The sequence below is a fragment of the Streptomyces sp. NPDC030245 genome (assembly GCF_055572995.1).
On sequence record NZ_JBVICF010000002.1, the window covers coordinates 769,811 to 826,909 of the forward strand.

A 57,099-nucleotide genomic window follows, 5' to 3' on the forward strand; every position below is an offset into this window, starting at 1 on the left:
GCGCGTGACGTCCGGGGGGCTCCCGCTGGTTTGGCGCGTGACGTCCGGGGGGCTCCCGCTGGTTTGGCGCGTGACGTCCGGGGGGCTCCCGCTGGTTTGGCGCGTGACGTCCGGGGGGCTCCCGCTGGTTCGGCGTGTGCGGGAGTGTCTCGGCTGGTCGCGCAGTTCCCCGCGCCCCTGAGCCGCACCGCAGTTCCGCCACCCGACAGCCTCCGAGCCGCACCGTGGTTCCCCCACCCGACAGCCTCTGAGCCGCACCACAGTCCCCCCACCCGGCAACCCCTGAGCCGCACCGTGGCTCCCCCACCCGACAGGCCCTGAGCCGCACCACGGGCCCCCACCCGACAACCCCTGAACCGCACCACAGTCCCCCCACCCGACAACCCCTGAACCGCACCACAGTCCCCCCACCCCCCACCACCACCCGACAACCCCCGAGGAGCCACCCATCCCATGCCCCCACCCCACCTCCCCCTCCCGCCCACCGACCGTGTCCTGTCGCCGCTCACCGGGTGGACCCGGGCGCACTGGGAGGTGCTCGCCGACCGGCAGTTGGAGGCTCTGGTGCCCTACGCGACGCCGGGGTTCGCGCAGTACCGACTGCCTGGGCGCAACAGTTGGTCGGGGGTCGTGTCGGACGGCCTGGAGGGGTACGCGCGGTCATTTCTGCTCGCCTCCTTCCGGATCGCGGGAGCGGGCGGCGAGGTGGATCCCCGTCTGGTAGAACGCTACGCGCGGGGTCTGACAACGGGCACCGACCGCGACAGCGGCGAGGCGTGGCCCGAGCTCACCGACTGCTCGCAGCAGATGGTGGAGGCCGCGTCCATCGCGATCGGGCTGCACGAGACCCGCCCCTGGATCTGGGACAAGCTCGACACCCGCGTCCAGGAGCGGGTGGTCGACTGGTTCTCCGGGTTCGTCGGCAGGAGGACCTGGGACAACAACTGGCGGCTCTTCCAGGTGGTGTCCGAGCAGTTCCTCGCCTCCGTCGGCGCCCCGTACAGCCGGTCGGACATCGACGGCGGCCTGGACCGCATCGAGGACTGGTACCGCGGTGAGGGCTGGTACAGCGACGGCGACGGGCGCAACTTCGACTACTACGTCGGCTGGGCGCTGCACCTGTACCCGCTGTTGTGGGCCCGGATGGCGGGCGGTGACGACGGCGGCCGCGCCGAGCTCTACCGCGAGCGCCTGGCGCGGTTCCTCACCACCTATCCGCACTTCTTCGGCGGCGACGGCGCACCCGTCCACCAGGGTCGCTCCCTCACGTACCGCTTCGCGGCCGCCGCGCCCGTGTGGCTGGGCGCCCTCGCCGACTGCACGCCGCTCGCGCCCGGCCTCACCCGGCGTCTCGCCTCCGGCACGGCGCGGCACTTCGTGGAGCGCGGCGTCCCCGACGAGCGGGGCCTGCTGCCGCTCGGCTGGTACGGGACGTTCCTGCCCGCGACACAGTCCTACTCGGGGCCCGCCTCGCCGTACTGGGCGAGCAAGGGCTTCCTGGGGCTGCTGCTGCCCGCCGACCATCCGGTGTGGACGGAGCGCGAAGTGCCGCTCCCCGTCGAGGAGTCCGACCAGTACACGGCGCTCCCGCAGCCCGGCTGGCTGCTGCACGGCACCCGGCACGACGGCATCGTCCGCCTGGTCAACCACGGCAGCGACCACAATCCCCCGGAGGGCCCGGCGCGGGACGACCCGCACTACGCCAAGTTCGGCTACTCGACGGCGACCGCCCCGGAGACCGCTCCCCGCGCGTGGGAACGTACCGTCGACGGCCACCTGGCGCTCATCGCCCCCGACGGCACGCCCACGCGCCGCCGCCGCATCCACCCGCTGAGCTGCGAGGGCCGCGTGGCCTCATCCCGTCACGACGCCCAATGGCCGGGCGTGGACGGCATCTTCCCCGTCGAGACGACCAGCGCCCTGCACGGCCCGTGGGAGATCCGCGTGCACCGGGTGCGGGCACCCGCCGGAGTCACCGTCCGCGAGGGCGGTTACGCGGTGGCGGACGGGACGCGTCCGCACGCCGAGCGCGGCCCCGGCTGGGCGCTCACCCGTACGACGACGGGGCTGACCAGCACGGTCGTCGCCCTCCACGGCTGGGACGAGGAGGCGGGCATCGCCCGCGAGGTGGCGGCCAACGCGTTCGGGCCGCACTCCGCGACACCGTTCCTCACCTCCGCCGCCCACCCTGGCGGTGACAGCGTCCATGTCACTCTGGTCGCCCTGTCGCAGGACACGGTCCACCCGCGGGCGCTGCGGGAGTCCATCGTCTGCGAGGTGGACGGCGACCGCGTCCGCGTCCGCTTTCCCGACGGGACCGTACTCGACCTCTGACCCCGGGGCCGGCCGCCGTCAGATGCCGCCCTCCTCCCGCCGGTGGATCTGCTCGACCAGCTCCGCCGCCATGCGCTTGATCGTGTCGAGCCCGGCCCTGCCCCAGCGGCGCGGCTCGACGTCCACCACGCAGACCGTGCCGAGCGCCATCCCCGTACGGTCGAGCAGGGGCGCGCCCAGGTAGGAGCGGATGCCGTGCTCCTCCACGACGGGGTTGCCCGCGAACCGCGGATAGTCGCGGACGTCCTCCAGGACGAGGGCCTTGCGGCGCACCACGACGTGCGGGCAGTACCCGTGATCGCGGGCCATATAGCGGCCCGCCGGGCCGGCCGGGCGCTCCGGAGTGTGCAGTCCCGCGAAGAACTGTCTGTTCTCGTCGATGAAGTTGACCATCGAGTAGGGCGCTGCGGTCAGCTCGGCGAGCCGGTCCGCGAAGACGTCGAAGGCCGGTTCGGGACGCTGTCCGATGCCGAGCCCTTGCAGCCGTCGTACCCGCGCCGGAGCCTCGGTGTCCACCGGGGTGAGCAGCAGCCGCCCTGTCGGGTCGTGTGTCACGTGTGCGCTCCGTGGCTGGCCGCCGGGGCGTGGTTGAGGAGGTGCTTGACGAGGATGAGGAGGGTCTGGATGCCGGAGCTGGAGATGCGCGCGTCGCAGCGCACGACCGGCACCTGCGGGTCGAGGTCGATCGCGGACCGCACCTCCTCGGGTTCGTAGCGGTGGGCGCCGTCGAATTCGTTGATCGCCACGATGAACCCCATGCCGCGCTGTTCGAAGAAGTCCACGGCGGCGAAGCAGTCCTCGAGGCGGCGGGTGTCGGCGAGGACCACCGCGCCGAGGGCTCCTTCGGAGAGTTCGTCCCACATGAACCAGAACCGTTCCTGTCCCGGCGTGCCGAAGAGGTACAGCACGTGCTGCGGGTCGAGCGTGATCCGCCCGAAGTCCATGGCGACGGTCGTCGTGGTCTTGTTCTCCACGCCGGACAGGTCGTCGGTGGCCTCGCTGACCGTGGTGAGCAGCTCCTCGGTGCTCAGCGGCGCGATCTCGCTGACCGCGCCCACGAAGGTGGTCTTGCCGACCCCGAAACCACCCGCCACCAGGATTTTCAGTGCGGTGGGGAAGGGGTCAGAGCTGTCGTCGTAATCCATCGAGCACTGCCTCCAACAGGGACCGGTCAGTCGGGTTGTGGTACAGGTCCGGGGCCTTCTGGGTGAGGGCCCCGCAGTCGAGGAGATCCGAGAGGATCACTTTGGCGACGACCGCGGGCAGCCTCAGCTGCGCCGCGATCTCGGCGACGGAGGTGGGCGCCTCGCACAGGCCGAGGGCCGTGGCGTGCTCGGGTCCGAGGTAGCCGAGCGGGAGGGCGCCGGTCGCCATCACCAGGGAGAGCAGGTCGAGTTGGCTGGTCGGTCTGGTCCGTCCGTTGCTGACGGTGTAGGGACGGACGAGCCGTCCCGCGGCGTCGTCGAGCCAGGGCCCGTCGTGCGGGGCCGCCATGGTCAGTGCCTCATCGGCGCGGGTTCGCCGGCCGGCTGCCGGGGGGCGGTGATCAGGTACGGCCGTACGCTCTTGACCAGCATCGCCATCTCGTAGCCGAGGACGGCCGCGTCGGCGTCACGGCCGGCGAGGACGGCCAGGCAGGTGCCCGAGCCCGCGGTGGAGACGAACAGGAGCGTGGAGTCCAGTTCCACGACGACCTGGCGGACGTCCCCGCCGTCGCCGAAGCGGACGCCCGCGCTGCGCCCGAGCGAGTAGAGCCCCGAGGCGAGGGCCGCCATGTGGTCGGCGCTGTCCGGGTCGAGGCCGTGCACCGACTTCACGAGCCCGTCGGAGGAGAGCAGGACGGCGCTGTGGGTGTGCGGCACGCGCTGCACGAGGCCGCTCATCAGCCAGTCGAGATCGGATACATGGCCGGTCGGCGCATCGCTCGCCATGGTGGATCGACTCCTTGAGGTACGGACGTACGTAGATCTGCGGGGGGGCGGGGCGAAGGGCCGTGGCCCGGCCCGGGGTGCTGGTCAGGCGCCGTGTCCCGGCCCCTCGTGCGGGGCGTCGGCCGGGCGCTCCCGCGGGGTGGGGTCACGCGCGTCCTGTGCCTGGGCGAGGCCGATGCCGCGCTGGAACGCGGCCATGAGGCCGGGGTCGTGGCCGACGAGCTGGTCGGGGTCGGGCCGCGGCGCCGGTGAGTCGCGCAGCTGGGGTGCGATGTGTTCCTGGGCGCGCCGTTTGGGGAGCCGGGGCCTTTCGACGCGGCCGCGCACGGCGCCGTTGCGCGGCGTGGGTGGTGCCGCCGCGTGCTCGGCGGCGGCCTGCCGGTCCTCGGGCCGGATGCCGGGCGTGGCGTCGGCGGGCGTCGGCCGGTCCTCGCGGGCGCCGCGCACGGGGAGGGGGGCCGGCCGGGTGCCGTTCGCGGCGCGCGGCCGGGGCGGCACGGGGACGGACCCGGGGGCCGGGGCGGGGGTGGGCGCGACGGTGGTGGCGGGGGTGGGCGCGGGGTGCGGCTCGGTGCGGGGTTCGGTCCGGGACTCGGGCACCGCGCCCGGCGCTTCGCCCGGTGGGCCCGCATGGCCTTGCGCGCCATCGTGTACGACTTCTCGTACGTGCCCGGCGGCGCCCAGCGACGCCGCTTCGGCGGCCGGTCGGCGCCGGGTGGCCTGCGCCGCCTGCTGCTCGGCGCCCAGCAGCTCCTGCGGCAGGATCAGTACGGCCTGGACACCGCCGTAGATGTTGGTCTGGAGCCGCACCGCGACGCCGTGCCTGCGGGCGAGCGCGGAGACGACGTAGAGCCCGATGCGGCCGTCCTGCAACAGGCTCGCGACGTTGACCTGGTCGGGGTCGGTGAGCAGCCGGTTCATCCTGGTCTGCTCGGCGACGGGCATGCCGAGGCCCCGGTCCTCGACCTCCACGGCGAGCCCGGCGGTCACGAGGTTGGCGCGGAGCAGGACTTGGGTGTGGGGCGCGGAGAACAGCGTGGCGTTCTCGACGAGTTCGGCGAGCAGGTGGATGACGTCGGCGACGGCGTGTCCGCGCAGGGTGCCGTCGATCGGCGGCACCAGCTTGACGCGCGAGTACTGCTCGACCTCCGCGATGGCCGAGCGCATCACCTCGGTCATGGAGACCGGGTTGCTCCACTGGCGGCGCGAGACGGCGCCGCCGAGCACGGCGAGGTTCTCCGCGTGCCGGCGGATGCGGGTCGCGAGGTGGTCGACGTGGAAGAGGCCCTTGAGCAGTTCGGGGTCCTCCACCTCGTTCTCCAGCTCGTCGAGGAGTGAGATCTCGCGGTGCACGAGGGACTGAAGGCGCCGGGCGAGGTTGACGAAGACCTCGACCTTCTGTTCGCTGCCGGCGTGGCTGGAGAGCTGGGCGGCCTGCACGACGGCGCCGACGGCCGCCTCGTGGGCGCGGTTCAGCTCGTCGGCGAGCAGGTCGAACTCGTCGCCGCCGGGCCGCGCTCGGCGCGGTGTGCCGGGGGCCGGGGTGCCGGGGGCTTGGGTGCCGGTGGGCGATACGCCGACGGTCGATGCGCCGAGGGTCGGGCCGCCGGTCGTCGGCGGCTGGTCGCCGCGGCGCAACTGCTCGACGATGCCGCGCAGTTCGGTCTGGCTGCGCGCCGTGGCGCGGCGCAGCGCGGTGACGCGGTCGCGCACGGACCTGGCGGCGCGCTCGGCGGCGACGGCGGCGAGGGCGATACCCACGAGGCCGACCAGCGCGGCGGCGGTGAGGACGGCGAGCAGGGCGGGACTCGGCCGGGAGCCGGTCGAGCGGAGGGTGAACAGCACGGCCGCGCAGGCGCTCAGGCCCACGGCGACGGCCGGCAGCACGGCGATCCGCAGGAGCTGCGGGCGTATGTGCGTCTCGGGCAGTGCGGCGGCGGTCCGGCTGCCGGGCCTGCCGTGCCGACCGCCCTCGCGGCGGTCTGCGCGGGCGGCCGGTGCGCGTAGGTGAGACATCTGCGTCCTCGGTACGTTGCGACGAGGGGGTCCGGCGGTCGGCCCGACTCCTCTTTGCGGCGTGGTTGCGGCATCGCCGTGCCGGCCGGCAGGTCGCGACGTCAGCCTGCGTCGTGATCCCTGCGTCGCCCGACGGCCACTCACGGTAGTCGGCAACGCATCACGTGCGGTGGGCAGTTGACAAAGTCAGCGGTGCAGCGTCCCGCTCTGGTATGACGCCTCGTACGGGGGTCCGATTACTGTCGTACACAGGCGCGAGGTGCGCAGCATCCTCGCCGAGGAGGTCGCGGACCGCTGCCGCGCCGCGGGTCTCACGCTCGAACACCCGGCCGAGACGGGCGACTTGGCGTGGGCCCAGGACGCCGGGGCGCCACCCGTGACGCGGTCCGCAGAAACCGCGCACGGGCGGCGTGAGCCCGGTGGTGCATCGCCGGCGGAGCCACAGCCACCGGCGGGGTCGCTATCCCACGGACGTCGTCTCGTGCTCCCCGCTGTCCGGCTCGGGGCCCGCGATCGCCCGGACGACCATGGTCGACGCCCCCGGCCAGCCGCCATCCGGCTCGACCGCGACGCCGCGCCACCACAGCTCGCCGGGCAGCTCCCCCGCTCCGGGCTCGAAGGGTTCGCCGGGACAGGGCAGCGCGATCGCGGCGTCCGCGCGGCGCGCGGCGGCGACCGTGCCCTCCCCCGGCGCCGACCAGGCGTGCGGGGCGAGGTTGAACGTCCCCCAGTGGATCGGCAGGAGCACCCCGCGCGGCTCACCGCCCTGGAGGTCCAGGTGCGCCCGCACGCCTTCCTCGGGCGTCATGTGGATGTCGGGCCAGAATTTGCTGTAGGCGCCGATCTGGATCATCGTGACGTCGAACGGGCCGTGCTCCGCGCCGATGTCCCGGAAGCCCTGGAAGTAGCCGGTGTCCCCGCTGTGGAAGACGCGGTGCTCGGGGCCCGCCACCGCCCAGGACGCCCACAGCGCGTGCTGCTGGTTGCGCAGGCCGCGGCCGCAGAAGTGCCGGGCGGGGGTGGCCGTGAGGGTCAGCCCTGCCACCTTCGCCGTCTCGTGCCAGTCCAGCTCACGGAGCCGGTCCGCCGGCACGCCCCACCGCTCCAGGTGGGCGCCGACGCCGAGCGGCACCGCGAACACCGTGTCCGTACCGGCCAGCGCCTTGATCGTGGGCATGTCCAGGTGGTCGTAGTGGTCGTGGGAGATGACGACCGCGTCGACGGGGCCGAGCGCGGCCAGCGGCACCGGGATGGGGTGCATCCGCTTGGGCCCGGCGAAGGGGAACGGCGAACACCGCTCGCTCCACACCGGGTCGAAGAGCACCCGCCGCCCGTCGATCTCGACCAGGACGCTGGAATGACCCATCCAGGTGACCCGCAGACCGCTGACCGGCGGCTTGGCGAGGTCGGCGAGGGTGGTGGCGTGCACGGGCACCGGGCCGGCCGGGCCTCGGCGTACGCGCTCTTCCTTCCGGAAATAGACCTTGGCCAGCTCCACGGTCGAGCCGGACGGCCGGGTCCGCGCTCCCACGGGGTTTTGGAAGGACCCCTCGGCCACGGAGAAGTTCGGCGACCTACGGATCCGGGCCAGCCGGGCACCCGCGGGGTCCGCTCCAAAGGCAGCGGACCGCAACGAGCGCAGTCCGGGGATCAGGGACCGTGACACGGGACCTCCTGTGGGGGGTGTATAGGCCTCCCCATTATGTCCACCCGCTCCTGGAGAGTGCGCGCGGAGTACTCCCCGAGGCCGCACGGGACGGCGGGGTGCCATAGGGATCTCTTACGGGTGCTGCTGACATTTTGCCTGTGCCGCCCAGCTCGACGAGACGTCGCCGCGAATTCCCCCAACTCGCTTTCCGGGCACGCCTTTTCCTGTTCCGTCGGGCGGAACTCACGTCATGAGAGGGCCAGCGGGATGACCACGATCGAGCACGGCCGATCCGGCGGTCGTGCGCACCTGGGTGGCCGCGTCCAGGAGTTGGCGTACGACGGCCGCTTCCCGTGTTTCGAGGCCGACCCCCTCCCTGCGGAGTCGTACGGGACCGTCCGCTCAGGAAGCGGCCTCGATGTGCAGCTTGAGGCTGTCGAGGTTGCGGAAGCCCTTCGCCTCCACGTGGTCCCCGGAGCTCTCGCCCCGCAGGCGCCGCCCGATCCACGGCACCAGGTACTCGCGCGCCCAGTGGATGTCGTCGCGCCGCACCTCGAGCGTGCCGCGCGGCGGCATCGGAGGCCAGGCCTGGTCGGGGTCCGCGGGCACGTCGAGACCGAGGACCTGACCGGCGCGCAGTGCCACACGCGTGTGGCCCTCGGCGGAGAGGTGCAGCCGGTCGCCGTCCCAGGCCCGGCGGTCCTGGACCGTCTTGAGGGACCACAGGTCGAGCACGGGGCAGCCGTACCGGTCGGCGATGGCACGGACGTGCATGTTGTACGTGGCGATCTTGCCGCGCAGGTGCTTGAGCACCGCGACACCACGGGTGTCGAAGCCGGTGGTCACCATGACCGTGCCGACCGCCGACGTGAGGTCGGCGACGGCCCGCTCGAACCGCTCGGCGACCTCGTCGGGGTCGGTGCCGGGCCGGATGATGTCGTTGCCCCCGGCGCAGAAGGTCACCAGGTCGGGGGCGAGCTCCTTGGCCCGCGGCAGCTGGTCCTCGACGATCTGGTCGAGGAGCTTCCCGCGCACGGCGAGGTTGGCGTACCGGAAGGTGTGTTCGGGTACCCGGTCGTCCAGCAGGACGGCGAGGCGGTCGGCCCAGCCGACGAAGGTGCCGTCGGGGCCCGGGTCGCCCACGCCTTCGGTGAAGCTGTCGCCGACCGCTGCGTAGGAGTTGAATACGCGGTTGTTGTTGGGGTGGTGGATGAAGGTTGTCGACTCTGCGCTCACGACGTCACATCCTTCACCTCTCTAAGTGACCTACGCCACCGTAGGGAGGGGTTGACGGTGGGTGAGATAAGCCACCGGTCAAGATTCACCCAACTCGGAATAAGTGCACGACCCACCTTTCGTCGCACGTCACGCCCGTCGTCGCGGCCTGTCGCGCCGGATTCCGCCGCTCATCACGCCCGTCGCAGCCGGAACACCGCCGCGTCCAGGTCCCCCTTGAGCCCTGTCCGCAGCCCGCGATGGAGCAGCACCGCGCCCCGGTACGTCTCCCCGGTGTCCGGGGAGAAGTAGGCCGCCCCCGGGTCGAGCCCGCGCAGCCGTACCGGCGGCGGCTCCTCCCCGTACGCCTGAGCCCGCAGCCAGGCGAAAAGGACGGACTCGTCGTCGAGCACGTACTGCACGGCGCTCAGCCCGTCCCCCGGGGGACGCAGCCGGTAGAGGTCGCCGAGCTGCACCACGGGCCTGATCTCCTTGTAGAGGGCCACCCAGTCGCGCGCCTCGGCGAGCTCGCCCTCGGTCCACCGCGTGAGGTCGCCGCCGATGCCGAGCACCCCCGCCATGGCGCTGACGAACCGGAAGCACAGCGAGCTGGCACGGCCGTTCAGCTGGTCGTTGGGGCTGTCGGTGACCCAGGCGGCCATCACGCGCGCGGGGTGCAGCTGGCTAAAGCCGTGCTGGATGGCCAGCCGGTCCAGCGGGTCGGTGTTGTCTGACGTCCACACCTGGTCGGTGCGGGAGAGGATGCCGAGGTCGATCCGCCCGCCGCCGCCCGAGCAGGACTCGAAGGCCACGGCGGGGTGCGCCGCGCGGAGCCGGTCAAGCAGGTCGTACAGGGCGTGCGTGTGCCCCGACCAGAGCTCTTGGGGGTAGGGGGCGCCGGGGCGGCCGACGTCGGTGAAGGAGCGGTTGAAGTCCCACTTCACGTAGTCGATGGGCGCGCTGGAGAGGAGTTCGTCGAGCCGCCGCCACAGGTGCGCGCGTACGTCCTCCCGGGTGAGGTCGAGGACGAGCTGGTTGCGGTACTCCGTGCGCGTACGGCCGCGTTGGTGCTGTACCCAGTCGGGGTGCGCGCGGTAGAGGTCGCTGTCGGGGTTGACCATCTCCGGTTCCACCCAGATGCCGAACCGCATGCCGAGCTCGTGCACCTCGTCGGCGAGCGGGCCGAGGCCGCCGGGGAAGCGGTCCGGGTTGGGGGTCCAGTCGCCGAGGCCCGCCCGGTCGCTGACCCGCTCGCCGAACCACGCGTCGTCGACGACGAAGAGCTCCACGCCGAGCGCGGCGGCCCGCCGGGCGAGCCTGCGCTGCTGCCCTTCGGAGATGTCGAAGCCGGTGGCTTCCCAGGAGTTGTAGAGGACGGGGCGGGGCGTGTCGGCGTCCGGGATCACGTGGGCGAGCTGATAGGCGTGCCAGGCACGGCTTGCGCCGCCGAAGCCGCCGTCGGTCCACAGACCCGCGAAGACGGGGGTGACGACGGCCGTGCCGGGCGCGAGGAGCTGCTGCCCCGAGTCGTCGTGCCCGCTGCCGCCGGTGATCTGCACGGCGCCGTCCGGGAGTTGGTGCACGGAGATACGCCACGAACCGGACCAGGCGAGCGCGCAGCTGTAGACGTCGCCGCTCTCCTCGGTGGCGTCGCCCTCGTCGAGTGCGACCCAGGGCAGGTGGTGGTGGCCGGTGTGGCCGCGCCGGCTGCCGATGACCTTCTCGCCGTACGTGAGGTCGGCGCGCGTCAGCCGCGACTCGGCCGCCCAGCGGCCGTGCAGCTGCGAGAGGCGCCAGTGGTCCCGGCGGGGCAGCGTCCAGGTCGCCGCGTCCTCGCGCAGCAGCTCCAGGTCCGGCGTGCCGAACCGCCCTTGGTGCACGAGGGCGGCCTGCCGCTCGATGACGTCCCCGCGCAGCCGGTACATGAGCGTGATCCGCAGCTGGTGCACGGAGTCGAAGAAGTGGAGCTGGAGCTCGTCCTCGTCGGCCGCCGCGTTCTCGTACCGCCACTCGGTGCCGCGCACACCGCCGCCGCGCACCGAGAGGGCCGGCGGCACGAAGCGCGGCCCGCCCTCCACCGGATACTCCTCGCGTCCGTCGAGCCGCGACTCGAAGGGCCGCTCGGGCGGCAGCGGCTCGGCGGCCAGCGCCTCCGCGTCGGCGAGGGCGATCCGCGGCCCCCAGTGCAGATGCAGCAGCTCGTCGTGTTCCGTCAGCCGCAGGGCGTAGCTGCTCCTGGGTCCGGAGAGCAGCCACATACGGCCATCGGCACCGGTCTCGATCATCAGGCCCCCGCCCGATCCATGGATTCCCACTGGGCACGCGCTCGTCCGCACATCGTGCCACCTCTCGCGCCGGCTCTCCCTCCGGTTGACATGCAGCCGCCGGACTGCCAACCATGGAGAGGCAGCTGTTCGGCTGCATGACTGGGGGTGACGGAAGGTGGACGCGGCGTTCAGGGCGCTGGGAGATCCGGTGCGGCGGCGGCTGCTCGACCGGCTGCGGGACCGCAACGGGCAGACGCTGCGTGAGCTGTGCGCGGGTCTGGACATGGCGCGCCAGTCCGTCAGCAAGCATCTGGCCGTGCTGGAGGACGCCCAGCTGGTGACCACGGTGCGGCAGGGGCGGGAGAAGCTGCACTACCTCAACGCCGCGCCGATCAACGCCATCGCCGAGCGGTGGATCAGCCGGTTCGACCGCGACCGGGTCAACGCCCTCGCGGACCTGAAGAGAGCATTGGAGCAGAGCCCCATGGACAGCACAGCCAACACGGCCAACACAGACAACACGGCCACCGCAGGCAACACGGCCAGCAAGACATTCGTGTACACGACGTACATCCGCACCACCCCGGAGCAGCTCTGGCAGGCGCTCACCGAGCCGGCCTTCACGCACCGGTACTGGGGCGTGAGCTTCGGCACCGACTGGACGCAGGGCTCCCCGATGACCTGGACGGAGACGGGGGCCACCACCGAGGACCCCGAGCAGGTCGTCCTGGTCCACGAACCGCACCGCCGCCTCGCGTACACGTGGCACACCTTCAGCCCGCAGTGGGCCGAGGCGAACGGCGTGGACGAGGAGCTGCGCGCGCGCCTCGCGAGCGAGCGCCGCTCGCGGGTCACCTTCGACCTGGAGCCCCACGGCGACCAGGTCAAGCTCACCGTCACGCACGAGTTCGACGCCGCCGGCACCCTGCACTCCATGTGCAGCCAGGGCTGGCCGCCGATCCTCTCCAGCCTCAAGTCCCTCCTGGAGACCGGCGAACCCCTCGGCTGAAGGGGTGATTGCCCCAGGAACGCATGTCGTATCGTCAAAGGCGCACCCACCGGCGAGCCGCGCCGGCCGAAGAGTCCGAGGAGAGCCCGTGACGCAGCAGGTCCCGCCGACAGATCTGTCAGAGGTGTCAGCGCTGGCAGAGCCCCAGCTCGCCGGAGTGCGCAACTTCCGTGACGTGGGCGGGCTCCCGACGGTGGACGGGCGCCGCGTCCGGCAGGGCCGCCTCTTCCGGAGCGGTCACCTCGCGCACGCCACCGCGGACGACGCCGCGTTCCTCTCCTCGCTGGGCCTGCACACGATCTTCGATTTCCGCAACGCCGCCGACCAGCGCCTCGAAGGCCCCGACGTCGCGCTGCCGGGCGTGCGCAACGTGAACCTGCCGCTGACCGACCCGGCCGACGGCGCAGAGTTCTGGAAGATGGTGCGCGACGGCGACCTCGACCAGCTGCGCTCGATCCTCTCGGACGGCCGGGGCGCGGCCCGGATGGCGACGGCGTACCGCACGATCATCAAGGAGCGCACCGCCGAGCACAGCAAGGTGCTGCACGCGCTCGCCGAGGACAGCGTCCCGGCGCTGATGCACTGCGCGGCGGGCAAGGACCGCGCGGGCCTGTCCATTGCCGTCACCCTCCTCGCCGTCGGTGTGGAGCGCGACGCGATCGAGGCGGACTACCTCGAGTCGAGCGTGAAGCACCGCCGCTACAAGGTGCACCGCTCGGACAGCTCCGCGAACGCGATGTCGCCCGAGGTCATGGAGCTCCTCGACCCGCTCTTCGACGCCCGCGCCGAGTACCTGGCGGCGGCGTACGAGACGATCGAGGAGACCTGGGGCGACGTCGAGACCTATCTCTCCGTGGGGCTCGGGGTGAGCGCGGAGACCCGGGAGCGCCTTCGCGAGCGCCTGCTCGACTGAGCGGACGCCCGCCGCCGCGCCCCTACTGGTTCTTCGCGCCCAGCTCGAACAGCAGGTAGATGAAGGCCGCGAAGATGTGGCCCACCGCCACATAGATGATCAGGCGGACCCAGAGCGCCCGAGGGAACTTCTCCTCCATGGTGCTGGGTGAGGGCCGCTTCGGCCGGTCCGCTCCCTGCTGTTCCGGTTCCGTCATGTCGGGTCTCCCTGAGTGGGGCCACCGAGGCACAGCGCGGTGGCGGGGCTCTGCAACAGCGTGTGGACGAAGAGGAGATCGGCGCCGCCGCGGTCGGCGGCGGCGATCCGGTGCGGGGTCAGCGAGTCGAAGTGCGCGCTGTCCCCCGGGCCGAGCGTGTGCGCGGTGTCGCCGAGGCGCAGCCGCAGCCGCCCCTTCAGGACGTACAGCCACTCCTCGCCGGGGTGCACGCGCACGATGTCGCCCTGCGCGCCGTGCGGCACGTGCACGCGCAGTGCCTGCATGCCCCGGCCCGAGGCGCCCGCCTGCCAGTAGGTCCAGCCGCCGGCGGCGGTCGGTTCCATGTCCGCCGCGCGGACGACCGCGTCCCGGTCGGCGACCGTCTCGCCGAGCAGCTCGGAGACCGTCGTACCGTAGACACGTGCGAGCGTGAGCAGCATCGGCAGCGACGGCTGGCGCTGCCCGGTCTCCAGACGGGACAGATGGGCGGGCGAGAGCCCGGCGGTGCGGGCGGCGGCCTCCAGGGTGAGGGAGGCGCGGCGGCGCAGTTCGCGCAGCTGGGGCGCGACGGCGGGCAGCGCCTCGACCGGCCGGGCGGGCTCGACGGGCTCCCCGGACTCGCCGGGCTCGACAGGGCTCATGTCCCCGATTGAGCCAGACCCTTGCCTCTCGGGCAACTTTCTTGCCCGAGAGGCAAAAGCGCCCCTGCGGACGCCAGGCTCAACGGTTGGCGACCGCCTGCTTCACCAGTGTCCTGCCGAAGTCCCACATCAGCCCGCCGCCGCTGTGCGCCTCGTCCATCACCGCCGTGAAGGCCGCCACGAACCGGTCGACCTCCCGCTCCCCCACGATCAGTGGCGGAATCAGCTTGATCACCTCCAGGTGGTCCCCGGAGACCTGGGTGAGGATGCGGTGCTTCTGAAGCAGGGGTACGACGACCATCTGCGCGAAGAGCCCCTTGCGGGCGGCCTGCAACATCGCCCAACGCCCGCGCAGCTTCAGCGACTTGGGACGCCCGAACTCGATGCCGACCATCAGTCCGCGGCCCCGCACCTCGCTCAGCAGCTCATAGCGGTCGACGAGGGCGGCGAGCCGGGACCTCAGCAGCTCCCCCGTGACCCGGGCGTTCTCGACGACCTTCTCGTCCTCCATGACCGCAAGGACGGCGAGCCCGGCCGCCATGGCCTGCGCGTTCGAGCCGAAGCTCGCCGAGTGCACGAGGACCCGGTCCATCGACGAGTAGACCTTCTTGAAGATCCAGTCCTTGCCGAGCGTCGCGCCGACCGGCACATAGCCGCCCGACAGCGCCTTGGCCACGCAGACGAGGTCGGGCTCGACGCCCTCCTCGTGCTGGTACGCGTAGAACTCGCCGGTCCTGCCGAGGCCCGTCTGCACCTCGTCGGCGATCAGCAGCGCCTTGTGCCGGTGCAGCAACTCCTGTGCGGCGCGCAGATATCCGGGCGGGCTCTCGTGCACGCCCTTGCCCTGGATGGGCTCGACGATCAGCCCGGCGACGTCGCCCTTCGCCAACTCCCGGCGCAGCGCGTCCAGATCGCCGAGCGGGACCGCGGTGTCCGGCAGCAGCGGCGCGAAGCCGTCCCGGAAGCCGTCCTCGCCGTTGACGGAGAGGGAACCGGTGGTCAGCCCGTGGAAGGCGTGCGCGCAGTAGAGGACCCGCGGTCTGCCGGTCGCGTAGCGGGCGAACTTCAGCGCCGTCTCGACGGCCTCCGTGCCGCTGTTGCCGAAGAACACCCGGTCCAGGTGCGGGCTGTGCGCGAGCAGCCGCTCGGCGAGCAGGCCGGGCAGCGGCTGGCAGTCGAACCGGGTGAGGTCGGCGAGGGAGGCGTCGAGGACGTCGTGCAGCGCCTTGCGAACGACCGGGTGGTGGCGGCCGAGGCCCATCACGCCGAAGCCCGCGAGCATGTCGAGGTAGTCGTTGCCCTCCGCGTCCCAGAAGTACGCGCCCTCGGCCCGTTCGTAGACCTTGTCGAAGCCGATGGTGTGCAGCATGCGCGGCAGTTGGTGGTTGAGGTGCCGGGCGTGCAGGTCGTACCGCTCGGCGCCCCGCTCGGCGAGGAGCCTGCCGAGGTCGAACTCCTTGGTCATACGCTGTGCTCCTTGCCGGGACCGTACGTGTGCGCGCCCTCCTTGGCCGCAAGCGTGGCGCTGATCCGGCCCGCGATCTCGACCGGCGTGAGACCGAGGTCGGCGAGGACCTCGCCCCGCTTGGCGTGCGCGAGGAACTGCTCGGGGATGCCGAACCGCCGTACCGGTACGTCCACTTCGGCGTCGCCGAGCGCCAGCGCGACCGCCGCGCCGACCCCGGCGGCGCGGCTGTTGTCCTCGACGACCGCGACGACGCGGTGGCCTGCCGCGAGGCCGGGCAGCTCCGGGTCGACCGGCTTGACCCAGCGCGGGTCGACGACGGTGCAGCGCAGCCCGCGCTCCCCGAGCAGTTCGGCGGCCTGGAGACAGACCGGTGCCATCACCCCGACCGCGACGAGCAGCACGTCCGGATCCGGCTCCCGGAACAGCACGTCCATGCCGCCGACGCGGTCCACGGCGGGGATCTCGGGCCCCACCGACTCCTTGGGGAACCGGACGAGGGTCGGCGCGTCGTCCACGGCGACCGCTTCCCGCAGCTGCGCCCGCAGTTGCCCGGCGTCGCGCGGCGCGGCGATCCGCAGCCCCGGCACGACCTGGAGGACCGACATGTCCCACATGCCGTTGTGGGAGGCGCCGTCGACACCCGTGACGCCCGCGCGGTCCAGCACGAAGGTGACGCCGCAGCGGTGCAGCGCCACGTCCATCAGCAACTGGTCGAAGGCGCGGTTGAGGAAGGTGGCGTAGACCGCGACGACCGGATGCAGGCCGCCCGTGGCGAGGCCCGCGGCCGACACCGCGGCGTGCTGCTCGGCGATGCCGACGTCCCACACCCGGTCGGGGTAGGCCGCCGCGAACTGCGTCAGGCCGACCGGGCCCAGCATCGCCGCGGTGATGGCGACGACGTCGTCGCGCTCGGCGCCGAGGCGGACGATCTCGTCCCCGAACACGGAGGTCCAGGAGGGGCCGCCTGCGGGGGCGAGCGGCTCGCAGGTGAGCGGGTCCATGACGCCCACGGTGTGGAAGCGGTCCGCCTCGTCGGCGAGCGCCGGTTCGAAACCGCGGCCCTTCTCGGTCAGACAGTGGACGATCACGGGGCCGTGGAAGCGCTTCGCGCGGCGCAGCGCCGACTCGACGGCGCCGATGTCGTGCCCGTCGATCGGCCCGACGTACTTGAGCCCCAGGTCCTCGAACATCCCCTGCGGCGCGAAGGCGTCCTTGAAGCCCTTCTTGGCGCCGTGCAGCGACTCGTACAGCGGCTGTCCGACGACAGGCGTGCGCTGGAGCATGTCCTTGCCCCAGGCGAGGAACCGCTCGTAGCTGTCCGTCGTACGGAGGGTGGCGAGGTGGTCGGCGAGGCCGCCGATGGTCGGGGCGTACGAGCGCTCGTTGTCGTTCACGACGATGATCAGCGGGCGGTTCTTCGCGGCCGCGATGTTGTTCAGCGCCTCCCAGGCCATGCCGCCGGTGAGCGCCCCGTCCCCGATGACGGCGACGACGTGCCCCCGCTCACCGAGGACCTGGCGCGCCTTGGCGAGGCCGTCGGCCCAGCCGAGCGCGGTCGACGCGTGGCTGTTCTCCACGATGTCGTGCTCGGACTCCTCGCGCGAGGGGTAGCCGGAGAGGCCGCCCTTGCCGCGCAGCTTGGAGAAGTCCTGCCGCCCGGTGAGCAGCTTGTGCACATAGCTCTGGTGGCCGGTGTCCCACACGAGCCGGTCGACCGGCGACTCGAAGACCCGGTGGAGGGCGATGGAGAGCTCCACCACCCCGAGATTGGGTCCTAGATGACCCCCTGTCCTGGCGACCGCGTGGACCAGGAACTCCCTGATCTCCCCCGCCAGTTCGTCGAGCTCGGCCCCGGAGAGCTTGTTCAGGTCCCGCGGCCCCCGGATGGTGTCGAGAATGGTCATGCTCGAGCCCCCTCTCTGGTTGCCCCTTGGAGGCCCGGGAAACGGGCCTCCAAGGGTCGCGACGTCACCCGCGGTTGCCGGAGACCGTCTCACGGGCGGCACGGATGGACTCCTTGAGGGAGCCCATGGTGGCGAGGACAGCGGTCGGTTCGTAGCCGCAGTGCGCCATGCAGTTGGCGCAGCGCGGGTCCTTGCCGCGGCCGTACTTCTCCCAGTCGGTCTCCTCGATGAGCTGCCGGTACGTGGGGACGTAACCGTCGCTCATCAGATAGCAGGGGCGCTGCCAGCCGAACAGCGAGTAGTTCGGGATCGCCCACGCGGTGCACGGGAAGTCCGCCTTGCCCTCCAGGAAGTCCAGGAAGAGCGGCGAGTGGTTCAGCCGCCAGCGCAGCCGGTTGCCGCCGGCGAAGGCCTTCTTGAAGAGCTCGCGGGTCTGCTCGACACCGAGGAAGTGCTCCTGGTCGGGCGCCTTCTCGTAGGCGTAGGCGGGCGACAGCATCATCTCGTCGACCTTCAGGTCGTCGTTGAGGAAATTCAGGACCTCGATGATGGTCTGCGGGGTGTCCGTGTTGAAGAAGGTGGAATTGGTGGTGACGCGGAAACCGCGCTTCTTGGCCTCCTTGATGGCCGCCACCGCCTCGTCGAACACGCCCTCCTTCGCGACGGACTCGTCGTGGCGCTCCCGCATGCCGTCGATGTGCACGGCGAACGCGAAGTACGGCGACGGCGTGAACTTCTCGATCTTCTTGCGCAACAGCATGGCGTTGGTGCAGAGGAAGACGTACTTCTTCCGTGCCACCAACTGCCGGACGATCTCGTCGATCTGAGGGTGCATCAAGGGTTCGCCGCCGGCGATGGAGACCATCGGCGCACCCGACTCGAGCACGGCGCCCACGGCCTGGGCCACCGGCATGCGCTGCTTGAGAACCCCGGCCGGGTGCTGGATCTTCCCGCACCCCTCGCACTTCAGGTTGCAGGCGAAGAGCGGTTCCAATTCGACGATCAGCGGAAACTTGTCGCGCTTGCGCAGCTTCTGTTCAAAGAGATACGTAGCTACCTTGATGGACTGACGAAGCGGCATGGCCATCTGGCTCACCTCCGGGGGAGCAGCGAAGAACGGTGCCATTCAAAGAAAGCGGGGAGCACGGCACGGAGAACGCGGAAAGCTGATATTCCACCGCGCACCGTGCCGATGCGGACGAGTTCGTGCTGTGGGGCATCGACGACCACCCGGACGGCGGCAACGGGCCGCCGTCCGGCGCGTACGGCGCTGTGCAGGGTGGCGGCGGACTCCATGTCCACGGCGATCGCGCCGGTGGCCAGGAGGGCGCCGCGCTCGGGCCCGCGGACCACGTGGTCGGAACCGGTGAGCGGCCCGGTGTGCACGGCGCGGCCCGGCACGGCCCGCTCCAGCTCCTCGACCAGCAGACCGGTTCCCGTACAGGGCGTGCTGCCGCGCGCGTCCCTGGTCTCCGCGGCGACGACGAGGTCGCCGGGGTGCATGCCGGGGGCGAGTCCGGCACAGAAGCCGGTGGCCAGCACGGCCGCGCCGCGCAGGGTCTCCTCTCCGAGCGCACCGCTGACGGCACGCTCGGCGTTCTTGGGGCCCATGCCGGTGCGCAGCACGGTCATGGTGCCCGGTGCGCCGCTGCGGTCGCCGGTGCGCAGGGCGAGGCGTTCGATGCCGAGCGCGCAGGCGATCAGCAGCGCCGCGGGTCCCGGCCGCGGAGCCGGGGTCCCGTCCATCAGCCGGCCTTGCCGGAGCGGGCGTCGGAGCCGTCGGCGAAGGGCTCTCCGTGGACGTACCTGCCGAGGGCGGTGAGCGGGAACACCTGCCGGTACAGGTGGTAGTTGATGGAGAAGTCCCAGGGGAAGCCGGTGCCGGTGAAGTACGGCTCGTCCCAGGAGCCGTCCTCGCGCTGCGTCGCGGCGAGCCAGGCGACGCCCCGCTCCACGGACTTGGCCTCGCGCTCACCGGCCGAGAGCAGGGCGAGCAGCGCCCAGGCGGTCTGTGACGCGGTCGAGGTGCCGCGCCCGACCCAGCCGCGGTCGCGGTAGGAGCGCAGGTCCTCGCCCCAGCCGCCGTCGTCGTTCTGCACCGACTCCAGCCAGCGCACGGCCCGGCGGATCGCTGGGTGCGAGGCTGGCAGGCCCGCGGTGACCAGCGCGGGCACCACCGACCCGGTGCCGTAGAGGTAGTTGACGCCCCAGCGGCCGAACCAGCCGCCCTCGGGCTCCTGTTCGGCGAGCAGCCACTCGATGCCGCGCCGGGTGCGCGGGTCGTGCGTCCTGCCCTCGACGGCGAGCATCTCCACGACGTGTGCGGTGACGTCGGCGGAGGGCGGGTCGATGACCTCGCCGAAGTCGCAGAACGGCAGCCGGTTGGGGAAGGGGCTGGTGTTGTCGACGTCGAAGGCGCCCCAGGCGCCGTTCCTCGACTGCATGCCGAGGTTCCAGCGCACCCCGCGCTCGATGGCGTTCTCCACGCGCGCCCGGTCCGGGTGCGCGACCCGGCGCAGCGCGAGGGCGACCTCGGCGGTGTCGTCGATGTCGGGGTAGTTGTCGTTGTGGAACTCGAACGCCCAGCCGCCCGGGGCCAGTTCGGGCCTGCGCACCGACCAGTCCCCCGGCCGTACGATCTGCTCGCTGAGCATCCAGTCGGCGGCCTTCACCAACTGCGGGTGGTCCGCGGGCAGTCCGGCGTCCGCGAGCGCGATGGTGGCCAGGCAGGTGTCCCACACAGGCGACTGGCAGGCCTCGATCATCCGCGCGCCGTCCTCGCGCCACACGGCGAACCGGTCGAGCGAGGCGAGCCCGGCCTTCAGGACGGGGTGCTCCAGGTCGTAGCCGAGCAGGTGCAGCGCGATGACGGAGTAGACGGCGGGCGGCTGGATCCCGCCCCAGCAGCCGTCGTTCTCCTGGCGCTCGATGATCCAGCGGGCGGCGCTGTTCATCGCGGCCCTGCGCAGCCGGCGGGGCGCGACCTTGTGGTAGACGTGCAGCGCCTTGTCGAGCCGCTGGAAGACGCCGTCCCAACTCGCCACCGGCGCGAGGGGTCTGGCGGGGTTCGGGTCGCGCGGGTCGGTGTGCAGCTCGTCCAGGGCGAAGGGCGCGGGCCGCACCGGCCGCTTGGCGGAGACGATGGTGAGCGGCACTATGGTCTGCCGCGCCCAGCAGCCGAAGTCGTAGATGTTGAGCGGCACCCACTTGGGGAAGTAGATGAGCTCCGGCGGGAGTTCGGGCAGGTCGTCCCAGCTCCACCAGCCGAACAGGGCGAGCCAGATCCGGGTGAAGACGCGGGCCCGGGCGATGCCGCCCTGTTCGCGGACCCACGTGGCGGCCTTCGCCATGTGCGGCTCGTCGGGCCGGTCGCCGGCCAGGCGCAGCGCGACGTACGCCTCGATGGTGGTGGAGAGTTCGCCGGGCCCGCCGAAGAAGGTGGCCCAGGTGCCGTCGTCGCGCTGCTCGCCGCGGATGAAGAGCGCGGCGGCGCGCGTGGTGTCCTCGTCCCTGATGCCGAGGAACTGCCGCAGGAGGAGGTCCTCGGCGTCCATGGTCACATTGGTCTCGAGGTCGCCCTTCCACCAGCCTTCGGCGTCCTGGCGGGAGAGCAGCAAGTCCGTGGAGCGCTGTACGGCGCGCTCGGCGGCCGCGCGGGTGCCTGTCGGCGCGGCGATCGTCTCGACGGCATCGACCGGGGTGTCGATCCGGTCGGCCTGCATGGGCTCGTTGGCGGGCTGGGTGGGCTGGCTGGCCGAGGCTGCGCGGGGCGTGGCCGCTCCGGTGCTTCCGTCGGTCGTCGCTGTCATGGCTTCCCCTTCGTGCAGTGCGGTGGCTACGTCTGCTGTGGGTCCGCCGTCGGCCGGCGCGGGGCGCCGGCCGGCGACTGCCTGGGAGCCCGGGGGTCACCCTCCGGGCAACTCGGATATCCGCGCGATAGTGATCATCTCTCTCGTACGACGACGAAGTCGGCGAGCGCGACGAGCTGCGCCCGCACCCGGTCCGGCATCTGGACGTGGTCCAGCGCCTCGATGGCGATGGCGTGCTGGCGCCGGGCCTCCTTGGCGGTCCACTCGCGGCCGCCCGCCTCCTCGATCAGGGCGGCGCGCGCGGCGAACTCGTCCTCGGAGAAGCTCTCGAAGTCGCTGCTCTTGGAGTCGGCGGTGAGCAGCTCGCCGAGCCGCTCGGAGGCCGGGCCGCCCGCGGCGAGCGCGGCGACCACGGGCAGCGACTTCTTGCGCTGCCGCAGATCGCTCCACGTCTGCTTGCCGGTGGCCTCCGGGTCGCCCCAGATGCCGAGCAGGTCGTCCACGGCCTGGAAGGCGAGGCCGAGGTGGTAGCCGTACTTCTCCAGGGTGTCGGCGGTGTGGTCGTCCGCGCCGCCGAGGACGGCACCGATGGAGACCGCGCAGGCGAGCAGGGCGCCGGTCTTCTTGCCCTCCATCTCCAGGCACTCCTCGACGGTGACCCGGTCGCGGTGCTCGTAGCTGATGTCCTGTGCCTGGCCGTCGATCAGCGCGCGGGTCGCGGTGATCAGGCGGCGGGTGGCGCGGCCCGCCTCGACGGTGCCGAGCTCCAGGAGGATTTCGTTGCCGAGCGCGAAGAGGGCGTCGCCGACGAGGATGGCCTGCGCGGGGCCGTGCACCTTCCACACGGTGTCGCGGTGCCTGCGCTGCTCGTCGCCGTCCATCAGGTCGTCGTGCAGCAGCGAGAAGTTGTGCACGAGCTCGACGGCGACCGCGCCGGGGACGCCGACCTCGGGCGGGGCGCCCGCGGCCTCGGCGGAGAGCAGGGCCAGCGCGGGACGCACGGCCTTGCCGCCGTCACCGTCGGACGGGTTGCCCTCGGCGTCGATCCAGCCGAAGTGGTAGGCGGCGACGGTGTCCATGGGCGGCGCGAGGCGGTCCACCGCGGCCCGCAGCACCGGGGTGGCCAGCGTCCTTCCTCGTTCGAGCAGTGAGGTCACGTCCACCGTGTCGGCAGCCGTTTTCTCGGCCGAGGGCACAGTCGGCACAGTTTCTCCTCTTGTTCCGGTGCTGTTTCTCTGGGGACCTGACCCCAGCAGGTCGAGCTTCACGCCACCGCCTCCTCGAACGCGAAGAGGTGATCACGGGGGCGGTCGAGGGTGGAGAGGGCCGCTTCGGCCGCGCTGATGCCGCTGCGTACGGCGCCCTCCATGGTCGCGGGCCAGCCGGTCGCGGTCCACGCGCCCGCGAGGTAGAGGCCGCGGGCCTTGGTGCGGGCACCGGGGCGGAGTCTGCCGACGCCGGGCGTGGGGGCGAACGTCGCGGTCCGCTCGCGGGTGACGAAGAAGTCCCGCACCTCGGCGCCGTGTGCCGCGGGCAGCAGCCGCTCCAGCTCGGGGAGGTAGCGCTCGCGCAGCGCGGCGACGGGCGCGTCGATCTCGTCCTGGGCGGCCGACTGGGAGACCGCCAGGTACTGGCCCTCGGTGAGCCCGGAGGCCTCGGTCCGGTCGAAGACCCACTGGACGGGCGAGCCGATGGCGGCGAAGAACGGCCGCTTCAGCACCTTCCGGTCGTAGACGACATGCAGGTTGAGGATGGGCGCGGTGTCGATGTCGAGCAGCCGGTCGGGCTGGTCGAGCGCGCCGTCCGGGAGGAGGTCGTGCGTCTCGTGCTGGGGCACGGCGAGTACGACGGAGTCGGCCTCCAGGGTCTCGCCGGGCACCTCCACGCGCCAACCGCCTTTCTCCGTGCGGGAGATGGCGGTGACGCGGGCCTTCAGTTCGGTGCGGACGCCGGCGGCGTCGAGCGCCTTGCGGGCCAGCGTGTCGTGCAGGTCGCCGAGGGGGGCCCGGGCCCAGCCGATGTCGGCGGCGCCCGGCTCCGAGAGCAGCCCGGTCTTGAAGACCATCGCGGCGAGCCCGAGGGAGGCGTCGCCCGCGACGGCGTTGAGCGTCGCGACGCCCACCAGGTCCCAGAGCGCCTCGATGGCGCGCGCCGACTGGCCGTGCCTGGCCAGCCAGCTGCCGAAGTCCTGCGCGTCGAGCGCGGGGTCGGCCGGGTCGAGCGCCTTGAGGGCGAGCGCCGCGCGCCCCACCTTGGCGCGCTCGGCGACCGACAGATGGGGATACGTGGCGAGGCTCGCCGCCAGGTGCAGGGGCACGGGCAGCGCGGTGCGCCGCAGCCGGCCGAGCCGGTTGCGGTCGGCGTCGAGGACCGGCACGTCGAGACGTTCCTGCAGGGGCGCGAGGTGCGCGCCCTCAATGCGGTCCAGGAACCACCGGTAGGCGGTGCAGCAGCGCAGATAGACGTGCTGGCCGTTGTCGACGGTCAGCGCGCCGCGCCGGAAGGAGAACGCGAGCCCGCCGAGGCGCGGCCGCCCTTCGAGCAGCGTCACGCGCAGCCCCGCGTCGGCGAGCGCGAGCGCGGCGGTGATGCCGGCGAGGCCGCCGCCGACCACCACTGCGGCCGCCCCAGCGGGACGGCCTCCGGCGTGCTCGATCAGCCCCTCGGGCTGCATGTCTTCCCTCTTCATGCACCCACCCCTTCGGCCGTTGCAGTCTGGGACGCGACCATGGAGCGGAGGGTTGCCCGCCGCTTTGCGAACGTTGTCCCAGCTGTCCCACGATCACTCCGGACGCACATCACACGCGCCTCCGGACGGTCTGTCGTGACACGTTCCGCGCGTCGAGGCCGGACAGTCCGCGCACGGCGACGTACGCCTTCTCGCGGCCCGGCAGCGAGACGCGGCCGCGCAGGACCGCTTCGGGCTCCCGCTCTATGCGGTCGAGGAGCCTGCGGTAGATGCCGGCCATCGCCGCCACACAGGCACCGCTGCGCCGGTCCAGCATCGGCAGCAGGCGGTAGCCCTCGGCGAACAGGGCACGCGCGCGGCGCACTTCGAAGTGGACGAGGCCCGCGAAGTCGGAGCCGGCGGGCGGCTCGGCGCCCGAGAACCCGGCGGAGCAGCCGAACTTGGCGAGGTCGTCGGCGGGCAGGTACGTCCGCCCGTCCGCCGCGTCCTCGCGAACGTCCCGGAGAATGTTGGTCAGTTGGAGCGCGAGGCCGAGCGTGTCGGCATACTCCGGCGCGCGCTCGGCATGGAGCGCCCCCCGCTCCGTGCCGAACACGCCGAGCGAGAGCCGCCCGATCGCGCCGGCCACACAGCGGCAGTAGACCTTCAGGTCCTCCCACGTCTCGTACGTCGCGCCGCGTACGTCCATGAGGACGCCGTCGATCAGCTCGTCGAGGCCGTCCATCGGGATGGGGAAGTGGGCGGCGGCGTGTGCGAGGGCGACCGCGACCGGGTCGGTGTCGTCCTCCCGCACGTCCCCCGCGCGGATCCGGGCGACCAGCGCCCGGGTCTCCTCGAGCCGGTCCGCCTTGACGTCCAGGGCGAGGGCGCCGTCCCCGATGTCGTCGACCCGCCGTGACAACGCGTACAGCGCCGACATGGCCCGGCGCTTGGGCGCCGGCAGCAGCCGGATGCCGTACGCGAAGTTGCGTGCCTGCTGACCGGTCACCGTCTCGCAGTAGCCGTACGCGGCGAGCACCGGCGCGGACACGCGCGGATCCGACTCCACTGCCCGGCTCACCCCTCTCCTCGCAGCACTGCGCCCGCCTCGCGGAACATGCGGGGCTTGGTGGGTCTGGGCGGTCCGGGAAGGACGTCGTACCCGGCGTCGACGATCGCCCGGACCGCCGCCCTGCCCCCTCCCACGAATCCGGCCAGCAGCAGCTTCAGCCTGCCGTGGACGCTACCCACCAGGGGGGTGCCTTCATTCAGCAGGCCGCGGGCGCGTTCCGCTTCGAACGCGACCAGCGCGCGCACCGACGCGCCCGCGGTCGGCAGGGCCAGGTCTGACTCGCTCACGTGGAACCGCTTCATGTCCTCGACGGGCAGGTAGATGCGGCCGCGCCGCAGGTCTTCGGCGACGTCCTGGATGTGCTCGATGATCTGCAACCCGGTGCAGATGGCGTCCGAGTACCGGATGCGCTCGGGGGTCTCCGTGCCGGTGATGGCCAGGACGAGTCGGCCGATCGGGTTCGCGGAGAGCGCGCAGTAGGCCACCAGGTCGTCGTACGTCTCGTAGCGCGTGACGGTCTGGTCCTGGCGGTTGGCCTCGATCAGGGCGCGAAAGGGGGTGGCCGTCAGGGTGCCGCGCCCGGCGGCCGGCCGCAGCGCGCCGACCAGCGGGTGGCCGGGCTCACCGCCGCCGAAGACCTTGTCCAGGTCCGCCTCGACGGCGTCCAGGAGCCGCGCCGGGTCGGCCGCGTCGCCGTCGCGAAGACCCAGGTGGCGGGCGTGGGCGGCCTCGGGCGCCAGGTCGCTGTCGCCGATGTCGTCGATGAGGCGCACGACGCCGTAGACGGCCATGAGGTCGTCGCGCCAGGCCCGGGGCAGGAAGAAGGGCGCCACCGGGAAGTTTTCGTCCGCGGCCTTGTCGAGGACGGCGGATGCATCGCGGAGCCGGAGATCATCCGTAGCCATTGCCGTCACATCTCCCGTTCTACACTGCCGACCCAATACATCCTATTTCGGACACGCCGCCCAGCACTCTCCGAGGTGGACCGTGCGCCGAGCCGGGGGCGCCGCGCGATATCGCCCCACTTGCCGCGAATCAGCACCGGTACAGCTTACGTTGTACAACCCCGCACGCATCGTCGGGGTGTTCGGCGCATCACAACACCACACCGATTGGCGTCAAAGCTCCTTTGCCACCGGCGAGTTGAGGGGCGCGAGGGGCTCCGGGGACACCATGTCACGACAGTGCCCCGCCGGGTTCCTCCCGGCGGGGCACTGCTGCCGAACGGGTGTACGCCCGGTGGCTCGATCGGGCTACTTGCCCGTGAACTTCTCGTACTCCTTGATGACCTCGTCGGTCGGCCCGTCCATGCGCAGCTCGCCGCGCTCCAGCCACAGCACGCGGTCGCAGGTGTCGCGGATCGACTTGTTGTTGTGGCTGACGAGGAAGACCGTGCCGGCCTCCTTGCGGAGCTCGCGGATGCGGGCCTCGGAGCGCTTCTGGAACTTGCGGTCGCCGGTGGCCAGCGCCTCGTCGATCATGAGGACGTCGTGGTCCTTGGCGGCCGCGATGGAGAACCGCAGGCGGGCCGCCATGCCGGAGGAGTAGGTGCGCATCGGCAGGGTGATGAAGTCACCCTTCTCATTGATCCCCGAGAAGTCGACGATCTCCTGGTAGCGCTCCTTGATCTGCTCGCGGGACATGCCCATCGCGAGCCCGCCGAGGATGACGTTGCGCTCGCCCGTCAGATCGTTCATCAGGGCCGCGTTGACGCCGAGCAGCGAGGGCTGGCCGTCGGTGTAGACCTTGCCCTTCTCGGCGGGGAGCAGGCCCGCGATGGCGCGGAGCAGGGTGGACTTGCCCGAGCCGTTCGAACCGATCAGGCCGATGGCCTCGCCGCGGTAGGCGGTGAAGCTCACGCCGCGGACGGCGTGCACCTTGCGCACGCCGCGCTCCTCGCCGCGCCGGAGCATGCGGCTCAGGGCGGAGGTGGCGCTGCCCTTGCCGGTCTTCGCACCGTTGACGCGGTAGACGATGTGCAGCTCGTCGGCGATGACGGTCGGGATGTGCCCCTTGCCCGCGTTCGGGTCGTTCTTGTCCTCAGCCACGGCCGTACCGCTCCTCAGCCTTCCAGAAGTACACGAAGCCACCGGCGGCGACCAGCACGGCCCAGCCCGCCGCGACCGCCCAGACGTGCGGCGGCAGGTTCTCGGAGCCGTAGCCGTCGATCAGCGCGAAGCGCATCAGGTCCATGTAGATGGCGGCCGGGTTCCACTGGAGGACGTCCGCGATCCAGGCGGGCTTGTCCTTCAGCATGACCGGGATGGAGAACATCACGCCGGACGCGTACATCCACGTGCGCATCACGAAGGGCATCAGCTGCGCCAGGTCGGGCGTCTTGCTGCCCAGCCTCGCCATGACCATCGCGAGGCCCGTGTTGAAGAGGAACTGAAGGATCAGGACCGGGAAGATCAGCAGCCACGACAGAGTCGGGTAGCTGCCGAAGCCGATCATGATGATGAACAGCACGATCATCGAGAACAGCAGCTGCTGGAGCTGCTGGAGCGAGAACGAGATCGGCAGCGAGGCGCGCGGGAAGTGCAGCGCGCGCACCAGGCCGAGGTTGCCCGCGATCGCCCTGACGCCCGCCATCACCGAGCTCTGCGTGAAGGTGAAGACGAAGACGCCGGTGACGAGGAAGGGGACGTAGACCTCGCGGGGCATGCCCCGGTCGGCCCCCAGGATCAGACCGAAGATCAGGAAGTAGACGAGCGCGTTCAGGAGCGGCGTCGCCACCTGCCACAGCTGGCCGAGCTTGGCCTGGCTGTACTGGGCGGTGAGCTTCGCCTGGGAGAAGGCGAGAATGAAGTGGCGCCGTCCCCAGAGCTGGCGGACGTACTCGAAAAGTCCGGGCCGGGCGCCGCTGACGGTCAGACCGTACTTGGCGGCGAGGTCGGCGCGGGAGAGCCCGTCATCGGGCGGCGGTGTCGACGGGGATGCTGTCACCGTGACTCCGCCGTCATGCGTTGTCTCACTCACGAGTGGAAACTTTCGTCTTCAGATGCGCAGCCGGTCGGGCATAGGCGTGGGCCAGGGACCGGGGTATGGCCCGAATGCTCTCAGACCCGAGCTTGTCAGATGACAGGAGGTCGGCCCAGTCGCGTCAGCCGCCATACCGTACGCCACTTCATCGGCCTGCGAGGCCCGCAGGGCGTGGTCCAGCCCTCCTTGAAGCCGCCGAACCACGCCTTCAGGGCGGGGCCCGAGGGGCGCCGGGCGAGGGTGAGGAGCATCCAGACGCCGAGGTAGACCGGGACCAGGAGCGCGGGAAGGTTGCGCCGGGCCAGCCAGACACGGTTGCGGGCCACCATCCGGTGGTAGACCGCGTGCCGCGAGGGGGCCGTCGTCGGGTGGAAGAGCACCATGTCGGAGCGGTAGTCGATCATCCAGCCCGCGTCGAGGGCGCGCCAGGCGAGGTCGGTCTCCTCGTGCGCGTAGAAGAACTCGCCGGGCAGGGCGCCGACCTCGGCGATGACCTTCGTACGGACGGCGTTGGCGCCGCCGAGGAAGGTCGTGACGCGCGAGGAGCGCATCGGGTCGGAGGCCCGCAGCCGCGGCACGTGCCGCCGCTGGGTCTGTCCCGTCTCCGGGTCCGCGATGCGGAAGCTGATGATGCCCAGCTCCGGATCGGCGGCGAAGGCCTCGCGGCACAGCTGCGCCGTGTCCAGGTGCGCGAGGAGGCCGTCGTCGTCCAGGAAGAGCAGGATGTCGACGTCGGTGCCGCCGGGCCCGAAGGCCTCGATGCCGACGTTGCGGCCGCCGGGGATGCCGAGGTTCTCCGGCAGCTCGACGGTGCGCACGCCTTCGGGCACGTCGGGCACGGGGGCGCCGTTGCCGACCACGACCACCTCGACCGGGTCGCCGTCCTGCTTGGCGACCGAGTCGAGGAGGGCGCGCAGCTCCTGCGGCCGGTTGCCCATCGTGATGATGACGGCGCCGACCTTCAGCTTCTCTGCCGGGTCGGCCGGAGTGCTCGGGGTGTTCACTTCAACCTGCTCGATACGAGGATGGACACGAGGTGGAGCAGGGTCTGGAGCATCGCGATGCCCGCGAGGACCGCGACGCCGACGCGCGAGAAGAACAGGTCGCCCCGGGCCTGGTCCACGATCGCGAGAACCAGGATCAGCAGGGACGCCTCGACGCCGAGGATCAGCCGGTGGAACTTCAGCGCGGCGGCGGCCCTGCGGGCCAGCGCCATGCCGGAGGAGCGCGGCTCGGACGCGGACTCCTTGACGGGCTCCTTGCCCGTCTGGTGCCGGGCGACACCGACGAGGTCGGTCTCGGCCTTGATCAGGATCGCGCCGAGGGCGGCCAGGGTGCCGAGGAACGCCCACAGCCAGTCGATGCGTCCCGAGCCCCATATGTCGGCGGCGCGCAGACCGAAGCCGACCAGGACCGCGGCGTCGCACAGGTAAGCGGCGACCCGGTCCAGGTAGACGCCTGCCATCGAGTACTGCTTCTTCCAGCGGGCGATCTCGCCGTCGACGCAGTCGAGCAGCAGATACAGCTGGACCGCGAGCACGCCGAGCACGGCGCCCGTGACGCCCGGCACCAGCAGGGCCGGGGCGGCGAGGGCGCCGGCGACGGTCATCACGTAGGTCAGCTGGTTGGGCGTGACCCGCGTGTTCACCAGGTGCCGGTCGATGCGCAGGGAGACCTCGCGCATGTAGAGCCGGCCGGCCCAGTGTTCGCCGCTGCGCCGGTCCTTCACCCCCGGGGGGTGAACAACCGGGCGGAGCTCAGCTACCGATGGCTTTTGCATAGTCGGCGTATGCGTCCCTGATCTGGTCGGTGGACAGGTCGAGGTGTTCCAGGATCGTGTAGCGGCCCGGCCTGGTCTGCGGAGCGAACTCCACGACCTGGACGAACTCGTCCACGGTGAACCCGATCTCCTCCGGCAGCACGGGCAGGCCGTGGCGGCGCAGCACCTGGGCCATGTACGCGGACTCCTCGCGGGCACCGCGCAGGTGCATCGCGAAGGCCGCGCCGAGGCCGCACTGCTCGCCGTGGCTGGCGGCGCGCTTGGGGAAGAGGAGGTCGAAGGCGTGGTTGATCTCGTGGCAGGCGCCCGACGCGGGGCGGGAGTCGCCCGAGATGGACATCGCGATGCCGGTGAGCACCAGGCCCTCGGCGAGCACCTGGAGGAAGCCGTCGTCGCCGACGCCGCCGGGGTGGCGCAGGACCGCCTCACCGGCCTGCCGGGCCATCGCGGCCGCGAGGCCGTCTATGTCCTCGCCGCGCTCGCGGGCGGCGAGCTCCCAGTCGCGGATCGCGGAGATGTTGGAGAGCGCGTCGCCGATGCCGGAGCGGACGAAGCGGACCGGGGCCTCGCGGATGATGTCGAGGTCGATGACGACCGCGATGGGGTTCGGCACGCCGTACGAACCGCGGCCCGCGTCGTTGTCGAGGGTCGCGACGGGCGAGCAGAGGCCGTCGTGCGACAGGTTCGTCGCGACGGCGACCAGCGGCAGGCCGACGCGCGCCGCGGCGTACTTGGCGCAGTCGATGATCTTGCCGCCGCCGAGGCCGACGATCGCGTCGTAACGGCCCGACTTCTTGATGGCGTCGGCGAGCTTGATGGCGTCGTCGAGCGTGCCGCCACCGACCTCGAACCACTCCGCGCCGCTCAGCGAGGGCATCAGCCGCTCGCGGAGCACCGCGCCCGAGCCACCGCTGATGGCGATGGCGAGTTTGCCGGTCGACGAGCAGATCCGCTGGTCGGCGAGGACACCGGCCAGGTCGTCGATCGCCCCCGGCCGGATGTCGACGACGACCGGCGAGGGGATGAGCCTCGTCAGTACTGGCACGCGATCTCCCGGCCCTTGGCGAGGTCGTCGTGGTTGTCGATCTCGACCCACTTGACGTCGCCGATCGGGGCCACGTCGACCTTGAAGCCGCGGTTGACGAGCTCCTGGTAGCCGTCCTCGTAGTAGAGGTCGGGGTCGCGCTCGAAGGTGGTCTTCAGGGCGTCGGCGAGCTCGTCGGCTGCGGAACCCTCGATGAGGGTGACGCCGATGTACTCACCGGTGGCCTCGGAGGGGTCCATCAGCTTGGTGATGCGCTGCACGCCCTTGGCGTCGTCGACGATGACCTTCATCTCCTCGTCGGCGAGCTGCTTCACCGTGTCGAGGGCGAGGATGATCTTCTGGCCGTTGCCGCGGGCGGCGAGCAGCGTCTTCTCGACGGAGACCGGGTGCACGGTGTCGCCGTTGGCGAGGATCACGTCGTGCTTGATGGCGTCACGGCCGCACCACAGGGAGTAGGCGTTGTTCCACTCCTCGGCCTTGTCGTTGTCGATCAGGGTCAGCTTGAGGCCGTACTTCGCCTCCAGGGCCGCCTTGCGCTCGTAGACGGCCTCCTTCTTGTAGCCGACGATGATCGCGACCTCGGTCAGACCGATCTCGGCGAAGTTGCCGAGCGTCAGGTCGAGGATGGTGGTCTCACCGTCGACGGGCACCAGAGCCTTGGGCAGGGTGTCCGTGTAAGGGCGAAGACGCCGTCCGGCGCCGGCCGCCAGCACGAGGCCGATCATGCGGGTTCTCCTTCATCGTGTACGGCGGGTGCGCCCTGTTTCTCGGCGGCGACCCAGAAGCGGATGCTCTCGACGAGCACCACGAGTGCCACGGCCACGGCGAGTGCCGTGAGCGCGACGGGAAAATCTGTGGTGGGCAGCAGTGCCGCGGCCAGCGCGACCACGAGGATCCGGCTTTCCTGGCCGCCGATCGCCCGCACCAGCCAGCGCGGAGGCGCGCCGGCGCCGCCCTTGATGCGGTACACCGTGTCGTAGTGATGGTAGGCGACCGCGGCCACCAGCCCGAAAGCCGCGGGAAGGGCTCCGTTCACCTCGGCCCTGGCCGCGAGGACCAGGATCGTGCCGTACTCGGCGGCACGGAAGAACGGCGGGACGAGCCAGTCGAGGGGGCCCTTGAGGGGCCGCGACAGCGCGAGGCCGGACAGGATCACGTGGAGCACGGCGGCGACGACGATCCACGGGCTGCCGTAGGAGGTGAAGGCGCTCACCGCGACGATCACGGCGCCGCCGAGGAAGGCGAGCACGGGCGCGGGCACCGGGCCGCCGCACTTGAGGGCGGCGAAGGCCGAGGCCAGAGGGCCGTTGTCGGCGAGGTCGGCGAGGGCTCCGGCGGCGCGGTCGGTGCGGGTGGCCTTGCGGGTCAGCGACCGCAGGACGCGTCCCGCAGTGGTGTAGCAGGCGGCGAGCGCGCAGCCGATGATCAGGACGACGAGGGTGATGCGCGGGGTGGTGACCGCGGTGAGCACGGCGATCATCGCCCAGCGCTCGCCGATGGGCAGGACTATCATCCGGCGCACCCAGACCGTCCAGCCGACACTGTCGAGCTTGTCGGAAAGGGCCGCGGTGGGGCTGGTGTTGGCGGTCGCGTCGTGATTCGCCTCGTTGAAGGAGAAGTCGACGACGTGGCGACAGGTCTGGAGAACCATGGCGCCGAGGGCCAGCGCCCAGACGTCGTCGCCGTTCGCGTTGGCCGCGCCGAGCGCGAGGCCCGCGTAGTAGGCGTACTCCTTGGCGCGGTCGAACGTCGCGTCCAGCCAGGCGCCGAGCGTCGAGTACTGGAGGGAGTAGCGGGCGAGCTGCCCGTCGGTGCAGTCCAGGACGAAGGAGAGGAGCAGCAGCAGGCCGGCCGCGACGAAGCCGCCGCGCGTCCCGGTCGCCGCGCAGCCCGCCGCGATCAGGGCGGTGAGCAGCGAGGCGGTGGTGACCTGGTTCGGGGTGAGGCCGCGGCGCGCGCACCAGCGGGCGATGTAGCGCGAGTACGGGGAGATGCAGTACGTCGTGAAGAAACCGTCGCGCGATTTGACCGCGGTGCGCAGGCGTACCGCCTCGTCGTCCACGGCCGCCACGGCCTGGCGTGCCTCGTTCCGCGTCTGGGGGTCGGCGGGCACGGTGGCGACGAGGGTGCCGAGCTCGGGGCGGTGCACGTCCGTGGCGCCGGACTCCATGGCCGCGGCGATGGAGTCCGGGAGCGCGTCGAGCGTCACGACGCCGTTCGCGGTGCCGACGGTGGCCCGCAGGGCGCGCGTCAGTGCGGCGCGGGCCGCCGGCCTGGCCGTGACGGCGCCGGGCAGCGCGGCGGCGGCGAAGCGGGGGTCGGTGAGGGCGAGGCGCAGCGCGTGGACGTGTCCGACGAAGCGCGCGTCGACGACCGCGACCCGCTGGTCCGCGGGGACGGCGGCGAGCAGCGTCTCGGCGTCCGCCGCGTCGGAGGCGACCCGCACGTCGAAGCCGAGGGACCGCAGATCGCCTTCGAGCGGCGACCCGGGGACCGGCTGACCGGTGAGGATGGCGGTCGACAGACGAACTCACTCCTTGAGTACCGGCGCGGCTCGCGCCGGGCACATGCGTAAGGGGAGCGCCCCCGGGCCCATGGCGGCCGGGCGGCACGTCGGCTGAGGCTATCGGATGGTGGGAAGCGGGCGTTCATCACCCGTTCACGCCCCGATAAGGCTCTCGGGGCGGCCTGCGAGGGCCTCGGCCTTCACGATCATCATGGTGGATGGGGGGCCGCGCTCACAAACCGCGCCCGTTCCGTGCCCGGCTTGCCCGGGATAGTGGCCACATGCCCGCTGCCCGGTGCCCGCACAGGGCGTTCGCTTAGGGTGGGCGCCCATGACATGGCTGATCACAGGCGGGGCTGGATACATCGGGGCACATGTGGCGCGGGTCATGGCCGGTGCCGGGGAGGACGTCGTCGTGCTCGACGACATCTCGTCGGGGGTGCCGCAGCGGCTGCCCGACGGCATGCCCCTGGTCGAGGGCTCCTCGCTGGACGGGGAGCTGCTGCGCCGGGTCTTCGCCGAGCACGGTGTCACCGGTGTGGTGCATCTCGCGGCCCGCAAGCAGGTCGGGGAGTCGGTGGAGCAGCCGCTGCGCTACTACCGGGAGAACGTGGGCGGCCTGACGACGCTGCTCGAAGCCGTCGCCGAGGCCGGCGTCAAGCGGTTCGTGTTCTCCTCGTCGGCCGCGGTGTACGGCAATCCGCCGGACGTCGAGCTCGTCGGGGAGGACACGCCGTGCGCGCCGGTCAGCCCCTACGGCGAGACGAAGCTCGCCGGTGAGTGGCTGGTGCGGGCGGCCGGGCGGGCGCACGGCATCGGGACGGTGTGCCTGCGCTACTTCAACGTGGCGGGCGCCGCGGCGCCGGAGCTCGCGGACACCGGTGTCTACAACGTGATCCCGATGGTCTTCGACCGGCTGCGGCGCGACGAGTCGCCGCGGATCTTCGGTGACACCCATCCGACGCCGGACGGCACCTGCGTGCGTGACTATGTGCACGTCTCGGATCTCGCCGAGGCCCACCTCGCGGCGGCCCGCCGGCTCGCGGCGGGCGCCGAGGGCGATCTGACCGTGAACATCGGCCGGGGGCGCGGTGTTTCCGTACGCGAACTGGTCACGCTGATCGGTGAGGTGAGCGGTGACACCCGGCCCGCGCTCGTCGAGCCGGCCCGGGCCGGTGACTCGCCGCGGGCCGTGGCCGACGCGGGCCTGGCGGCGAAGGAGCTCGGCTGGACGGCCCGGCGCGGGGTGCGCGAGATGGTCGAGTCGGCCTGGGCGGGGTGGTGTCTGCACCACCCGGACGCGCGTCGCGACTGATCGTCGCGGTCCGCTGACCTGCATGCCTCCGCCTGTCGGGAATCGTTGCCATTTTCGCAGGTCAGCGGAGTGATAACGGTGTTCAGTGCCGCGTTGCCAGATACCCCCCACCCGTAGTTCACTGTGGCTCGCGACCAGCGAACAGCAGACCGATGAACGACGCGGGAGGGCCGCTCCATGGGGGCTGGGCACGATCACGGACACGCGCACGGGGCGCCGACCACGGGCACCGCGGCGAGCGCCTACAAGGGGCGGCTGCGGACAGCGCTCTGCATCACGCTCACCGTCATGCTGGCCCAGATCGTGGGCGGCATCGTCGCGGACTCGCTCGCGCTCGTCGCGGACGCGACGCACATGGCCACGGACGCCGTCGGCCTCGCCATGGCCCTGCTCGCGATCCACTTCGCGAACAGGCCGCCCACCGAGAACCGCACCTTCGGCTACGCCCGCGCCGAGATACTCGCCGCGCTCGCGAACTGTCTGCTGCTGCTCGGCGTCGGCGGGTACGTGCTCTTCGAGGCGGTCGAGCGGTTCATCACGCCCGCGGAGACCGAGGGCGGCCTCGCCCTCTACTTCGGCGTCTTCGGTCTCGTCGCGAACGTGGTCTCGCTCTCGCTGCTCATGCGCGGCCAGAAGGACAGCCTCAATGTGCGGGGCGCCTTCCTGGAGGTCGTCGCGGACACCCTCGGCTCGGTCACGGTCATCGTCGCGTCGGTCGTGATCATGCTCACCGGCTGGCAGGCCGCCGACCCGATCGCCTCGCTCGTCATCGGTTTCATGATCGTCCCGCGGACGGTGAAGCTCCTCAAGGAGACCCTGAACGTGCTCCTGGAGTCGGCGCCCAAGGACGTCGACATGGCTCAGGTGCGGGCCCACCTGCTCGACCTGCCGGGCGTCGAGGAGGTCCACGACCTGCACGCCTGGACGATCACCTCGGGCATGCCCGTGCTCTCCGCCCACATAGTGGTGAGCTCCGACACCCTCGACTCAATCGGGCACGAGAAGATGCTGCACGAGCTCCAGGGCTGCCTCGGGGACCACTTCGACGTCGAGCACTGCACCTTCCAGCTGGAGCCGAGCGGTCACGCGGAGCACGAGGCGAAGCTCTGCCACTGACGGCGCCCGCCCCGGTGACGCCCCCCCCCCGGCGTTATGCCGGTGTTATAGTCGCCGGAGTTCCTGGGTTCCCGGAGGTGGGTCGATGACTGTCACGGCTGACGCCGCTCCGCGCGGCGACACGTGCATCCCCACTTCCCGGGCGCGCGTCTGACCTCACGTACCCCACAGTCCGTACGTCAGGTCCGCGGGTCCTTCACCCAAGGATTTCCACGTTGACCGACAACGCTTCCATCAGCCATGCCTTCTTCGCCCTGCACCACGGTCTGCCGCGGCAGGGCCCCGGCTCCGACGCCACCACCCGGCACCTGCTCTCCCTCGTGGGCGCGCTGCCCGAGCGGCCGCGCGTGCTCGACCTGGGCTGCGGCCCCGGCCGCGCCGCTCTCCTGCTCGCCGCCGAGGCCGGCGCCGAGGTGACCGCCGTCGATCTCCACGAGCCGTTCCTCGACGAGCTGCACGCGTCGGCCGAGGCGCGCGGGCTCGCCGGATCGATCACCACCGTCAAGGCCGACATGGCCGAACTCCCCTACCCCGACGGGTCGTTCGACCTCGTCTGGGCCGAGAGCTCGGTGTACGGCATCGGCTTCGACACCGCGCTGCGCGCCTGGCGGCGGCTGCTCGCACCCGGCGGGGCGCTCGTTGTGACCGAGTGCGAGTGGACGACCGCCGAACCGTCCGCGGCGGCCCGCGCCTTCTGGGAGCGGCACTACGCGCTGCGCACGACCGAGGCGAACACCAGGGCCGCGACCGGCGCCGGGTACTCCGTGGTCGGCGTGCACCCGCAGCCCGAGTCCGACTGGGACGAGTACTACGGCCCGCTCGGCGCGCGGGCGGACGCGGCGGACCCGAGCGCTCCCGGCATGGCCGAGGCGCTCGCCGCCACCCGCGAGGAGATCGCGATGCGGCGCGAGCACGGGAGCGAGTACGGCTACACGGGCTACGTCCTGCGGCCCACGGACTCCTGGCCGACCCGCCCGGAGACCGCGGCCGACACCGCCGCCGTGCACGCCGTGAACGCCGCCGCCTTCGAGACGGAGGCCGAGGCCGACCTCGTCGACGCGCTGCGCACGGACCCGGAGGCGTGGCTTCCCGGTCTGTCGTACGTCGCCGAGGCGCCCGACGGTTCGGTGGCCGCGTACGCGCTGCTCACCCGCTGCCGGGTGGACGGCGCGCCCGCGCTGGCCCTCGCGCCCGTCGCCACCCTGCCCGAGCACCAGCGGACGGGGGCCGGTTCGGCGGTCGTGCGGGCCGTGCTGGATGCGGCACGCGCGCGTGAGGAGCGGCTCGTCCTCGTGCTCGGGCATCCCTCGTACTATCCGCGGTTCGGTTTCCGGCCTGCTTCGGGATACGGGATCCGGCCAGGTTTCGAGGTGCCCGACGAGGCGATGATGGCGCTCGTCCTCGACGGGGCGGACGATTCCGGGCCGCTGCCGCGGGGCACGATCCAGTACCCGGCCGCCTTCGGGGTCTGACGCTCCGGCGGGCGCCCGTGCGACGGCGCCCGGCGCGTGTCCCGCCGTGCTTCGGTGCGGCGGGACATGCGGGTTCCAGAAGTGCCCGAGGTGTCCGGAACGTACGGCAGACTTGGGACTCGAAGACCGAAGCGAAGGATGCGTATGCCGATCACACCTGCCACCGCGGCGAACACCTCGTCGAGCGGCACCGGAGAAACCATCTTGCTCGAACTCGTCGACGAGGACGGCAGGACCATCGGCACAGCGGAGAAACTCTCCGCGCATCAGGCGCCCGGGCAGCTGCACCGGGCGTTCTCCGTCTTCCTCTTCGACGAGCAGGGGCGCCTGCTGCTCCAGCAGCGCGCCCTCGGCAAGTACCACTCCCCCGGCGTCTGGTCGAACACCTGCTGCGGCCACCCCTACCCGGGCGAGGCGCCGTTCGCCGCGGCGGCCAGGCGTACGCACGAGGAGCTCGGGGTCTCGCCGTCGCTGCTCGCCGAGGCGGGCACGGTGCGCTACAACCACCCGGACCCGGCCTCGGGGCTCGTGGAGCAGGAGTTCAACCACCTGTTCGTGGGCATGGTGCAGTCGCCGCTGCGCCCCGACCCCGCGGAGATCGGCGGGACCGCGTTCGTGACGGCCGGCGAGCTGGCCGAGCGGCACGAGCGGGAGCCGTTCTCCGCGTGGTTCATGACCGTCCTCGACGCGGCACGGCCCGCGATCAAGGAGCTGACCGGCCCCGCCGCGGGCTGGTAGCCGCTCCGTCAGCCGAGAGCCGGCTTGAGGGGCAGGGCCGCCCAGATGACCTTGCCCCCGCTCGCGGTGTGCTCGACGTCGCAGGCGCCGCCCGCCTCCGCCGTGATCTCCCGGACGAGGAGCAGCCCCCGCCCGCCCGTCTGGCCGTGGTCCGCCACCAGGGCCGTCGGGCGGTAAGGGTGGTTGTCCTCGACGGAGACCCGCACCCACTCGGCGCCGACCGCGACCTCCACCGCGAGCATCGGCGAGAGCAGCGCCGCGTGGCGCACCGCGTTGGTGACCAGCTCGGAGACGATCAGCAGCAGGCCCTGCACGATCTCGTCCGGAGCCGGTACGCCCTGCCGGGCCAGCAGGTCGCGCACCGCGTGCCGCGCCTGGGGGACGGAGGCGTCGACGGCGGGGGCCGTGAAGCGCCACACGCCCTCGTACGACGCCGGTCCGCCGCCCGCGGGGAGTGGATCCGGCGCGCCCCCGTCGCTGCCCATCGTCCGGTCGCCGTCCTTGCGCTCGATTGTCGCCACACGTCGAGTGTTGGCAACGCTCTGGTCCGGACCGCTCCACTGACCAGAAGTCAGCGACTATCGACGGATTTTGACCGCCGGCGCATGCCGTCGTCAGCTGGGCGACTGGTCCTGCCCTGGTTGTTCTGTCTTCAAGCGTTCTTCAGGTTGTACGAGGCTGACGATGCGGCGCCCGCCGATGCCCGTGGCGAGCAGACCGAGGCCGTCGAAGAGCAGCGTCAGGGAGAAGAAGCACCCGATGACGTACTGGCTGCTGCTGGGCCACTCGGCGAGCACCAGGATGCCGATCAGCAGGCCGAAGGCGCCCTGGAGGAGCGTCAGGGCGAACTGCGGGCCGCGCACCACCAGGCTGCCGACCAGCCGGAACACCCCGCCGGTGAGGAAGAGCAGGGCCGCGAACATGGTCAGCGCCTCCGCCGCCACATCGGGTCTGCGGATGATCACGACGCCCGCCGCGAGGTTCAGCGCGGCGACCACGACGCCCAGCCAGAAGAAGCTGCTGCCCCGTGACTGGACGGCGTGCAGCAGTCCGACGACGCCGCCGACGAGCAGGAGCCAGCCGAACAGGAGCATCGAGGTCAGCGTGGCGAATCCGGTGTAGACGAGGCCGACGACGCCGGCCACCGCGAGGATCACGCCGAGCAGCGCGAGCCAGCCGAAGCCGCGGCTGACCGTCCTGGCCTCCGATGTGGCCCTGTCGTCCCTGGGTCCGGCCATCAGCGTCTCCCTCTCGCTCGGCCCCCTTCTTGATCGTACGTTCGAGGGGTGCGGATAGCATCCGGCGCATGGAGCCGCAGCTGAGCCACACCGTCACCGACGGCGTCGCCACCGTCCTCATCGACCATCCGGCCAAGCGCAACGCCATGACCGCGGACATGTGGCGCCAGGTGCCGCCGCTCTGCGCGGCGCTCGCCGCCGACCCGGCCGTGCGGGCCGTCGTGCTCACCGGCGCGGGCGACACCTTCTGCGCGGGCGCCGACATCTCCACGCTGCGCGAGTCCCCGGGCACCGCGCAGGAGCTGGCGGTGCGGGCCGAGGAGGCCTTGGCGGCGTTCCCGAAGCCGACGCTCGCGGCGGTGCGGGGCTACTGCGTGGGCGGCGGCGCCCAGCTGGCGGGGGCGTGCGACCTGCGGTTCGCGGACGAGGGCGCCTCGTTCGGCGTCACGCCCGCCAAGCTGGGCATCGTCTATCCGGCGTCCTCCACCCGGCGCCTGGTGTCCCTGGTGGGGCCCGCGACCGCCAAGTACCTGCTTTTCTCGGGGGAGTTGATCGGCGCGGAGCGGGCGCTGCGGACCGGTCTGGTGGACGAGGTGCTGCCGTCCGGCGAACTGGCCAAGAGGGTCGCGGAGTTCACCCGTGTCCTCGTGTCGCGCTCGCAGCTGACGCAGGCGGCGGCGAAGGAGTTCGCGGCGGGGCGCACGGACCGGGACGCTTACTGGACGGAGCAGGCACGCGGCAGCGGCGACACCGCCGAAGGTGTCGCCGCGTTCCTGGAGCGCAGGAAGCCGCACTTCGGCTGGACCGCGCGGGGCGAGTGAGCCCGGCCGGTCCTGCCGCCTACTGGAAGAAGCGGCTCCCCTCGCGGAACTTCGCGACCAGGTGCGCGGGCGCCTTCTCCGGGGACCCGGCGTCGTAGGGCGGCTGCGGGTCGTACTCGGTCAGCAGCTGTACGGCCTGCGCGTGCTCGTCGCCCGCGATCCGGCCGGCCAGGGTGAGGCCCATGTCGATGCCCGCGGAGACGCCGGCCGCCGTGACGTACTTGCCGTCGAAGACCACTCGCTCCCCCGTCGACTCGATGCCGAGCCGGTCCAGTTCGCCGAGGGCGAGCCAGTGCGAGGTGGCGCGGCGGCCCTTGAGGAGGCCCGCGGCGGCCAGCGCGAGGGAGCCCGTGCACACCGAGGTCGTCCAGGTGGTCGTGGCGTCGACCGCGCGGAGCCAGTCGAGCAGCGGCTCGTTCTCCATCTGGTCGCTCCGCCCGGGGCCGCCGGGGACGACGACGATGTCGGGGCGCCGCACCTCGGTGAAGGACGAGTCGGCGACGAGCGCGAGGCTGCCGGTGTCGTCGCGCACCGGGCCCGGCCGCTCGGCCACGAAGACGGTCTCGGCGCCGGGCAGACCGCTCAGCGTCTGGTAGGGGCCGATGGCGTCCAGGACGGTGAAGCGCTCGTACAGGGCGATGGCTATCTGCATGGTGTCCCTATCGGTGCGAAGTGGCGGAGGTGCCGGCCGGCACGGTCCGTGGGGTCGGTGCGGGATGGAAGCGGCGGCGGTACTCGGCGGGTGCGGCGCCGAGGACCTTGACGAAGGCGCGGCGCATGGCCTCCGGCGTGCCGTAGCCGCAGGCGCGGGAGATCTCCTCGACCCCGTCGGAGGTGTCCTCCAGGAGCCGGCGGGCGTGTTCGATGCGGACGCGCTCGACGTACCTGCCCGGCGTCAGCCCGGTGTCCGCCTGGAAGGCGCGGGCGAAGTGGCGGGGCGAGAGCCGGGCGCGGGCGGCCAGCGCGTCGACCGAGAGGTCGTCGGCCGGATGCTCGGTGATCCACTGCTGGACCTCGCGCAGCGGTTCGCGCCGCGCGGTCTGGGCGGCGAGCTGCGCGCTGAACTGCGCCTGGTTCCCCGGGCGCCGCAGGAAGACCACGAGATGGCGGGCGACCGTGAGCGCCACCTCGCGGCCCAGATCCTCCTCGACGAGCGCCAGGGCGAGGTCGATGCCCGCGGTGACCCCGGCGGACGTCGCGACATGCCCGTCGCGTACGTAGATGGGGTCCGGGTCGACCTCGACGCCCGGGTGCTGCTCGGCGAGGCGGTCGCAGTACGCCCAGTGCGTCGTCGCCCGGCGCCCCTCCAGGAGGCCGGCCTCGGCGAGCCGGATCGCTCCGGTGCAGACCGACACCAGGCGCTGTGCGCGCGGGCCGTTCTCGCGCAGCCAGCCGGTCAGCCCGGGGTCCGGCGAGCGGGTGGCGGGGCCGCCCGGGACCACCAGGGTGTGCGGCGCGGGCGCGTCCGCCAGCGTGGAGTCGGGGGTCAGGGTCAGACCGCTGGACGTGCGGACGGGGCCGCCGTCGAGGGAGGCGGTGCGGACGAGATAGCCGGCCCTGGAGTCGGCGAGGCAGAGGTCGGCGCCCGCGAAGACCTCCACGGGCCCGGTGACGTCGAGGCTCTGGACGCCGTCGAAGAGGACGACCAGGACGGTGCGCTGGGCCATGCGCTCGATTCTTGGCCCGCCGACCGGCGCCCGCAATGACGAATAACCCACCTTTCCTGCCATCCGGCTCGCCCGTCGGCCCGGCCACCAGGAAGGTTTCCCGACCCCGCGGAAAACCGCCCCGCCCCCCATACCAACCAGTAGGTATCGTGCGCACATGACCTCTTCGACGACCTCGTCCGCGCCCGCCGCCCTGGAGCCGCGCGCCGGCCGCCGCTGCCACAACGTGCTCAACTCGCTCCACTCGACGCACTACTTCTCCCCCGACGTCGGACGGGAGCTGGGCGGTCTCGGGATAACCCACCCGCACGCCGTCAACTTCGCCGTGCGCGCGGCGGCCCTGGGCGCCGTCGGCCCCGGGACCGTGGCCGCCACCTTCTACAACTACAAGTACGAGCTGATCACCGCGCACGTCCCGCGGATCTGGCGGACCGCCTCCCCCGAAGACGTCCTCGCGGCGCGGCTGCGGGCCGTCGACACGACGCTGCGGCGCCTCCTCGGTGAGGAGCTCGTCGCCTCGCCGGAGATGGCGGAGGCCGCGGGCCTCGCGCTGCGCGCCACCGAGGCCTGCACCCGCGGCGCCCGCCCGCTGTACGCCGCCCACGCCGACCTGCCCGTCCCCGAGGAGCCGCACCTCGCCTACTGGCACGCGGCGACGCTGCTGCGCGAGCACCGCGGCGACGGGCACCTGACGGCGCTGCTCGACGCCGGACTCGACGGTCTCGAAGCCCTGGTGAGCCACACCGCGACCGGCAAGGGCACCAGGCCGAAGTGGGTCTTCTCCACCCGCGGCTGGAACCAGGAGGAGTGGGACGCCGCGGCCGAGCGGCTGCGGGCGCGCGGAGTGCTCGACGGCGAGGGCGAGTTGACGGAGGCCGGGGTGGCACTGCGCCGGGACGTCGAGGAGCGCACGGACCACCTGGACCGGGCCCCGTACGAGCACTTGGGCGCGGCGGGCGTCGAGCGTCTCACCGAACTCGGCACCCTGTTCATCGGCACGGCACTGAAGGCCGGCGCGTTCCCCGCGGATCTGCTCGGCAAGCGCTGAGCGGCCCGGCGCCACCGGCGCGCATGTCTTCGGGCGTCCGAGGTACCCGTGCGTCCACCGGCCCCGCCGACCCGGCGGCGCCGCAGGGACGAAAGGGGAGTTCTCATGTTCCGTGCCATCGCGGACGTACTGCGTCAGATCGGTGCCGCCATCGCCACCGTCGTCACCCTGCCGTTCCGGGCCCTGGCCCGGCTGTTCGGCGGAGCCTCCAGCACCGCGGGGCGGGCCGGGCGCGGCGGCGGCCGCCGATCCGGGCGGATGGGCCGGGCCCGCCGGGTCTGATCCCTCCCTGCCGGCGCCACCTGCCACAATTGCCCGGCAACCCGAGAGAAGGCGGTACCGGAACGTGGCAGCTTTGAAGACGTCCACCCCAGCGTCCATCGAGAGCAGGATCGCCGAGGAGCTCGGCGTACGGGAGCGGCAGGTGAAGGCCGCCGTCGACCTGCTCGACGGCGGCTCCACGGTGCCCTTCATCGCGCGCTACCGCAAGGAAGCGACCGAGATGCTCGACGACGCGCAGCTGCGCACGCTCGAGGAGCGGCTGCGCTACCTGCGGGAACTGGAGGACCGGCGCGCCGCCATCCTCGAATCCGTTCGTGAGCAGGGCAAGCTCACCGACGAGTTGGAGGCACGGATCCGCGAGGCGGACACCAAGGCGCGGCTCGAGGACATCTACCTGCCCTTCAAGCCGAAGCGGCGCACGAAGGCGCAGATCGCCCGCGAGGCGGGCCTCGAGCCGCTGGCCGACGGGCTGCTCGCCGACCCGACCGTGGAGCCGCACGCCGCCGCGGCCGCGTTCGTCGCCGCCGACAAGGGCGTCGCGGACTCGCAGGCCGCGCTGGACGGGGCGCGGGCGATCCTCGCCGAGCGGTTCTCGGAGGACGCCGACCTGATCGGTGAGCTGCGCGAGCGCATGTGGGTGCGCGGCCGCCTGGTGGCGAAGGTGCGGGACGGCAAGGAGGAGGCGGGCGCCAAGTTCGCCGACTACTTCGACTTCGCCGAGCCCTTCACGGAGCTGCCCTCGCACCGCGTCCTCGCCATGCTGCGCGGCGAGAAGGAGGACGTCCTCGACCTCGTCCTTGAGCCGGAGGAGGCCGCCGCCACGCCGGGCGCCCCCTCCTCGTACGAGGGGATCGTCGCCCAGCGCTTCGGCGTCGCCGACCGGGGCCGCCCGGCCGACAAGTGGCTCCAGGACACCGTGCGCTGGTCCTGGCGGACCAGGATCCTCGTGCACCTCGGCATCGACCTGCGGCTGCGCCTGCGGACGGCCGCCGAGGACGAGGCGGTGCGGGTCTTCGCGTCGAACCTGCGCGACCTGCTGCTCGCGGCGCCCGCGGGCACGCGCGCGACGCTGGGCCTCGACCCCGGTTTCCGTACGGGGGTGAAGGTGGCCGTCGTCGACGCCACCGGCAAGGTCGTCGCGACCGACACGATCCATCCGCACGTCCCGGCGAACAAGTGGGACCAGTCCCTGGCGACGCTCGCGCGGCTCGCGAAGGAGCACGCCGTCGACCTGATCGCCATCGGGAACGGCACGGCGTCCCGCGAGACCGACAAGCTCGCCGGTGAACTCATCGCCAAGCACCCGGAGTTGAACCTGACGAAGGTGATGGTCTCCGAGGCGGGCGCCTCCGTGTACTCGGCTTCGGCCTTCGCCTCGCAGGAGCTGCCGGACCTCGACGTCTCGATCCGCGGCGCGGTCTCCATCGCGCGGCGCCTCCAGGACCCGCTCGCCGAGCTGGTGAAGATCGACCCCAAGTCGATCGGCGTCGGCCAGTACCAGCACGACCTGTCGGAGGTGAAGCTCTCCCGCTCGCTGGACGCGGTCGTCGAGGACTGTGTGAACGGCGTCGGCGTGGACGTGAACACCGCGTCCGCCCCGCTCCTCGCGCGCGTCTCGGGCATCGGCTCCGGCCTCGCGGAGAACATCGTGGCGCACCGCGACGCGAACGGCCCGTTCAAGAGCCGCAAGAGCCTCAAGGACGTGGCCAGGCTCGGCCCGAAGGCGTACGAGCAGTGTGCGGGCTTCCTCCGCATCCGCGGCGGCGACGACCCGCTGGACGCCTCCAGCGTGCACCCGGAGGCGTATCCAGTGGTGCGCAAGATGGTGAAGTCGGCGGGCGGCGAGGTCGCTTCGCTGATCGGCAACACGAGTGCGCTGCGCTCGCTTCGGCCGGAGCAGTTCGTGGACGAGGTCTTCGGTCTGCCGACGGTCACGGACATCCTGAAGGAGCTGGAGAAGCCGGGCCGCGACCCGCGTCCCGCCTTCAAGACGGCGACCTTCAAGGACGGCGTGGAGAAGATCTCCGACCTGGCCGCGGGGATGGTCCTCGAAGGCGTCGTCACGAACGTGGCCGCGTTCGGGGCGTTCGTGGACGTCGGTGTGCACCAGGACGGTCTGGTGCACGTCTCCGCCATGTCGAAGACGTTCGTCAAGGACCCGCGGGATGTCGTGAAGCCCGGCGACATCGTCAAGGTGAAGGTCATGGACGTGGACATTCCGCGCAAACGGATCTCGCTGACGCTGCGGCTGGACGACGAGGCGGCTGCCGCAGCGGGTGAGGGTGCTCCCTCTCCCTCGGGTGAGGGGCGGCCGAAGCGGGGCGGCGGGCGGCCGCCTCAGCAGCGGCAGCGCGGCGGAGGCCAGCGCCAGCAGCAGCGTGGGCAGAAGCCGCAGCGGCAGGGGCCGCCGCCCGCCAACGACGCGATGGCCGAAGCGCTGCGGCGGGCCGGGCTCGTGGATCCGAAGCGGCGCTGAGACACAGTCCCCGAAGGGGCGGAGGTCAGAGTGGCAGTTCCGTCACTTTGCCCTCCGCCACCTCCAGGCGGCGTGTCACCCGGACCGCGTCCAGCATCCTGCGGTCGTGCGTGACCAGCAGAAGCGTGCCCTCGTACGTGTCCAGGGCCGACTCCAGCTGCTCGATCGCGGGCAGGTCCAGGTGGTTCGTCGGCTCGTCCAGGACGAGGAGGTTGACGCCCCGGCCCTGGAGCAGGGCGAGGGCCGCGCGGGTCCGCTCGCCGGGCGAGAGCGTGGCCGCCGAGCGCAGCACGTGGGCCGCCTTCAGGCCGAACTTGGCGAGCAGCGTGCGCACTTCGGCCGGCTCGGTGTCGGGGACAGCCGCGCAGAACGCGTCGAGCAGGGACTCCTCGCCGTGGAACAGGGCGCGCGCCTGGTCGACCTCGCCGACGAGCACGCCCGAGCCGAGGGCCGCGTGGCCCGCGTCCAGCGGGACGCGGGACAGGAGAGCGGCGAGCAGCGTCGACTTGCCCGAGCCGTTCGCGCCGGTGATGGCCACGCGGTCCGCCCAGTCGATCTGGAGCGTGACCGGGCCGAGTGTGAACGCGCCCCGGCGCACCTCCGCGTCGCGCAGGCTCGCGACGACCGCGCCGGAGCGTGGTGCCGCCGCGATCTCCATCTGGAGCTCCCACTCCTTCCGGGGCTCCTCGACGACGTCGAGGCGCTCGATCATCCGCTGCGTCTGGCGGGCCTTCGCCGCCTGCTTCTCGCTGGTGTCGCTGCGGAAGTTCCGGCCGATCTTGTCGTTGTCGCCGCCCTTGGCGGCCTTGCGGCGGGCGTTCCTGACGCCCTTGTCGGCCCAGGAGCGCTGCATCTGGGCGCGGCTCTGGAGCGCGGCCTTCTTGTCGGCGTACTCCTCGTAGTCGTCGCGGGCGTGCCTGCGGGCCGTCTCCCGCTCCTCCAGATACGCGTCGTAGCCGCCGCCGTAGAGGTTGACCTGCTGCTGGGCCAGGTCCAGTTCGAGGACCTTGGTGACGGTGCGGGTGAGGAACTCGCGGTCGTGCGACACGACGACGGTGCCGGCCCGCAGCCCTCGTACGAAGCTCTCCAGGCGCTCCAGGCCCGCCAGGTCGAGGTCGTTGGTCGGCTCGTCCAGGAGGAACACGTCGTAGCGGGAGAGGAGGAGCGAGGCGAGGCCCGCGCGGGCCGCCTGGCCTCCCGAGAGCGACGTCATCGGCTGGTCCAGGGCGACGGTGAGGCCGAGCGAGTCGGCGACTTCCCCGGCGCGGTCGTCGAGGTCCGCGCCGCCGAGCGCCAGCCAGCGCTCCAGGCTGGTGGCGTACGCGTCGTCCGCGCCGGGGGCGCCGTCGACGAGGGCCTGGGTGGCGTCGTCCATGACGCGCTGGGCCTCGGCCACGCCGGTGCGGCGGGCCAGGAAGGCGCGGATGCTCTCGCCGGGGCGGCGGTCGGGCTCCTGCGGGAGGTGCCCGACACAGGCGCCGGGCGGTGAGAGCCTCAGCTCACCCCGCTCGGGGGTGTCCACCCCCGCGAGCAGCCGCAGCAGGGTGGACTTCCCCGCTCCGTTGGCCCCGACGAGACCGATGACGTCGCCGGGGGCGACGACGAGGTCCAGTCCGGAGAACAGGGTGCGGTCGCCGTGGCCGGCGGCGAGGTCTTTGGCGACGAGGGTTGCGGTCATCAGGGGCGATTGTAGGCCCCCGTCAGGGTGAGACGGGGGCCACCAGGACGCTCGTGGAGGTCCGGGCCACCACGTATGCGCTGCCCTTCGTGGACTTGGGAGGCAGGGGGAGCTTGTGGTGGCCCGGTTGCAGGACCTCGTCGAAGACTTCGTGGACGTGGGTGCGGGAGAGCCGGTCCGTGCGGTACGTCGTGAGGTGGACCCGGCACGTGGACGTGACGTCCAGGTCCGCCGAGGCCCGGTCCGCCGCGAGGCCGGTGAGGCGGCGCTGTTCCTGGGGGCCGCGGTCCAGCGCGTGCTCGATCTGGGCGACGAGGAGCGGGATGATGGGCGCGAGGCCGTCGACGTGGGTGACGTCGACGCCGACCGCGTCGAAGGCGGTCCGGACGGACCGGCGGGTGGCGTCGGGGACCGTGGGGCCGAAGGCGACCGCTCCGTACGTGCGCAGTTCGTCCGCCGGGACGTCCGCCGCGTCCGCCGCGATCTCCGCGCCGATGCCGATCGTGCGGAGCGCCGCCGCCAGCTTGGCGAGCACCGCCACGCGCGCGCCGATCAGCAGGACCCGGCGGCGGGTCTGCCGCTCGCTCCCGGAGAGCAACTGGCCGAGCGCGGCGCGGTACTCGGTGCCCCGGAAGCGGAAGGGCCCTATGCCGTGGTAGCCGTTGAGCGTCAGGTCGGCGGGTTCGGCCGTCTGCCAGGCGAAGTCGCGCCAGACGAAGTCGTCGCTGCCGTCGTCGCTCCGCTCGATCACCGCCGTGACGGCGCCGCACTCCAGGCCCTCGCACTCGGGGCAGCCGTAGATGACGTACCGTCCGTCGCCCAGCGGCGCCCGGTCCTCCAGGAGCAGCCTGCGGACGTGGGCGGTGAAGATCGCCGGGGGGATGTCGGAGGCGAGCGGCGACACCGCGTCGAGGTCGGAGAGCTGGAAGAGGAGGGGGCGCCCGTTCACGATGAAGTCGACGAAGTCACGGTGCACTTGGTAGTCACCGTTGGCGAGAACTCCACCGGCGCGCATGGCCGGTGCCAGACCGAAGGTCGCGTACTCGGCAGACATGCTGTGAGTATCCCCACCCGACGTGCGTCGTGCGCACCGCAGCACGGATTGCGCCGCGTTCCCGGGGGGAGGCGGCACCGGTGTCACCGTCGTCCGGTGGGCGCCGCCTCCCGGGGCGGCCGGTCAGCGGGGCTCGGCCGGGTCGTTGTCCCGTTCCGGTCCTTCGGTGTCGGCGTCGTCGTCCCGGGCGGGGCCGATGCGGAGCTCGAAGTCACCGTCGTGGTGCTCGTGGCCGGCGATGACGGCCTTCTCCAGGACCTCCGTGCCGTGCTCGCCGCGGACGATCAGCGGGTCGTGGCGCAGGTCCCGCATGAGGGACACGCACATGCCGATCATGACGAGGGTGAACGGCGCGGCGACCAGGATCGTGAGGTTCCGCAGGCCCGTGAGCGCGTCGTCCGAGCCGTCGCCGATCAGCAGCATGATCGCCGCGACGGCGCCGGTCACGATGCCCCAGAAGACCACGACGAACCGGCCGGGTTCGAGGGCGCCCTTCTGGGAGAGCGTGCCCATCACGATGGACGCGGCGTCGGCGCCGGAGACGAAGAAGATGCCGACGAGGATCATCACGAGCAGGCTGGTCACGGTGGCGATCGGGTACTCGTTGAGGAGGCCGAAGAGCTGGGCCTCCTGGGACATGTCGCCCTTGAGCCCGCCGCGCTCCGAGACGGTCATGGCGCTGCCGCCGAAGACCGCGAACCAGATGAGGCTGACGGTGCTGGGCACCAGGATGACGCCGCCGACGAACTGCCGGACGGTACGGCCGCGGCTGATGCGGGCGATGAACATGCCGACGAAGGGCGTCCAGGAGATCCACCAGGCCCAGTAGAAGACCGTCCAGCTGCTCAGCCAGTCCGCGACGCCCTTGCCGCTCGACGCCTCGGTGCGGCCGATGAGCTGCGGCAGGTCGTTGAGGTAGGCGCCGATCGACGTCGGCACCATGTCGAGGATGATGACCGTCGGGCCCGCGACGAAGACGAAGAGGACGAGGAGCCCGGCGAGCACCATGTTGATGTTCGAGAGCCACTGCACGCCCTTCTCCACACCGGAGACGGCGGACGCGACGAAGGCCAGGGAGAGCACGGCGATGATCACGACGAGCAGGCCGGTGCCCGCCGTCTCCATCCAGTCGAGCTCCTCGATGCCGCTGCCGATCTGAAGGGCGCCGAGGCCGAGCGAGGCGGCCGAGCCGAAGAGCGTGGCGAAGATGGCGAGGATGTCGATGACCCGCCCCCAGGCGCCGCGCGCGTGCTTCTTGCCGATGAGCGGCTCGAAGACGGCGCTGATGGTCTGCCGGCGGTTGCGGCGGAAGGTGCTGTACGCGATGGCGAGGCCCACGACCGCGTAGATCGCCCACGGGTGGAGCGTCCAGTGGAAGAGGGTGGTGGCCATCGCGGTCTCCATGGCCGCGGGCGCGTCCGCCGGGTCGGTGCCCGGCGGTGGCGTGGTGAAGTGGGCCAGGGGTTCGCTCACCCCGTAGAACATCAGGCCGATGCCCATGCCGGCACTGAACATCATGGCGACCCAGGAGACGGTGCGGAACTCCGGGTCCTCGCCCTCCCGGCCGAGCGTGATCTTCCCGTACCGGCTGACCGCCAGCCAGAGCGCGAAGACGACGAACCCGGTGGCCGTCAGCATGAAGAACCAACCGCCGTTGTGCATCAGACCGTTGAGCATGTCCGTGGAGACATTCTCGAGCGAGTCCGTCGACACCGCGCCCCAGACCACGAACGCGAGGGTCAGCACGGCGGTCACGCCGAAGACCACCCGGTCCGTCTGCGGGGACCGGCCACCGGGGGCGGGCGCCATGATGTCCGGCGACCCTCCCCCGTCGTCCGCTTTATGTTGATCCTGCGTCACAAGTGACACCTTTCGAGGGGTCGATATGGGTCCGGACTTTGTTCACCGCTACCCCCTACCACATGTGACGCACCTCTCACTTGCTCAACAGGCCATGTCGGGTCGACCTGTGACCATGTGGTACGGCGCGCGCTCGTCGAGCAGCAGCGGCACCAGGGCCCGCGCCGACTGCCGCAGCGGGACGTACGCACCGGACTTCAGACGCTTCACGGTGACGCCGTGCAGCGCCAGTTCGTCCTTGATGTCGCCGTACTGGTCGGCGGTCAGGCGGTAGCCGCAGGGCGGGTTCTGGATCGTCTCCGCCGGCTCGGCGGGGTCGTTGTCGGCGCCGCCGACGTAGACCGGGCCGCGGTCGCGGTAACCCTCGGTGCGGGCCGCGCCGGTGGCCGCCTCCAGCTGCCCGCGGCGTTCGTCCGTGTAGTCGAACAGGCCGCCGAGCGCCGAGCGCTGGGACGTCACGCGGCGCCGGTTGTTCAGCGCCTCGTCCTGCTTCTCGGCGTCCGTGAGGGGGTCGACGCGGCTCTCGATCAGCAGGCCCGCGGCGTGCTTGATGCCTGACATGTTGCGCAGGATGCGCTCCTGTCCATCGCCCGCGACCTGCTTGACCGGCTCGCCGGTGACGGGGTCGGTCCAGATGCCGTAGGTGCCGGTGGTGTATCCGTCGTGCTCGGCGGCCGGTCGCACGTACGCCTTGGAGAGGGTCTGCGCCTCGCCGTGCACGGCCTCGTCGGTGTTGAGGTTGCGCGGCCAGAGGTCGAACAGGTCCTTGTCGTAGTACTTGGGGGTGGCGCCGTACTCGTGCAGGTCGTAGATGACGTCCGGCTCGTGGTCGCGGATCACGGCGGCCAGGGCGCGGGCCTCCGCGGTCCGCAGCGAGAGGTGGTCGCGGTTGATGTCGAGGCCGTCGGAGTTGCCGCGGGTGTCGGCGGCGCGGCCGTCCGGGTTGGCGGTGGGCACGACGAGCAGCGTGGTGCGGGAGAGGAACTTCCTGGTCTTCTTGTCCTTCGCGTAGGCGAGGTCGCGGATCGTGGACAGACACGCCTCGCGGCCCGAGGGCTCGTCGCCGTGCTGGCTACAGATCAGCAACACGGTGTTCCTCGTCGGCCGTTCGCCGATGCGGACCAGCTGGAGGGGCCGGTCCTGCTTGGTGGTGCCTATTCGGGCGACCGAGACTCTCTTCGCGGCCCTGTCCACGGTGGTGAGGAGGTCCTGCTCCTCGGGCTGGCTGGTCCAGCGCGCGCCGTTCGTCTCCTCGAATCCGGTACGGGGCGGGGCCGGCGCCGCCTGCGCGGGCGCCGTCAGGAGCGGTGCGGCGAGCGCGGTGGCGGCGCAGGCGAGCGCCAGGGTGCGGATGCGCGGTGTCATGAAGTGGTGCCTCCGGGGATGGGGTTGAGCGGACGCGGCGGGGCCACGCCGTCGAGACGGGAGTCGCGGGGTGTGCCGGGTGCGGTGGTGGTGAACGCGCCGGCGCCGCCGACCAGCGGCAGCTTCGCCGAGGTGCGGGCCAGGTCGACGGTGAGCGTCGGAGTGTCGGCGGGCGGTTCGATCAGGTTCCTGTCGGTGCCCGCGACGATCAGCGCGAGCCGGTGCCCCTTCGGCACGACGTGGTCGGTCGCGGCGAGGTCGAGGGTGATGGTGTGCGGCTTGCCCGGGGTGAGCGGGCGGCCGTGCCGGGCGTCGGCCCAGTTGCCGAGGTCGGCCCAGCCGCGGCTGAAGATGGTGTAGTCCACGTCGGCGGTCCTGGCGCGCGTCTCCTTGAAGCAGGCGCTGTCACCCGGCGTGCTCGCGCCCCAGCAGGTGCGTTCGGGGAGCGTGGTGATGCCCTCGCCCGCGGCGGCGTAGTCGCGGATGGTGTCGGGCCCGAGGTCGACGAGGACCGCGGAGAGGTGGGCGGTGCGGGTCGTCGGGGTCGCGGTGACGGTCACCTTCGACGACCCGGACAGGCGCAGGTCGCGGGCGAGGGGCCTGCTGACGAAGCCGGCCTTGTCCGGGGTCGGCGTGTCGATGCGCTCGGCCCAGTCGGTCTCGCCAAGCCGCGGGTCGTCGGTGAAGGTCTCGGAGCCCTTGCCCGGCCGGGTGCCGAGGGTGCCCACGCCGGGTGCGGTGCCCTTGGCGGGGCGCAGCTCGACGGCGCGCGTGCCGCGCGGGGGCCAGACGCGGTCGGTGGTCCAGCGGTCCGGGGCGCGCTCGATGTCGGCCATCGGTTCGCGGTCGACGCCGTTGTCGTAACCGAGGAGTTCGTGGTCGAACCAGCGGTGCAGGGTGCGCACCCAGTCGGCGCGGCGGAAGTCGAAGGGGTCGACGTGGCCGGCCTGGCTGAGCCAGATCTTGCGGTCGACGCCGTTCTCGGCGAGCGCGTCCCACCACTGGCCGAAGTGCTTGGTGCGGACGTTGAGGTCCTGCATGCCGTGGACGACGAAGACGCTGGCGCGCACCTTGTCGGCGTCGGGCACGTGGTCGCGCTCGCTCCACAGGCGGGTCCAGTCGCCGGTGCGGGGTGCCCCGTCGATGAGCCGCTGCTGGACGGCGCCGCAGCGGGCGCGGGCCTCGGGGCTCTCCACGTAGTCCGACAGCCACTCGGGGCCGCTGTCGTAGAGCGGGGCGCCCTTCGCGAAGTAGTAGTCGTACCAGGAGGAGATGGCGCCGATCGGCACGATGGTCTTGAGACCGGGGACGCCGGTGGCGGCGACGCCGTTCGCGACGGTTCCGTCGTAGCTCTTGCCGATCATTCCGGTGGCGCCGTTGGTCCACGACGCCTTCGCGCGTTCCTTTCCGGTGCGGCTGGTGTAGCCGTGGGCGCGGCCGTTCAGCCAGTCGACGACGGCCTTGGCGGACTGCACGTCGGAGCGTCCGCCGACGTCGACGCAGCCGTCGGAGCGGTTCGTGCCCGCGAGGTCGACGGCGACGTAGCCGTAGCCGCGGGGCACGAAGTAGTTGTCGTAGTAGAGCGGGAAGCGGACGGGGTCGCCGTTCTCGTCGTACGTCTTCTTCTGGCTCTCGTTGCCGCGTCCGCAGCAAGCGTAGTACGGGCTCGCGTCCATGATCACGGGGATCCGGCGGCCCGTGCGGTCGAGTTCGCGGGGTCTGACGATGTCGACGGCGACGCGGTCGGTCCTGCCGTCCGCGTCGCCGTCGATCCTGGTGTCGACCCATACGGATTCGCGTATCGCGTCCTCGTACGAGTACACGGGTCTGCTCTCGCCCGGCTTGCGCGGGGCCGGGCCGGCCCCCTGCGCCGCGCCCGGGGACATGAGGGTGGCCATCAGGGCGGCCAGGGCCGCCGTCAGCAGCGTTCTCCACAGGAGTCGGGTGCGTCGCGCACGTATCGGCATGGCGCGGAAGGTACACCGGTGAACCCTTGTGCGACAGAGGGCTGCACGCAGCCGGGACAGGTGCATGGGACAACCAGGCACATGTCGGCCGAATGGCGATCGTGTGACGTCCGAGGCCATGGACATGACGTGTACGGGCGGGGCTGAATAGGCTCCTGGACCAAGACGAACAGTTGTTGTGACCCTACGACTTGGAGCTCTTGTGCACCGCAGACTCATCGCCCCGGGCGCTCTCGCGGCCTCCCTCCTGCTGGCGATCCCGGCATCGGCCGCGGACTTCTCCCCCGGGGCGCCGGGCATCGGCGACCCCTATTACCCGGCGAGCGGCAACGGCGGATACGACGTCTCGCACTACGACCTGCGGCTGAAGTACCAGCCCGCGACGGACCTGCTCGAAGGCACGGCGACGCTCAACGCCCGCACCACGCAGGACCTCTCGCGCTTCAACCTCGACTTCGGGCTCAAGGTCTCCGAGGTGCGGGTCAACGGCAAGAAGGCGAAGTTCGCGAAGACCGGCGACCAGGAGCTGGAGATCACCCCGGCGGCCGGGCTGCCCAAGGGCACGCCGATCACGGTCGTCGTGCGGTACGCGGGCAAGCCGTCCGAGGTGAAGATCAACGGTTACACGGCCTGGCACCGGACGCCGGACGGCGGTGTCGCGGCGCAGGAGCCGGAGGCCGCCGCGTGGTGGTTCCCCTCCAACGACCACCCGCTGGACAAGGCCACGTACGACGTCTCCGTCTCCGTGCCCGACGGCACCCAGGCGATCTCCAACGGCGTGCTCCAGTCGCAGAGTTCACGCCTCGGCTGGACCCGCTACAACTGGCGGTCGAACAAGCCGCAGGCCAGCTACCTCGCGACGCTGGCGGTCGGCAAGTTCGACATCACGACCGACAAGACGGAGAGCGGTCTGCCCGTCCTCAACGCGTACAGCAAGGACTTGGGCGACAACGCCGGCGCGGCGCGGGCCAGCATCGAGCGGACCGCCGAGGTCACCGAGTGGCTGGAGACGCTCTACGGCAAGTACCCCTTCAACGCCCTCGGCGGCTATGTGCCGAACGTGAAGAGCAGCTACGCCCTGGAGACCCAGACCAGGCCCTTCTACAGCCCCGCCGCGTTCGCGAACGGCTCCAACGCGTCGATCGTCGTCCACGAGATCGCCCACCAGTGGTACGGCGACAGCGTCTCCGTGGACGGCTGGAAGGACATCTGGATCAACGAGGGCTTCGCCCGCTACAGCCAGTGGCTGTGGTCGGAGAAGGAGGGCGAGGGCACGGCGCAGGAGCTGGCGGACTACGTGTACGCGCAGCGCACCGCGACCGACCCGTTCTGGAAGGTCAAGCCGGGCGACCCGGGCCCGGACAACCAGTTCCACATAGCCGTCTACGACCGGGGCGCGCTCGCCCTCCAGGCGCTGCGCAACGAGATCGGCGACGACGCGTTCTTCGCGATCCTGAAGGGGTGGCCGCAGAAGCACGCGTACGGCAACGCCAAGGTCGGCGACTTCGTGAAGTACGCCGAGAAGATCTCGGGCAAGCCGCTCGCGGAGCTGTTCGACACGTGGCTCTACCAGCCGTCGCGCCCGGCGGCCCCCGCCGCGCGGGACGCCGGGATCGCCCGGTCGTCGGCCGCCCCGGCGAAGCCGAAGTCGTGGAAGCAGATCGCCGCGACGAACGGAGTGCACGCCCACGGACACCACGCACACCACGGAAAGAACGAGAAGCACGAGAAGCACGGCCACTGACGGCCGGGCGCGCCGCGCCGCCCCGGGCTACCGCCCGGCGGCGCGGTGGCGTGCCCGCGCCTTCCGGGCCACAGGCAGGTAGCGCAGCCGCTCCGGCAGGAGGGGCACCACCGTGCGGACCACCCGGCCGAAGCGGCGCAGTTTGCGCTCCTGCGCGGCGGTCCACGGCAGGCCGATCGCCGCACGGGCGTCCGGCGGCATCAGGCCGATCGTGACGAAGCGGCGGAAGCGGGCCAGCGGGGGCAGCAGTACGGGCCACAGGGTACGCAGCAGCAGGCGTACGGGGAGGGGGCCGCGGTCCGGTGCCGGGACGGGCTGGTCGGTGGCGGTCAGTTCGGCCGCCACCCGCGTCAGTTCGAGCTCGTCCGCGAGGACCTTGCGGTAGTACGGCCAGAACTCCTCCAGTGTCTGCGGCATGTCACGGTCGTGCAGGCCGAGGACGCGGCCGACCCGCAGCCACTCCGCGTACAGCTGCCGTTCCTGCGCCTCGGTGAAGGGGCGGCCCAGGTACTGCTGCGCGTGCCGGTAGACGGGGAAGCCGGTGGCGTGGACCCATCCGTAGGCCGCGGGTGTCAGTGCGTGGTAGCGGCGGCCGCGCGTGTCCGTGCCCCGGATGGTGCGGTGCAGCGCGCGCAGCCTGCGGCCCTCCGCGGCGGCCTCGTCCCCGCCGTACACCCACAGCAGGACCGAGCGCACCGAGCGCTCGCCCCTCCCCCACGGGTCGGTACGGAACACCGAGTGCGCGTCGACGCCCGCGCCGACCGCCGGGTGCGCGACCTGCATGGTGAACGCGGGCGGCAGCATCAGGAACATGCGGATGTCGCCCGCGATGCTCCAGAGGATGCCGCCGGGCGGGGGCGGTTGCGGGTCCCGGTCGTCGGCGTGGTGGTTCATGTGACGTGCTCCTCGGCCGTGCCCCGTGGCGTGCGTGTTCCAGTATGCGACCGCGGGCGCGCGGGCCGTCAGCGCGCCAGGGCGTACGCGTCCAGGATGACGTCGAGGACCGCGTCGGGTTCGCGCACCGTCGGGAAGTGGTCGCTGTGTTCGAGGCGGACCAGGCGGCAGCCGGGGATGCGTTGCGCCATCGTCTCGTTCAAGTGGCGCACCTCGGGCTGGTCGTGCTCGGCCACGGCGAGGACGCACGGCACGTCGAGCTCGCCGAGCCGGTCGTAGACGGGCGGGTCCGGCACGTGGTGCGGGTGCACGGCGAACCACGCCGGGATCACCGCCTTGAGGTGCGCCGTCACCTCGGGGTCGTCCCCGGTGCCCACCCTGGCGGAGACGCCCCGCATCATGGTCACGACGCCGTCCACGTCGCCCTCCTGGGCGCGCCGACCGACCTCGGCCATGAACTCCGGCGGCAGCGGATCGTCGGCGCCGGTGACGCTCGGCACCACCAGGGCGAGGCTCGCCACCCGGGCGGGGTCGCGCAGCGCGAGGCTGAGGGCGGTCGCGCCGCCCATGCTGGACCCGGCGAGGACCGCGCGGGCCACGCCGTAGTGGTCGAGGACGGCGATCAGGTCCTCGACCAGGGAGTACGGGGCGGTCGGGGCCGGCGACCTGCCGTAGCCCCGCGCGTCGTAGTGGATCACCCGGTGCCGCTCCGCGAGGCGCGGCAGGATGCCGCCCCAGATCCGGGAGTCGCCGACTCCGGGGTGCAGCAGGACCAGGGGGAGGCTTTCGCCCTCCGTGCCGCTCGGTTCACCCGAGTCGTGCGACCACAGTTCGCCGTCCTTGACAGAGACCATGACGTCCATGTCCCCGAGTCTCCGGCCGCGGGGGCCGGGCCACCAGTGGTGTCGGCGGACGAGGGCGTGAATGCGTACGCCTAGCGACCGGAACCCGTCGGCTCGG

Annotated in this window: 49 protein-coding genes and 1 pseudogene (1 of these 50 running past the window's edge); 12 read left to right on the forward strand and 38 right to left on the reverse strand. The window is 71.9% G+C overall.

The genetic code is table 11. From position 1 onward, the window contains the following. The first annotated feature begins 453 nt into the window (after positions 1-453). On the forward strand, positions 454-2,334 hold the full coding sequence (locus ACZ4Z4_RS07860) for a DUF2264 domain-containing protein (protein ID WP_468323720.1): 1,881 nt from the start codon (positions 454-456) through the stop codon (positions 2,332-2,334). An 18-nt stretch (positions 2,335-2,352) separates the two neighbouring features. On the opposite strand, the gene ACZ4Z4_RS07865 is transcribed toward ACZ4Z4_RS07860, so the two are convergent. The 8 genes from ACZ4Z4_RS07865 to ACZ4Z4_RS07900 form a co-directional block, all read right to left on the reverse strand. Continuing rightward, on the reverse strand, positions 2,353-2,889 hold the full coding sequence (locus tag ACZ4Z4_RS07865; protein ID WP_468323723.1) for a GAF domain-containing protein: 537 nt from the start codon (positions 2,887-2,889) through the stop codon (positions 2,353-2,355). After that, the gene (locus tag ACZ4Z4_RS07870) at positions 2,886-3,479 is read right to left on the reverse strand and encodes a GTP-binding protein (protein WP_362998458.1); all 594 of its coding nucleotides are present in this window, start codon (positions 3,477-3,479) and stop codon (positions 2,886-2,888) included. The genes ACZ4Z4_RS07865 and ACZ4Z4_RS07870 overlap by 4 nt, the downstream gene beginning before the upstream one ends. Further along, positions 3,457-3,828, reverse strand: coding sequence for a DUF742 domain-containing protein (locus tag ACZ4Z4_RS07875; protein WP_362998460.1), 372 nt, complete (start codon positions 3,826-3,828; stop codon positions 3,457-3,459). Before ACZ4Z4_RS07875 ends, ACZ4Z4_RS07870 begins: the two co-directional genes overlap by 23 nt. Positions 3,829-3,830: 2 nt before the next feature. Then, on the reverse strand, positions 3,831-4,265 hold the full coding sequence (locus ACZ4Z4_RS07880) for a roadblock/LC7 domain-containing protein (protein WP_362326572.1): 435 nt from the start codon (positions 4,263-4,265) through the stop codon (positions 3,831-3,833). A gap of 84 nt (positions 4,266-4,349) precedes the next feature. Next, positions 4,350-6,281 carry a sensor histidine kinase gene (locus tag ACZ4Z4_RS07885; protein ID WP_468323726.1) on the reverse strand — a complete coding sequence of 644 codons (1,932 nt, stop codon included), beginning with the start codon at positions 6,279-6,281 and terminating at the stop codon, positions 4,350-4,352. A gap of 460 nt (positions 6,282-6,741) precedes the next feature. Continuing rightward, the gene (locus ACZ4Z4_RS07890) at positions 6,742-7,947 is read right to left on the reverse strand and encodes an MBL fold metallo-hydrolase (RefSeq protein WP_468323728.1); all 1,206 of its coding nucleotides are present in this window, start codon (positions 7,945-7,947) and stop codon (positions 6,742-6,744) included. A 384-nt stretch (positions 7,948-8,331) separates the two neighbouring features. After that, positions 8,332-9,165: an SGNH/GDSL hydrolase family protein gene (locus tag ACZ4Z4_RS07895; RefSeq protein WP_468323730.1), complete on the reverse strand. Its 834-nt coding sequence runs from the start codon at positions 9,163-9,165 to the stop codon at positions 8,332-8,334. Between the two features lie 173 nt (positions 9,166-9,338). Further along, complete coding sequence (locus tag ACZ4Z4_RS07900; RefSeq protein WP_468323733.1) at positions 9,339-11,429, reverse strand: alpha-galactosidase; 2,091 nt, start codon at positions 11,427-11,429, stop codon at positions 9,339-9,341. 157 nt (positions 11,430-11,586) lie between these two features. Between ACZ4Z4_RS07900 and ACZ4Z4_RS07905 the strand changes: the two genes are divergently transcribed. Both ACZ4Z4_RS07905 and ACZ4Z4_RS07910 read left to right on the forward strand, forming a co-directional pair. Beyond that, a complete protein-coding gene (locus ACZ4Z4_RS07905; RefSeq protein WP_468323735.1) occupies positions 11,587-12,420 on the forward strand; it encodes an ArsR/SmtB family transcription factor in 834 nt (277 codons plus the stop codon). Between the two features lie 88 nt (positions 12,421-12,508). After that, the gene (locus tag ACZ4Z4_RS07910) at positions 12,509-13,333 is read left to right on the forward strand and encodes a tyrosine-protein phosphatase (RefSeq protein ID WP_468323737.1); all 825 of its coding nucleotides are present in this window, start codon (positions 12,509-12,511) and stop codon (positions 13,331-13,333) included. 22 nt (positions 13,334-13,355) lie between these two features. On the opposite strand, the gene ACZ4Z4_RS07915 is transcribed toward ACZ4Z4_RS07910, so the two are convergent. The 18 genes from ACZ4Z4_RS07915 to ACZ4Z4_RS08000 all read right to left on the reverse strand — a co-directional run bounded on the left by ACZ4Z4_RS07915 (position 13,356) and on the right by ACZ4Z4_RS08000 (position 33,422). Continuing rightward, the gene (locus ACZ4Z4_RS07915; RefSeq protein WP_361169991.1) at positions 13,356-13,472 is read right to left on the reverse strand and encodes a DUF6126 family protein; all 117 of its coding nucleotides are present in this window, start codon (positions 13,470-13,472) and stop codon (positions 13,356-13,358) included. Positions 13,473-13,525: 53 nt separating this feature from the next. Further along, entirely contained in the window at positions 13,526-14,170 is a 645-nt protein-coding gene (locus ACZ4Z4_RS07920; protein WP_468323740.1) for a helix-turn-helix domain-containing protein, read from the reverse strand. Positions 14,171-14,249: 79 nt separating this feature from the next. Continuing rightward, positions 14,250-15,635 carry an aspartate aminotransferase family protein gene (locus ACZ4Z4_RS07925; protein ID WP_468323743.1) on the reverse strand — a complete coding sequence of 462 codons (1,386 nt, stop codon included), beginning with the start codon at positions 15,633-15,635 and terminating at the stop codon, positions 14,250-14,252. Further along, entirely contained in the window at positions 15,632-17,542 is a 1,911-nt protein-coding gene (dxs, locus tag ACZ4Z4_RS07930) for a 1-deoxy-D-xylulose-5-phosphate synthase (protein ID WP_468323746.1), read from the reverse strand. The genes ACZ4Z4_RS07925 and dxs overlap by 4 nt, the downstream gene beginning before the upstream one ends. 64 nt (positions 17,543-17,606) lie before the next feature. Beyond that, positions 17,607-18,629, reverse strand: coding sequence for an adenosyl-hopene transferase HpnH (hpnH, locus tag ACZ4Z4_RS07935; RefSeq protein WP_468323749.1), 1,023 nt, complete (start codon positions 18,627-18,629; stop codon positions 17,607-17,609). Positions 18,630-18,634: 5 nt separating this feature from the next. Next, positions 18,635-19,288, reverse strand: a complete 654-nt coding sequence (locus ACZ4Z4_RS07940) for a phosphorylase family protein (protein WP_468323752.1) — start codon at positions 19,286-19,288, stop codon at positions 18,635-18,637. Continuing rightward, a complete protein-coding gene (shc, locus tag ACZ4Z4_RS07945) occupies positions 19,288-21,351 on the reverse strand; it encodes a squalene--hopene cyclase (protein WP_468323755.1) in 2,064 nt (687 codons plus the stop codon). Before shc ends, ACZ4Z4_RS07940 begins: the two co-directional genes overlap by 1 nt. Positions 21,352-21,485: 134 nt before the next feature. Further along, entirely contained in the window at positions 21,486-22,619 is a 1,134-nt protein-coding gene (locus tag ACZ4Z4_RS07950) for a polyprenyl synthetase family protein (RefSeq protein ID WP_468323757.1), read from the reverse strand. Beyond that, on the reverse strand, positions 22,616-24,025 hold the full coding sequence (gene hpnE, locus ACZ4Z4_RS07955) for a hydroxysqualene dehydroxylase HpnE (protein ID WP_468324182.1): 1,410 nt from the start codon (positions 24,023-24,025) through the stop codon (positions 22,616-22,618). Before hpnE ends, ACZ4Z4_RS07950 begins: the two co-directional genes overlap by 4 nt. A gap of 124 nt (positions 24,026-24,149) precedes the next feature. Beyond that, positions 24,150-25,100 carry a presqualene diphosphate synthase HpnD gene (gene hpnD, locus ACZ4Z4_RS07960; RefSeq protein WP_468323760.1) on the reverse strand — a complete coding sequence of 317 codons (951 nt, stop codon included), beginning with the start codon at positions 25,098-25,100 and terminating at the stop codon, positions 24,150-24,152. Beyond that, positions 25,097-25,996, reverse strand: coding sequence for a squalene synthase HpnC (gene hpnC, locus ACZ4Z4_RS07965; RefSeq protein WP_468323763.1), 900 nt, complete (start codon positions 25,994-25,996; stop codon positions 25,097-25,099). Before hpnC ends, hpnD begins: the two co-directional genes overlap by 4 nt. Positions 25,997-26,344: 348 nt before the next feature. After that, complete coding sequence (locus ACZ4Z4_RS07970) at positions 26,345-27,139, reverse strand: ABC transporter ATP-binding protein (RefSeq protein ID WP_468323765.1); 795 nt, start codon at positions 27,137-27,139, stop codon at positions 26,345-26,347. Beyond that, positions 27,132-28,070, reverse strand: a complete 939-nt coding sequence (locus tag ACZ4Z4_RS07975; RefSeq protein WP_468323768.1) for an ABC transporter permease — start codon at positions 28,068-28,070, stop codon at positions 27,132-27,134. Before ACZ4Z4_RS07975 ends, ACZ4Z4_RS07970 begins: the two co-directional genes overlap by 8 nt. A 95-nt stretch (positions 28,071-28,165) precedes the next feature. Next, the gene (locus ACZ4Z4_RS07980) at positions 28,166-29,038 is read right to left on the reverse strand and encodes a glycosyltransferase family 2 protein (protein ID WP_468324185.1); all 873 of its coding nucleotides are present in this window, start codon (positions 29,036-29,038) and stop codon (positions 28,166-28,168) included. 35 nt (positions 29,039-29,073) lie between these two features. Next, on the reverse strand, positions 29,074-29,853 hold the full coding sequence (locus tag ACZ4Z4_RS07985) for a CDP-alcohol phosphatidyltransferase family protein (protein ID WP_468323771.1): 780 nt from the start codon (positions 29,851-29,853) through the stop codon (positions 29,074-29,076). Next, the gene (locus ACZ4Z4_RS07990) at positions 29,831-30,898 is read right to left on the reverse strand and encodes an iron-containing alcohol dehydrogenase family protein (protein ID WP_468323774.1); all 1,068 of its coding nucleotides are present in this window, start codon (positions 30,896-30,898) and stop codon (positions 29,831-29,833) included. The genes ACZ4Z4_RS07985 and ACZ4Z4_RS07990 overlap by 23 nt, the downstream gene beginning before the upstream one ends. Continuing rightward, positions 30,886-31,623, reverse strand: coding sequence for a phosphocholine cytidylyltransferase family protein (locus ACZ4Z4_RS07995; RefSeq protein WP_363249683.1), 738 nt, complete (start codon positions 31,621-31,623; stop codon positions 30,886-30,888). Before ACZ4Z4_RS07995 ends, ACZ4Z4_RS07990 begins: the two co-directional genes overlap by 13 nt. Further along, positions 31,620-33,422 carry a DUF5941 domain-containing protein gene (locus tag ACZ4Z4_RS08000; protein ID WP_468324188.1) on the reverse strand — a complete coding sequence of 601 codons (1,803 nt, stop codon included), beginning with the start codon at positions 33,420-33,422 and terminating at the stop codon, positions 31,620-31,622. The genes ACZ4Z4_RS07995 and ACZ4Z4_RS08000 overlap by 4 nt, the downstream gene beginning before the upstream one ends. A 313-nt stretch (positions 33,423-33,735) precedes the next feature. On the opposite strand from ACZ4Z4_RS08000, the gene galE reads away from it, so the two are divergent. From galE to idi, 4 genes are all read left to right on the forward strand, one after another. Then, a complete protein-coding gene (gene galE / locus ACZ4Z4_RS08005) occupies positions 33,736-34,719 on the forward strand; it encodes a UDP-glucose 4-epimerase GalE (RefSeq protein WP_468323778.1) in 984 nt (327 codons plus the stop codon). Between the two features lie 177 nt (positions 34,720-34,896). Then, on the forward strand, positions 34,897-35,835 hold the full coding sequence (locus tag ACZ4Z4_RS08010; RefSeq protein ID WP_468323780.1) for a cation diffusion facilitator family transporter: 939 nt from the start codon (positions 34,897-34,899) through the stop codon (positions 35,833-35,835). 215 nt (positions 35,836-36,050) lie between these two features. Continuing rightward, positions 36,051-37,307, forward strand: a complete 1,257-nt coding sequence (locus tag ACZ4Z4_RS08015) for a GNAT family N-acetyltransferase (protein WP_468323783.1) — start codon at positions 36,051-36,053, stop codon at positions 37,305-37,307. A gap of 144 nt (positions 37,308-37,451) precedes the next feature. Next, entirely contained in the window at positions 37,452-38,045 is a 594-nt protein-coding gene (idi, locus tag ACZ4Z4_RS08020; RefSeq protein ID WP_468323786.1) for an isopentenyl-diphosphate Delta-isomerase, read from the forward strand. 8 nt (positions 38,046-38,053) lie between these two features. Here idi and ACZ4Z4_RS08025 read toward each other — a convergent pair whose 3' ends face one another. Both ACZ4Z4_RS08025 and ACZ4Z4_RS08030 read right to left on the reverse strand, forming a co-directional pair. After that, the gene (locus tag ACZ4Z4_RS08025; RefSeq protein ID WP_468323789.1) at positions 38,054-38,566 is read right to left on the reverse strand and encodes an ATP-binding protein; all 513 of its coding nucleotides are present in this window, start codon (positions 38,564-38,566) and stop codon (positions 38,054-38,056) included. Between the two features lie 93 nt (positions 38,567-38,659). Beyond that, a complete protein-coding gene (locus ACZ4Z4_RS08030) occupies positions 38,660-39,283 on the reverse strand; it encodes an HdeD family acid-resistance protein (RefSeq protein ID WP_468323792.1) in 624 nt (207 codons plus the stop codon). Between the two features lie 68 nt (positions 39,284-39,351). On the opposite strand from ACZ4Z4_RS08030, the gene ACZ4Z4_RS08035 reads away from it, so the two are divergent. Then, on the forward strand, positions 39,352-40,104 hold the full coding sequence (locus ACZ4Z4_RS08035) for an enoyl-CoA hydratase/isomerase family protein (protein WP_468323795.1): 753 nt from the start codon (positions 39,352-39,354) through the stop codon (positions 40,102-40,104). Positions 40,105-40,123: 19 nt separating this feature from the next. Here ACZ4Z4_RS08035 and ACZ4Z4_RS08040 read toward each other — a convergent pair whose 3' ends face one another. Together ACZ4Z4_RS08040 and ACZ4Z4_RS08045 are read right to left on the reverse strand one after the other, a co-directional pair. Further along, positions 40,124-40,756 (reverse strand): DJ-1/PfpI family protein, encoded by a 633-nt coding sequence (locus ACZ4Z4_RS08040; RefSeq protein ID WP_468323797.1) that lies wholly within the window; start codon positions 40,754-40,756, stop codon positions 40,124-40,126. Between the two features lie 7 nt (positions 40,757-40,763). Then, a complete protein-coding gene (locus ACZ4Z4_RS08045) occupies positions 40,764-41,771 on the reverse strand; it encodes a GlxA family transcriptional regulator (protein WP_468323800.1) in 1,008 nt (335 codons plus the stop codon). Between the two features lie 157 nt (positions 41,772-41,928). Between ACZ4Z4_RS08045 and ACZ4Z4_RS08050 the strand changes: the two genes are divergently transcribed. From ACZ4Z4_RS08050 to ACZ4Z4_RS08060, 3 genes and pseudogenes are all read left to right on the forward strand, one after another. Next, complete coding sequence (locus ACZ4Z4_RS08050) at positions 41,929-42,819, forward strand: SCO6745 family protein (protein ID WP_468323803.1); 891 nt, start codon at positions 41,929-41,931, stop codon at positions 42,817-42,819. Positions 42,820-42,924: 105 nt separating this feature from the next. Further along, a pseudogene (locus ACZ4Z4_RS08055) lies at positions 42,925-43,038 on the forward strand (LPFR motif small protein); the annotation flags it as partial. Positions 43,039-43,165: 127 nt separating this feature from the next. Continuing rightward, positions 43,166-45,577, forward strand: a complete 2,412-nt coding sequence (locus ACZ4Z4_RS08060; RefSeq protein WP_468323806.1) for a Tex family protein — start codon at positions 43,166-43,168, stop codon at positions 45,575-45,577. A gap of 25 nt (positions 45,578-45,602) precedes the next feature. Here ACZ4Z4_RS08060 and ACZ4Z4_RS08065 read toward each other — a convergent pair whose 3' ends face one another. The 5 genes from ACZ4Z4_RS08065 to ACZ4Z4_RS08085 form a co-directional block, all read right to left on the reverse strand. After that, positions 45,603-47,255 carry an ABC-F family ATP-binding cassette domain-containing protein gene (locus ACZ4Z4_RS08065; RefSeq protein ID WP_468323809.1) on the reverse strand — a complete coding sequence of 551 codons (1,653 nt, stop codon included), beginning with the start codon at positions 47,253-47,255 and terminating at the stop codon, positions 45,603-45,605. A 22-nt stretch (positions 47,256-47,277) separates the two neighbouring features. Continuing rightward, positions 47,278-48,309, reverse strand: coding sequence for an oxidoreductase (locus ACZ4Z4_RS08070; protein WP_468323812.1), 1,032 nt, complete (start codon positions 48,307-48,309; stop codon positions 47,278-47,280). A 123-nt stretch (positions 48,310-48,432) separates the two neighbouring features. Further along, positions 48,433-50,118, reverse strand: coding sequence for a BCCT family transporter (locus ACZ4Z4_RS08075; RefSeq protein WP_468323814.1), 1,686 nt, complete (start codon positions 50,116-50,118; stop codon positions 48,433-48,435). Between the two features lie 135 nt (positions 50,119-50,253). Further along, positions 50,254-51,534 carry a M14 family metallopeptidase gene (locus tag ACZ4Z4_RS08080; protein WP_468323817.1) on the reverse strand — a complete coding sequence of 427 codons (1,281 nt, stop codon included), beginning with the start codon at positions 51,532-51,534 and terminating at the stop codon, positions 50,254-50,256. Continuing rightward, positions 51,531-53,501, reverse strand: a complete 1,971-nt coding sequence (locus ACZ4Z4_RS08085; RefSeq protein ID WP_468323819.1) for a Xaa-Pro dipeptidyl-peptidase — start codon at positions 53,499-53,501, stop codon at positions 51,531-51,533. The genes ACZ4Z4_RS08080 and ACZ4Z4_RS08085 overlap by 4 nt, the downstream gene beginning before the upstream one ends. Positions 53,502-53,703: 202 nt before the next feature. Between ACZ4Z4_RS08085 and ACZ4Z4_RS08090 the strand changes: the two genes are divergently transcribed. Further along, the gene (locus tag ACZ4Z4_RS08090; protein WP_468323822.1) at positions 53,704-55,245 is read left to right on the forward strand and encodes a M1 family metallopeptidase; all 1,542 of its coding nucleotides are present in this window, start codon (positions 53,704-53,706) and stop codon (positions 55,243-55,245) included. Between the two features lie 27 nt (positions 55,246-55,272). Here the strand turns inward: ACZ4Z4_RS08090 and ACZ4Z4_RS08095 are convergent, their stop codons facing one another. The 3 genes from ACZ4Z4_RS08095 to ACZ4Z4_RS08105 form a co-directional block, all read right to left on the reverse strand. Next, positions 55,273-56,139, reverse strand: coding sequence for an oxygenase MpaB family protein (locus ACZ4Z4_RS08095; RefSeq protein ID WP_468323825.1), 867 nt, complete (start codon positions 56,137-56,139; stop codon positions 55,273-55,275). A 68-nt stretch (positions 56,140-56,207) separates the two neighbouring features. Then, positions 56,208-57,002, reverse strand: coding sequence for an alpha/beta fold hydrolase (locus tag ACZ4Z4_RS08100; protein WP_468323828.1), 795 nt, complete (start codon positions 57,000-57,002; stop codon positions 56,208-56,210). 71 nt (positions 57,003-57,073) lie between these two features. Next, positions 57,074-57,099 carry the 3' portion of a hypothetical protein gene (locus ACZ4Z4_RS08105; RefSeq protein ID WP_468323831.1) on the reverse strand. Its footprint extends 424 nt past the window's final position, so 26 of the gene's 450 nt are visible here — the last part of the coding sequence; its start codon lies beyond the right edge, outside the window — the gene reads right to left on this strand; its stop codon occupies positions 57,074-57,076.

Coding starts and splice junctions, on each gene's coding strand:
- ACZ4Z4_RS08035 (WP_468323795.1), top strand. CDS start 39,352: ATGGAGCCGCAGCTGAGCCACACCGTCACCGACGGCGTCGCCACCGTC.
- ACZ4Z4_RS08075 (WP_468323814.1), bottom strand. CDS start 50,118: ATGGCGCCCGCCCCCGGTGGCCGGTCCCCGCAGACGGACCGGGTGGTC.
- ACZ4Z4_RS08100 (WP_468323828.1), bottom strand. CDS start 57,002: ATGGACGTCATGGTCTCTGTCAAGGACGGCGAACTGTGGTCGCACGAC.
- ACZ4Z4_RS07915 (WP_361169991.1), bottom strand. CDS start 13,472: ATGGAGGAGAAGTTCCCTCGGGCGCTCTGGGTCCGCCTGATCATCTAT.
- ACZ4Z4_RS07985 (WP_468323771.1), bottom strand. CDS start 29,853: ATGCAAAAGCCATCGGTAGCTGAGCTCCGCCCGGTTGTTCACCCCCCG.
- ACZ4Z4_RS07870 (WP_362998458.1), bottom strand. CDS start 3,479: ATGGATTACGACGACAGCTCTGACCCCTTCCCCACCGCACTGAAAATC.
- dxs (WP_468323746.1), bottom strand. CDS start 17,542: ATGACCATTCTCGACACCATCCGGGGGCCGCGGGACCTGAACAAGCTC.
- ACZ4Z4_RS07925 (WP_468323743.1), bottom strand. CDS start 15,635: ATGACCAAGGAGTTCGACCTCGGCAGGCTCCTCGCCGAGCGGGGCGCC.
- ACZ4Z4_RS07920 (WP_468323740.1), bottom strand. CDS start 14,170: ATGAGCCCTGTCGAGCCCGGCGAGTCCGGGGAGCCCGTCGAGCCCGCC.
- hpnE (WP_468324182.1), bottom strand. CDS start 24,025: ATGCAGCCCGAGGGGCTGATCGAGCACGCCGGAGGCCGTCCCGCTGGG.
- ACZ4Z4_RS08095 (WP_468323825.1), bottom strand. CDS start 56,139: ATGAACCACCACGCCGACGACCGGGACCCGCAACCGCCCCCGCCCGGC.
- ACZ4Z4_RS07995 (WP_363249683.1), bottom strand. CDS start 31,623: ATGATCGGCCTCGTGCTGGCGGCCGGCGCCGGACGGCGTCTTCGCCCT.
- ACZ4Z4_RS07900 (WP_468323733.1), bottom strand. CDS start 11,429: ATGATCGAGACCGGTGCCGATGGCCGTATGTGGCTGCTCTCCGGACCC.
- ACZ4Z4_RS08065 (WP_468323809.1), bottom strand. CDS start 47,255: ATGACCGCAACCCTCGTCGCCAAAGACCTCGCCGCCGGCCACGGCGAC.
- ACZ4Z4_RS08070 (WP_468323812.1), bottom strand. CDS start 48,309: ATGTCTGCCGAGTACGCGACCTTCGGTCTGGCACCGGCCATGCGCGCC.
- ACZ4Z4_RS07880 (WP_362326572.1), bottom strand. CDS start 4,265: ATGGCGAGCGATGCGCCGACCGGCCATGTATCCGATCTCGACTGGCTG.
- ACZ4Z4_RS08010 (WP_468323780.1), top strand. CDS start 34,897: ATGGGGGCTGGGCACGATCACGGACACGCGCACGGGGCGCCGACCACG.
- idi (WP_468323786.1), top strand. CDS start 37,452: ATGCCGATCACACCTGCCACCGCGGCGAACACCTCGTCGAGCGGCACC.
- ACZ4Z4_RS07885 (WP_468323726.1), bottom strand. CDS start 6,281: ATGTCTCACCTACGCGCACCGGCCGCCCGCGCAGACCGCCGCGAGGGC.
- ACZ4Z4_RS07940 (WP_468323752.1), bottom strand. CDS start 19,288: ATGGACGGGACCCCGGCTCCGCGGCCGGGACCCGCGGCGCTGCTGATC.
- ACZ4Z4_RS08050 (WP_468323803.1), top strand. CDS start 41,929: ATGACCTCTTCGACGACCTCGTCCGCGCCCGCCGCCCTGGAGCCGCGC.
- shc (WP_468323755.1), bottom strand. CDS start 21,351: ATGACAGCGACGACCGACGGAAGCACCGGAGCGGCCACGCCCCGCGCA.
- ACZ4Z4_RS08040 (WP_468323797.1), bottom strand. CDS start 40,756: ATGCAGATAGCCATCGCCCTGTACGAGCGCTTCACCGTCCTGGACGCC.
- ACZ4Z4_RS07875 (WP_362998460.1), bottom strand. CDS start 3,828: ATGGCGGCCCCGCACGACGGGCCCTGGCTCGACGACGCCGCGGGACGG.
- ACZ4Z4_RS08030 (WP_468323792.1), bottom strand. CDS start 39,283: ATGGCCGGACCCAGGGACGACAGGGCCACATCGGAGGCCAGGACGGTC.
- galE (WP_468323778.1), top strand. CDS start 33,736: ATGACATGGCTGATCACAGGCGGGGCTGGATACATCGGGGCACATGTG.
- ACZ4Z4_RS08085 (WP_468323819.1), bottom strand. CDS start 53,501: ATGCCGATACGTGCGCGACGCACCCGACTCCTGTGGAGAACGCTGCTG.
- hpnC (WP_468323763.1), bottom strand. CDS start 25,996: ATGGCTACGGATGATCTCCGGCTCCGCGATGCATCCGCCGTCCTCGAC.
- ACZ4Z4_RS07860 (WP_468323720.1), top strand. CDS start 454: ATGCCCCCACCCCACCTCCCCCTCCCGCCCACCGACCGTGTCCTGTCG.
- ACZ4Z4_RS08080 (WP_468323817.1), bottom strand. CDS start 51,534: ATGACACCGCGCATCCGCACCCTGGCGCTCGCCTGCGCCGCCACCGCG.
- hpnH (WP_468323749.1), bottom strand. CDS start 18,629: ATGGCCATGCCGCTTCGTCAGTCCATCAAGGTAGCTACGTATCTCTTT.
- ACZ4Z4_RS08045 (WP_468323800.1), bottom strand. CDS start 41,771: ATGGCCCAGCGCACCGTCCTGGTCGTCCTCTTCGACGGCGTCCAGAGC.